Below are 56935 nucleotides of genomic sequence, written 5' to 3'. Positions count from 1 at the left end.
GAGGTGCGCGATGAGGATTCAGATCTCGGTGGCACCATGCGGCTCGGTGCCCAGAACAGTTATCTCGTGCCAGGTAGCATGGCACAGGAAATTTATGGGGCAGATGTGATATTTGAGCGTCACCGGCATCGCTACGAGGTGAATAACAAATATGTTCAAACACTTCAGGAAGCCGGCATGCAGGTCGGCGGCTGGTCTGAAAACAAGACCCTGGTGGAAACGATAGAGATTCCAGAACACCCGTGGTTTTTTGCCTGCCAGTTCCATCCGGAATTTACGTCCACACCTCGCAACGGTCACCCACTGTTCAGTAGTTTTGTGAAAGCGGCATTGACCCATACTGGAGAAAACTGATCTGTGAGTGTATCCAGCGTTTCCCTTGAGGTGGGAGGATTCCGGGTTGCCAACAACCGGCCCTTTGTCCTGCTTGGAGGAATGAATGTACTGGAGTCCCGTGACCTTGCGCTGCGGGTTGCAGAGGCCTATGTAACGGTCACGCAAAAACTGGGTATTCCCTATGTTTTCAAGGCTTCATTTGACAAGGCGAACCGCTCGTCAATCCATTCCTTTCGTGGTCCCGGTCTGGATGAAGGGTTAAAAATATTTCAGGAAATCAAACAAACCTTTGATGTGCCTCTGATCACCGATGTTCACGAGATCGCTCAGGCACGTCCTGTGGCGGAAGTTTGTGACATTCTTCAGTTGCCGGCTTTTCTGGCGCGGCAGACGGACCTGGTGAAAGCCATGGCGGCAACAGGCGCCGTGATCAATATCAAGAAACCCCAATTTCTCAGCCCAGGCCAGATGGGCAATATCGTTGAGAAATTCAAGGAGTGCGGCAATCACAAGGTGATGCTTTGTGAGCGGGGCTCCACATTTGGTTACGATAACCTGGTGGTGGATATGCTGGGTTTTCGCACCATGAAAGAAGTGGCCAAGGGATTGCCAATTATTTTTGACGTCACGCACGCCTTGCAGTGTCGTGACCCCATGGGTGCTGCGTCCGGTGGCCGTCGCCATCAGGTTGTCGAATTGGCGCGGGCCGGTATTGCCGTTGGTCTGGCTGGTTTATTTCTGGAAGCACACCCCGATCCGGACCGGGCTCGCTGTGATGGTCCCAGTGCATTGCCGCTGGATGCCCTTGAACCTTTTTTACAACAAATAAAAGCCATTGATGATCTGATCAAATCACAGCCTGAACTGACTATCGTCTAGCACCGCCCGGTGTGTTTAATCCCCGTGTCGAACGTGTTGACTACGGTTGTCATCTTTTGAGGAAACAGCTATGACTAAAATTTCTGACATTCGCGCCTATGAAGTGCTCGATTCCCGGGGCAACCCTACCATCGAGGCTGATGTCATCCTGGAAGATGGCAGTGTTGGCAGTGCCTGTGCACCGTCCGGCGCCTCTACCGGTTCAAGGGAGGCGCTGGAGCTGCGCGATGGTGACAAGTCGCGTTATCTGGGTAAAGGCGTGCTGAAGGCGGTGGAGAATGTTAACGGTCCTATTCGCACTTTACTGCTGGGCAAAGATGCCTGCCAGCAACGGGAGCTGGACCAATTGATGATCGATGCGGATGGCACAGAGAACAAGTCGACATTCGGTGCAAATGCCATTCTGGCCGTGTCACTTGCGGCGGCTAAAGCGGCGGCAGTATCCCGTGGCATGCCGCTCTATGCTCACATTGCTGAATTGAATGGTTCGGCCGGCTGCTACAGCATGCCGGTGCCGATGATGAACATCCTGAACGGTGGAGAGCATGCCGATAACAACGTGGATATTCAGGAATTTATGATACAGCCTGTTTCGGCAAAAACCTTCACGGAAGCATTGCGTGTTGGCGCAGAGATATTTCATTCGCTCAAAAAAGTCCTCAGTAGCAAAGGGTTGAATACGGCGGTTGGTGATGAAGGCGGTTTTGCGCCGAATCTTTCATCGAATGCGGAAGCATTGGCCGTTATCAAGGAGGCAGTGCAGGCAGCGGGCTACAAACTGGGTGTCGATGTTACGCTGGCGCTGGACTGTGCCGCGTCAGAATTCTACCGGGATGGTCAGTACAACCTGTCCGGTGAGGGAAAAAGCTATAGTGCCGAGGGATTCAGTGATTTTCTGGCGGAGCTCTGTGATCAATACCCGATAATCTCCATTGAGGATGGTCAGGATGAATCAGATTGGGATGGTTGGAAATACCAGACAGAAAAACTGGGCAGTCGTGTACAGCTGGTCGGGGATGATTTGTTCGTGACCAATACCAAAATTCTGAAGAAAGGTATTGAGCTGGGCGTGGCAAATTCCATTTTGATTAAATTCAATCAAATCGGGTCGCTCACCGAAACACTGGACGCCATTAAAATGGCTAAGAATGCCGGATATTCTGCCGTCATTTCTCATCGGTCGGGTGAAACCGAGGATACAACTATTGCCGATCTGGCTGTGGCCACGGCAGCGGGTCAGATCAAAACCGGCTCCTTGTGCCGTTCTGACCGGGTGGCCAAGTATAACCGCTTGTTGCGTATAGAGGCTGAACTGGGCAGTCTGGCCCCCTATCATGGCCGGGCCGAATTCAAAGTCTGAATCAGTCGACAGTGAGTGAAAAGGGGTAGCCATATGGCTATCCCTTTTTTATATCTTCAATCCGTGATCTGAGCTTGTCAGTGTACTCCCTACATGCTCGGTATTAAGTCATTTGTCCCACGAAAACAAGATCAGACCGTCGGTAATAGACGGGTCGCACTCTGATGATGTCGATATTTCCTTGCAACTGATTGAGTGGATTGGTTGGCCAGTCGTCATTGGAGAGCGAGCAGCTTTCCGCTGACGCCGTTTATTTTGTTCTGTAGAATCCCGTCATGCGCTGGCTCCTAATTGTTCTCACAGGTCTTCTTGCCGTTCTCCAATATCAATTGTGGTTGGGTGAGGGCGGTTTCTCTAAAAAGTTGATGCTGCAGCGTCAAGTTGAACAACAGCGTCAGGAAAATAAGGAACTGCAACTGAGAAACAGTATTCTGGAAAATGAGGTTGCCAACCTGAAAGACGGTTTTGACAGTATTGAAGAGCGAGCCAGAAAAGATCTTGGCATGATTAAAGAAGGTGAGACGTTTTATATGGTCGTTGAAAAGGAAGATCAGTGATTCATCACCTTTTTTCTTCCCAATGGTTTTGTTGCCAGCCTATGTTCCTGCTGTCGGGGCAGTAAAATGGCCACTAATTGGATTGTGGTGCCAGCGGCAGGGCAGGGTAGACGCTTTGGCGAGATACTCCCAAAACAATACCAGTTGCTGGCGGGTCGAACGGTGATCGAACATACCCTTGAACGCCTACTGCAGATTGATCAATCGATTGTCGTTGTAGCCATTCATCCAGCCGATAGTCAGTGGAGGCGATTGTCTGTTTTTTCGCACCCCCGTATCCGCACTGTGCATGGTGGAAAAGAGCGCTCGGATTCCGTCAGGCTGGCACTGGACTGCCTTCAGCGCGAGGCACACGTGGATGACTGGGTGCTGGTGCATGATGTGGCAAGGCCCTGTGTCCGTGTCACGGATATCAACAAGTTGATGGCCGCCCTGAAAACGCACACTGTTGGTGGCATATTGGCGGTACCGGTCAGTGATACGGTAAAACAGGTTGATCAGCAGGCGGGGATAAGTGCGACTGTCAGCCGCGCTGATTTGTGGCTCGCTCAGACGCCGCAAATGTTTCGTTATGGTTTGCTCAGCTGGAGTTTAAACTCGGCCTATCGACAGCAATGGCGGCCGACTGATGAGGCATCTGCAGTTGAGAAACTCGGCCATTGTCCTCTCGCCGTCGAGGGTAGTAGCGACAATATCAAGATTACCCGGCGCGAAGATCTGGCCATAGCCGAGGCCATTATTAAATTTCAGAACGAATCCTCGAAACAGTCCGGGGGATTGGAGTTGCCATGATATGAGAATAGGTCAGGGTTACGATGTTCACGCCTTTGGCGTGGGCGATCATATTATTATAGGTGGCGTGACCATCCCCTTTGGCCATGGACTGATTGCGCATTCAGATGGTGATGTGCTGATTCACGCATTGTGTGATGCCCTTCTGGGTGCCTCGGCGCTCGGTGATATCGGGCACCACTTCCCCGACTCTGACCCCCACTATAGCAATGTGGACAGTCGCGGATTACTGCGACAGGTCAAATTGCTGGTGGCAGAAAAAGGCTACCGCATGATCAATGCCGATATTACCCTTGTTGCCCAGGCCCCAAAAATGTCGCCGCATCTTGACGCGATGCTGGCCAATCTCGCCCAGGATCTTGATTGTGATCGCAGTCAGTTAAATATCAAAGCCACTACCACGGAACAACTCGGTTTTGAGGGGCGTGGCGAGGGGATTGGCTGCCAGGCAGTGGTCCTGCTTGACCTCATCGTCAGGCCAACCGCTCTAACCTAAAGCGGTGGCCAGACAGCATCCACCCGATGACCTGTATTTAGACGTCGTCCGACCATCATTCATCACCTGTTGCTTCAGCATTTCCGCGAACTGCCAACAATATTGATGCGGGTAAAGCGATTTCCCTATCGGTGCGAATCAGTTTATGCACGCTCTCTCCAGGCACGTGTGAACAGCAGCCATTTATCTTTGCGTTGCGGGGAGTGGGCTGTAAACTTGCCGCCACCCAAACCCTGCCCTGAGACAATATGAACAGCCGACAGTTTTCCCTCGAATTTCCTTATGCTATTGCTCCGCCCTCGGTCAGCGCGCTGTTTCGCAGTGTGCCCGAAGATTTTCAAGTGACGGAGCAACTGGGTTTTGATTTGTCGGGAGAGGGTGAGCACCTCTGTCTCTATGTGGAAAAACGGGGTCAAAACACACGCTGGGTAGCCGGGTTGCTGGCGAAGCATTTTGGTGTTGATGACATGGCTGTGAGCCACTGTGGCATGAAAGACCGGCATGCTGTGACCCGGCAGTGGTTCAGTGTGCATCTACCCGGCAAATTACCGGAAATGCCAGAGCGACCCCCTATGCTGGAGGGTTGTCAGGTGCTTGCGCAGCAGCGTCACCATAAAAAGTTGCGGCGGGGGCAGCATGCGGGCAATCAGTTTGTTATCCGGTTGCGCCAGATTGAAGGGGACGTTTCAGTGCTGGAGCATTCCCTGCAGCAAGTCGTGAATGGTGTCCCGAATTATTTTGGCGAACAGCGTTTTGGTTGGGCCGCTGGCAATCTTGTCGAGGCCAATCGATTGCTGTCGGTGTGGGGCGATACCTCTGCAAACAGAAAGCAACACAGTGGACGCAGAAGGCAGCGGTCTCCTATCGACGGAATCTATCTGTCGGCGGCCCGTGCTTATCTGTTTAACCTGGTGTTGGCTGAAAGGGTGAGGCTTGGGCACTGGAAGTCGGCAATGCCCGGGGAAGTTGCCCCTGAAGGACCGCTTTGGGGGCGCGGACGGAGTGCGGCGCCTCAATCGGTTCAGTTGCTCGAAGAACAGGTTCTCTCCCCCTGGGGTGATTGGACCAATTCACTGGAATACAGCGGACTGCAGCAAGAGCGAAGATCCCTGCTGTTGATGCCTGCCAATATGCAATACCGATGGTCGAACCATGCTGATCACACTGAGCTGGAGTTGTCATTTGACCTGCCCTCGGGTTGTTTTGCCACTTCGGTATTGCGAGAGCTGGTGTCGCTTCGACCGATTTGCGGCGATGGCGCTGTTTAAGTGCTGTGGTATAGTTCGATTTTATTTTTATCAGGGGTGAAAGGGTGAATTCGATTGAGCTAGGTGGTATTGGTATGACCTCTCAGCGGACCCGTGAACGCCTTATTCAGCGGCTCAAGGAGCAGGGTGTCTCGAATCAGCGAGTCCTGGATGTGATGCGTGTAACCCCCCGCCATTTATTTCTCGACGAAGCCCTATCGCATCGTGCCTATGAAGATACGGCACTTCCGATAGGCTATGGGCAAACCCTTTCCCAGCCCTACATTGTTGCGCTGATGACAGAATTGCTTTTATCCCTGGGGCCGCGCCGCAAGGTGCTTGAGATTGGCACTGGCTCCGGTTATCAGACAGCGATACTTGCCCAGCTGGTCGACCAGGTATACGGCGTCGAGCGCATTAAACCGCTGATTGATAAAGCGCGGGCTCGGTTGCGCCTGCTTGGGCTTAGAAATTTGCGATTAGCCCACAGTGACGGTGGCTTTGGCTGGTCGGAAAATGCGCCGTACGATGGCATTCTCAGTGCGGCTGCCCCCAATATGGTGCCCGATGAGTTGCTGCATCAGTTGGCCCCCGACGGTGTTCTTGTGATTCCCGTCGGCTCAGGAGAGGTTCAGGAATTAAGGGTTATTACTCGGCAAGGGGATAGCGCAAATTTTGAAGAGCGAGTAGTTGAGCAGGTGCGGTTTGTGCCCTTGCTCAGTGGCCTTAGCCGTTAACCTTTCCGGACTTTTTGATGGTTTTATTTAAACACTGGCTGTTGCTTTTCCTGAAAGGTATGGCGATGGGAGCCGCAGATGTCGTGCCTGGGGTTTCCGGCGGAACGATTGCCTTCATTAGCGGTATTTATGAGGACTTGCTGGACTCAATCCGCTCGATTAATCTCCACTCACTGAAATTGCTGAAAAATGAAGGTCCCACCGCATTTTGGCGGGCTATTAATGGCAATTTCCTGCTGGCACTGTTCAGTGGCATTTTACTCAGCATTGCGTCTTTTGCTTCGCTGGTTAGCCATCTTCTTGAGAGTCAGCCAATCCTGGTATGGTCCTTTTTCTTTGGTCTGATTGTCGCGTCCATCGTTTATATATTTCGTCAGTTGCCCCGTCTGCGGTGGCAGGAATGGACGTTTTTATGGCTGGGGACCCTGATGGCCCTTGGCGTTTCACTGGCGCCCCCGATCCAGGGTTCGACCGACTGGCTGATGGTCTTTATGGCGGGAACTGTTGCCATCTGTGCGATGATCCTGCCGGGTGTTTCCGGTAGCTTCATCCTGCTGCTGTTGGGTATGTATCCTGTCATGATTGACGCGATCAGCGGTTTTCAATGGCAGATTATATTGATTTTCATGCTGGGGTGCGTGACGGGCCTGATGGTTTTTTCTCGCTTTCTGTCCTGGCTTCTGCGTCATTATCATTCGTGCACCATTGCCCTGTTGACGGGATTTCTTCTTGGCTCGCTGTATATTGTCTGGCCCTGGCGGGAGACACTGGAGGTGATCATTGATAGCCGTGGCCGTGAAACCATATTATCGTCCCGATTGTTGCTGCCGGCAGAATTTGCCCGTGTGACAGGTTTGGACCCCAAGACATTGATGGCAACACTCTGGATGTTCGCGGGCTTGCTTTTGGTTCTGGGTCTGGAATACCTTGGTGGTCAGCAACGCAAGAAGCTCTGAATCGAGAGGTGTGACATTAGAGGGGGGAATGACTGTTTGATCTATCCGTCTTGCCGAGGTATCAGACTGCATTTATTTCTCCTCTGTGTCGGATTTTTCCTGGTATCGTCTTGCCATGCACCACCGCCGGCTCCTGTGGACCAGCGTCCGCCGCCGCCCAGCCAGAAAATCAACTTTCATGAGGTATCAAGTGACGAAACACTTTTTGCCATTGCCTGGCGTTACGAAAAAGATCTGGAAAAACTTGCTCGCGCCAATGGCTTGTCGCCACCCTATACCATTTATCGTGGTCAGCGGCTTACGTTGGATACCAATCGTCTTCCACCGGTTGTCAGCGCTGCCCCTCCGGTAAAAAAACAACCGAAGACCACGACTGTTCCCCCCTCGACAGAAAAAAAAGGTTCTCCGCCACCAGTTAAAGTGATTAAGCCTGCGCCGAAGCTCCCTGATGCGTTACCTTCCGTCTGGCGCTGGCAGTGGCCTACGCAAGGGCGTGTGGTCCGATATTTCAATAGTACAGAGTTGTTCAAGGGAATTGATATAGAGAGTCATTCCGGCCAGGCGGTGGTGGCTGCGGCACCCGGGGTGGTGGTTTATTCAGGCAGTGGTCTGCGTGGGTATGGGGAGCTCATTATCGTCAAGCACAGTGAGGAATTTCTCAGTGCTTATGCCCATTCCCGGCGAATTTTTGTGGAAGAGGGGCAAACGGTAAAAGCGGGTGAAAAAATCGCAGAAGTGGGTGGTGATCCGGCGAATAGTAAAAGGCTTTATTTTGAGATACGCGAAAAAGGTAAACCGGTAAATCCACTGAACTATCTTCCACGGAAGTGATTGTTCAACAAGCGTTGATGTGCGCTGCATATTTGTTGGGGAATTGCCCCTGGATGAGACGAGCATAGCCTAATGAGAGACAACGCGTTAATCTAGCTGTGTAGTGTTTTCCGTTGAAATAATTCAAGTGGAAATATTGATTGTTGTGCTTATTGGATGTTAAGAATTTTTTGCAGAACAAGGACGCCAGATTGTGTCAGACGATAATGATTTTCTCGACCCTGAAGATGCCGATCAAGAAGCGATCGAGGCTGAAACGATTCCTGTTCACAGTCACAAAGAAGTGTTGGATGCGGCGAGTCTTTATCTAAAAGAAATTGGCTATGCGCCCCTTCTCTCAGCTGAGGAGGAGGTTTTTTATTCTCGGGCGCTCAGGAAAGGTGACGACGCTGCCCGTAAAAAAATGATTGAAAGCAACCTGCGTCTGGTGGTGAAGATTGCCCGCCGTTACATCAATCGGGGTTTGTCGTTGCTGGATCTGATCGAAGAGGGCAATCTCGGGTTAATGCGTGCCGTTGAAAAATTTGATCCCGAACTGGGTTTCCGCTTCTCTACTTATGCCACTTGGTGGATTCGTCAGGCCATTGAGCGCGGGTTGATGAATCAGACCCGTACGATTCGTTTGCCTATACATGTGGTCAAAGAGCTCAATGTGTACCTGAAGGCCTCCCGTAAACTCGCGCAGGAGCTGGATCACGATCCAACTGCCGAGGAAATCGCCCGCTCACTGGATAAAGGTGTCGATGTGGTATCGCGCATACTCCGGCTCAATGAAAAGACCAGCTCAGCCGACGTGCCGATGGGCGGTGACGACGGCAGGATGTTGATTGATACACTGAAAGATGAGCATCCCAACGATCCCGAAGAATTAGCTGAGGATGACGACATTCATGATGCCCTGACCCTGTGGTTGTCCCAGCTTACCGACAAGCAGCAGGAAGTGATTATGCGCCGCTTTGGCCTTTCCGGTTATGATTCTGCAACCCTTGAAGAAGTGGGTATTGAGGTGGGGTTAACCCGCGAAAGGGTGCGTCAGATTCAGGTTGAGGCTTTGCGCAGGTTGCGGGAAATCCTCAAAAAACAGGGGATCGATAGTGCTATGTTGTTCGAAGAAAAGTGATGTTGCCCCGCGTGTCTCACCGCCTGCGTCTGGATTGTAGTCTGTTGTCAGGCGGTTGTTGGTTTCTCCAGAAAGCCAAGATGTTTTTGCACCAATTGCAGGGTTGGTTTAAACAGTTTCGGTGATGCGCAGACAATATTTCCGCTCTCCATGAATCCGTTGCCACCCCTGAAATCGCTGACCAGCCCGCCCGCTTCTTTTACCAGCAATACACCGGCCGCAATATCCCAAGGCTTCAGGTTCATTTCCCAGAAAGCATCGAAACGGCCAGCAGCCAGATAGGCCAGGTCTAGCGAGGCAACCCCGAGGCGTCTGATACCCGACGACTCTTTGGCCAGATCGGACAAACAGGCGAGATAGGGTTCCATAAACGCGATTGATGGCTGGTTGAAGGGTATGCCTGTTGCAACCACTGCGCCGGCCAGTCCAACCCGGCCCGATACCCGCAGACGTTTGCCGTTCAGAAATGCGCCGTGGCCACGGCTGGCAGTAAATTCCTCGAGGCGCATCGGATCGAAAACGACACCGTGTTCAAGGCGGCCTTTGTGCCGACAGCCAATGGATACTGCAAAATGCGGGATGCCGTGAATGAAATTGGTCGTGCCGTCCAGTGGATCAATAATCCACTGGTAGTCATTATTGTCCCCTTCAAGCAGTCCTGATTCTTCTCCAAGGATGGTGTGATCCGGGAATGCCTTGCGAAGATGGTAGATGATTTCCTTTTCTGCAGCATGGTCAATTTCGGTGACGAAATCGTTGCGGCCCTTCTCGTCAATCCTGATCAGATCCACTCGTTCCGTGGCACGGGCGATCATTTCACCGGCCTTACGTGCAGCGCGGAGGGCGATATTGACCATAGGTTCCATCGTAAAAGATTCCAGTCTGGGTAAAGCGCGGCATTGTACCAGAGAGGGATAGGGGCGGGGAGGGTAAAAGCGGTGAATTCGTGTCCTCATGCTGCTAGAATTCGCGCCTCCGGCAAACAGTTGCCGGGTAATACATTATTGAACAGCTCGGAAAGTTTTTTCGATCTCGCCTGCTGGAACCCCTATGAGTCATTTTGATAGCGTGCGTATTGTGCTGGTTAATAGCACTCATCCCGGAAATATCGGCGGGGCTGCCCGCGCCATTAAGAATATGGGATTATCGAGGCTGTATCTGGTCGCGCCCAGGGACTTTCCCGCTGACCGGGCAGTATGGCGGGCGGCCAATGCCGTCGATGTGCTGGATAACGCGATTGTCGTCGACGATCTTGATGAGGCGATAGCCGGTTGTGGTCTGGTGGTGGGCACCAGTGCCCGTGAGCGTCGTATCCCCTGGCCGTTATTGGACCCCCGTGAGTGTGGCGAACGCGTCTGGCTGGAGGCGGCACACCACGATGTGGCGATCGTTTTTGGCCGGGAGGACCGCGGGCTCACCAATGAGGAGCTGCAAAAGTGTAACTATCATGTGCACATCCCCTCCAACCCGGAATACAGTTCGTTGAATCTGGCTGCGGCTGTTCAGGTGTTGTGCTACGAAGTACGAATGGCGTCATTGTCGGCAGCTCAGAGTGAATCGCCTGCATTGCCGGATTGGGATATGCCCCCTGCCAGGGCGGAAGATCTCGAGTTATATTTTCGGCATTTGGAGCAGGCATTGGTTGATCTCGGCTTCCATGACCGTGAAAATCCCCGGCAAACCATGACCCGCTTGCGTCGCCTGTACGGCCGAATCCGGCTGGATGAAATGGAATTGTCGATTCTCCGTGGCGTACTCACTTCAATTCAGAATGCGGTACATCGCATGCAGTGCGCCGTGCAGAAGAAAACCGATTCATAACGTTTCAATCTATGATGACATAACCTACTAAAACAGTATGTTGTTTAGTTGACTAAAATACTTGGTTTTTAGATAATGGCCGCACTTGAATTTTTAATTCGTTATTGCGAGAAAAACATTATGCGGCTGACAACTCGTGGTCGATATGCGGTCACAGCGATGCTGGACTTGGCGTTAAATAATGAATGCGGGCCAATTAGTCTGGCAGACATTTCTCAACGGCAGGAAATTTCGCTTTCCTATCTGGAGCAATTGTTTGCCAAATTGCGTCAGAACAATCTGGTGAGTAGTGTTCGCGGCCCCGGTGGTGGCTATTGTCTGGCCCGAGCCAGTGATGCCATCAGTGTTGCTGAAATCATTGATGCTGTAAATGAGTCGATTGATGCGACCAGTTGTAGTGGCAAGGGTAATTGCCACAACGGTGATATCTGTTTGACTCATCATCTCTGGGACGATTTGAGCCGTCAAATTCATCGTTTCCTCAGCGGTATTTCCTTGGATAGTCTGGTCCATCAACAGGATGTGCAAGTCGTCATGTTGCGCCAGAGCGATCAAGCTGATGCCAATTCAGGCTGCGCAAAAGTCTAGGAGTCTTTGCATGAAACTGCCTATATATCTCGATTATTCTGCTACCACGCCGGTTGATCCACGGGTGGCTGCCAAGATGTCAGAGTGCCTTACCAATGACGGTATCTTTGGCAATCCGGCCTCGCGTTCGCACGCCTTTGGCTGGCAGGCAGAGGCGGCAGTCGAAGCGGCCAGGAGCCAAGTGGCAGAGCTTGTTAATGCTGACCCGCGGGAAATTATCTGGACATCTGGTGCCACCGAGGCCGATAACCTGGCGATTAAAGGTTGTGCCCACTTCAATCAGAAGAAGGGCAAGCATATTATTACTTCAAAAATCGAGCACAAGGCTGTTTTGGATACCTGCCGGCAGTTGGAGCGTGAGGGCTTCGAGGTGACTTATCTCGATCCTGATACTGACGGCATTATTCAGCCGCAGGTCGTCGCCGATGCCATTCGTGAAGATACGACGCTGGTTTCGCTAATGCATGTCAATAATGAGATTGGCACGATTAACGATATTGCCGCTATCGGTGAGATCTGTCGTGACCGGAAGGTATTTTTTCATGTGGACGCCGCCCAGAGTACCGGCAAGCAGTCGATTGACCTGCAGGCAATAAACGTGGATTTAATGTCATTCTCTGCTCATAAAACCTACGGCCCAAAGGGAATCGGCGCCCTATATGTCCGGCGCAAACCGCGTGTGCGCATTGAGGCGCAAACCCACGGCGGTGGTCATGAGCGGGGCATGCGCTCCGGTACGCTGCCCACCCATCAGATTGTCGGTATGGGCGAAGCTTTCCGGATAGCCAGAGACGAAATGGCTGAGGAAAACAAACGGGTACTGGCGCTGCGCAATCGTCTTTGGGATGGCATTCGTGACCTGGACGAGGTGCATCTCAATGGTTCGATGCAGCAGCGCATTGCGGGCAATTTAAATGTTAGTTTTGCCTTTGTCGAAGGTGAGTCGTTGATCATGGCGTTGAAGGACCTAGCCGTTTCTTCCGGATCTGCCTGTACCTCAGCGAGCCTGGAGCCCTCCTATGTGTTGCGGGCGCTGGGGCTTGACGATGAGTTGGCGCACAGCTCTATTCGCTTTTCCATTGGCCGCTTTACTACCGCTGAAGAAATTGATTATGCGATTGTCAAAGTCCGTGAGGCGGTTATCAAATTGCGTGAGTTATCCCCGCTTTGGGACATGTTTAAAGACGGTGTCGATCTCAGTCAGGTCGAATGGGCCGCACATTAACATTGAGAAGTTGAATCATGGCATACAGTGAAAAAGTTCTGGACCATTACGAAAATCCCCGCAACGTCGGCAAGCTGGACGACAAATCCAGTAATGTCGGGACCGGCATGGTCGGTGCTCCGGCTTGTGGTGATGTCATGCGCTTGCAGATCCAGGTGAATGATCTCGGTATCATTGAAGATGCGAAATTCAAGACCTATGGCTGTGGTTCGGCGATCGCCTCCAGTTCCCTGCTGACCGAGTGGGTCAAGGGCAAAACCCTCGAACAGGCCGCTGAAATCAAGAATACCCAAATTGCAGAGGAGCTGGCACTGCCCCCGGTCAAGATTCACTGTTCTGTATTGGCAGAAGATGCGATCAAGGCCGCTGTTGGTGATGTGCGTCGCAAACGGGAGATGGGTGCCGAACAGGCAGAACATGGTCTTGGAGAAAAGTAATGGCAATTACGATGACCCCCGCCGCTGAACAACACATCATCAGGCATTTGTCGCACCGCGGGCATGGGGTAGGTATTCGCCTGGGTGTTAAAACCACCGGGTGCTCAGGGCTCTCCTATGTTCTGGAGTTTGTGGATCAGCAGGGTGAAGACGATCAGGTGTTTAGTTGTGGTGAGGCAAAACTGTTTATCGATCCGAAAAGCCTGACCTATTTGGACGGTACCGAGCTGGATTTCGTCAAGGAAGGACTCAATGAGGGTTTTCAGTTCAAAAACCCCAATGTCAAAGAAGAGTGTGGTTGCGGCGAAAGCTTCCATATCTAGAGTGCTTTGCACAGAATGATTGAACGGCATTATTTGGTGCCATCCCTGTTCACTGCTGTCAGCAGCCCGATGTTATAACCGGAATCTCTTCGTGGATATCACCAATAACTATTTTGAGGTATTTGGGCTGCCTGTCGAATACGACATCAATCTCAGGCAATTGAGTGAGCGATATCACGATTTGCAGCGACAATTTCACCCGGATCGACACGTGGCCAAGACTGCCCGTGAAAGGCGCCTCTCGGAACAATACACGACGTTTGTCAACCAGGCCTACGGTGAACTGAAATCACCGTTGCAACGGGCCGAATATCTATTGGGAATGATGGGGGCTGACCATGGGGATGAGTTGCTCTCGACGCTGGATCCCGATTTTCTGATGGAACAAATGTCCCTCAGGGAGGCCCTTGCCGAGGTTCGCGAGGCAGATGATTCGGAGGCCAGTTTGCAGGAGGTGGCCAACCACGCGACAAGCCACTATGCAGCATTGCAGCGTGAATTCAGTGAGCAATACAGCAGGGCCGATGTGCACAGCGCCGCTGATACAGTGGCCAGGATGCAATTTTTTTATAAGCTCTTGAAAGAAATTGAGCAGCTTGAACATGAACTAGACGATTATTGAGTGGTAAATCATTGTGGTCCTGCTACAGATTTCTGAACCTGGTCAGTCACCAGAACCCCATCAGCATCGGCGTGCAGTCGGTATCGATCTCGGCACCACCAATTCGCTGGTGGCTACTGTGCGAAGTGGTACTCCCGAGCTACTGACGGACAGTGCCGGCAATCAACTTCTACCCTCCGTTGTTCGCTATCAGGCAAATGGTGCTGTCGCAGTCGGTACTCAAGCCTACGATGCTCTCGTTGAAGATCCACTTAACACACTGGTTTCCGTTAAACGATTTATAGGGCGTGGCGCGGAAGATATAAAGCGCTTGGGTACTCAACTGCCCTACGAGTTGGTTTCTGGCAGTGCCGGGATGCCAAATTTCAGAACCTGTGCTGGCGACATAAGCCCTGTCGCTGCGTCGGCAGAAATCCTTAAAATCCTGGTTGAGCGTTCTGAATCCGCCCTCGGTGGCCCCCTGGATGGTGCCGTGATTACGGTTCCCGCGTATTTTGATGAGTCGCAGCGTCAGGCGACCAAGGATGCTGCCACGTTAGCCGGATTGAAAGTCTTGCGCTTGCTTAACGAGCCTACTGCGGCGGCCGTTGCCTATGGTCTTGACCAACAGGGAGAAGGGTTGATTGCTGTCTATGATCTGGGTGGTGGGACATTTGATATCTCTGTTCTGAGATTATCCCGAGGTGTCTTTGAGGTTTTGTCCACAGGTGGTGATTCAGCCCTCGGTGGTGATGATTTTGATCGCGCTTTGGCCGGTTGGATCGGTGAGCAGGCGGACCTGGGTGATAATCTTGATCCCTTTCAGCAACGCCAGTTATTAAAGCTGGCGCGCAATGCCAAGGAAGCATTGTCAGTCTCCGAGCAGACCCCGGTGAGCGTGGCAGATTGGCAGGGTTCTGTGAGCCGTTCGCTGTTAAACGAACTGATTGATCCGCTGATCGCTAAAACGCTCCAGGCATGCAAGCGAGCACTGCGCGACGCCGGTGTTCAGGCAACGGATATCGACAATGTCGTCATGGTGGGTGGTTCTACCCGCACTCATCGAGTCAAGGAAAGGGTGCGTGAGGTGTTTGGTCGGGAGCCTCTTCTGAACGTCGATCCGGATCAGGTCGTTGCCGTTGGCGCGGCCCTGCAGGCCGATGTGTTGGTGGGGAACAGGCCCGGTGATGAAACCCTGTTGCTTGATGTGATACCGCTGTCATTGGGCATTGAAACCATGGGCGGGCTGATGGAGAAAATGATCTATCGCAATACCACTATTCCCGTTGCAAAGGCCCAGGATTTCACCACGTTCAAGGATGGCCAAACAGCGATGGCAATTCATGTGCTGCAGGGCGAGCGGGAGCTGGTCTCGGATTGCCGCTCACTGGCGCGGTTTGAGCTTCGTAATATCCCGCCAATGGTTGCTGGCTCGGCAAAGATCCGTGTCAAATTTCAGGTAGATGCCGACGGGTTGCTCAGTGTGTCAGCGCGGGAGCTGGTCAGTGGTGTGGAGTCCCATGTGGATGTGAAACCCTCCTACGGGCTCAATGATGATGAGGTCACCCGGATGTTGCGCGAGTCCTATACGCATGCCAAAGACGATATGCAGTTGCGTGCACTGAGGGAGCAGCAGGTTGAGGCGGATCGTCTCTTTGAAGACCTCAGCGCTGCCCTGACGCAGGATGGCAAAGCCCTGCTGGATGACAGGGAGTACCATTGTCTCGAGGTGGCTCTGGAGGATCTGGGTCGAGTCCGCAACAGTGGCAGGCACCGTGACATAGCCCGGCATGTTGAAATAGTCTCGAAAACCAGCGAGGAGTTTGCTGCCAGGCGGATGAATGCCAGTATCAAAAAAGCCCTGGCTGGCCACAGTATCGACGAAATCGACAGGGGCGAATGATATGACCAGGCTGGTTTTTCTGCCCCATCAGACGATTTGCCCCGACGGTATTGTTATTGAGGCGAACCCGGGCGAGAGTATCTGCGAAGCGGCACTTCGCAATGGTCTGGAGATCGAGCATGCCTGCGAAATGTCCTGTGCCTGTACGACCTGTCATGTCTATGTCCGCGAGGGGTTTGATGCGCTTGAAGAGGCCGATGAGCTGGAAGAGGATTACCTGGATAAAGCCTGGGGTGTAGAGCCTGATTCGCGCCTCAGTTGTCAGGCGCTTGTGACTGACCGGGATTTGGTTGTAGAAATACCCAAATACACGATAAATATGGTATCGGAACAGCATTAGTGCTGGAGGATGATGGTGTCGATGAAGTGGACGGATGTAATCGATATTGCGATTGAGTTATCGGAAGCCCGGCCCGATGTGGATCCCCGTGCTGTGAATTTTGTCGATTTGCGAGATTGGGTGCTGGCGCTGGATGAGTTCGATGATGATCCGGCCCACTGCGGTGAAAAAATCCTTGAAGCCATCCAGATGGCATGGATTGAAGAACTCGATTAGAATGAACCACAGCTTCAATATGCTAGCAAGGGGTGTTAATGAGCTCAAAAGAAGAGCTTTATAAAGTACTGGTTGAATCAGTTCCCTACGGCACCCTTTTCTTTGCTTACGGCGTCTGTATCGATGCCAACAAACATGCACTTGCCCTGCTGGGCTGCGACCTCAAGCAGCTGGTGGGCGCTTCAGTGGATAGCATCACCGGTGACGAATCCACCGCGCTTGTCGATCTCAAGTTACAACTGAAAAAAGCCCTGCGGGACCGTACTGAAAAGCTGGACTGGTCATGTCCCGGTCGTACCGAAACCGTGGCAGTCAGTATTGTTTATGTGGGTGACGACAATAGAGAGCTGGTGGTGATGCTGCACACTCGGGAGCTGACCGACGAGGTTGCTTCACCTTCTGTCAGTGAGCCGGAGTTGTCCGTCACCGGTGCCGAATCAGTCGAGGTCAGCTCCCCCGATGTGATATTACCCACCAGCGATATTTATGACGGCGTCGCCGTCATCATCGACGACGGAGGCGACAGCAACCCGGGCGTCAAGCCCTGGGAAGCGTCTGCCAGGGATCACTACTATGACAGTCTTACCGGTTTGCCCAATCGTCAATTGCTGATTCAGTCCATCAGTCAGTATCTGGATCACCATCGCGACCAGCCGGTATGCGGTGCCCTGATGATTGTCGATCTTGATCACTTCAAGGATATTAATGATTCTTGGGGCAATGCTGTGGGGGATCAGGTAATCAAGAAGATTGGTCAGGCGCTGTCTCGCCTGGTCACGGGGGGTAACGTGCTCGCCCGTATGAGTGGTGACGAGTTCGTGCTTTTTATTCCCCACCTGGCTGATGACTTGTCAAAAGCTGCCTGGAGTGCGCAGTCGTTGGCCGAGAAGCTGGGTGAAATGGTTGCCAGTCCACTGTTTCTCGATGGCCATGAAGTCATACTGACCGCAAGTGTCGGTATCGCGCTTGTTTCGGACAGCAGCATCAGTGCCGAACGTGTCCTGCAGTTTGCCGATACGGCCATGTACGAAGCCAAGCGCAAGGGCCGCAACAGTATCGCTTTTTTTGATCCGTGCATCACGGAGAAAGCGCAGCGCCAAATTGGCATGAATACCCGGTTGCGCAAGGCCATGGATAACCACGAGTTCGTGCTCTATATTCAGCCGCAAATTTCAGTTGAGACAGGGCAGTTATTGGGTGGTGAGGCGCTATTGCGCTGGATGAATTCAGATAAAATAACCAATATGCCTTCGGAGTTTATTCCGGTACTTGAATCTTCCGGTCTGATCGTAGATGTGGGTCGGTGGGTCATTCGCACCTCTTGTGAGTACATCAGGAATTTTATTGATCAGGGTATCTGGCAAGACCACATGCGGCTCGGCATCAATATCAGCCCACGCCAGTTTCGCGATCCCCAGTTGCTGGATATCGTCCAGCACAGCATGAACAGTTACAACATAGACCCGAGCTTCCTCAATTTCGAAGTGACTGAAAATCTGGTCATTGAAGATGTGGATGAGGCTATTCGCAAAATGGAGGCGATCAAGTCGCTGGGCTCCATGTTTTCAATTGATGATTTCGGCATTGGCTACTCCTCCATGATTTACCTGAAGCGTCTGCCGTTTGACCAGCTGAAGATCGATCGTGAGTTTATTCGAAATATTCATCGCGATCCCGAGAGCCGGGGTATCGTGGAAGCGATCATGGCTGTGTCAAAGCAGTATGGTTTGAAAGTTACTGCGGAAGGTGTCGAGACACCGGAAGCTCTTGAGATACTTCGGGAGCTGGGTTGCCATTCCTATCAGGGTGCCCACTTTAGTATGCCCATTTCCTGTGATCGTTTTACCAAATTACTGGCTGCCTGAGTTTCCAGAGGAATCGGAATTTACTTTGGCTCTTTCTTGTAACCCTTTGTACCAAAGCGTAAAATGGCGCCTTTTTAAACAGACGTGTACGGTCGTATTTTGCGACCCTTTTCGCTTCTTTACCTGCCGCCATCTTTTGGAGACCCTAAATGGCTATAGAACGTACCCTTTCCATCATCAAGCCTGATGCTGTGAGCAAAAATGTTATTGGTCAGATTTATTCACGGTTTGAAAAGGCCGGCCTGAAAGTCGTTGCGGCAAAAATGATGCACCTCTCCGAAGAAAAAGCTGGTGGCTTTTATGCAGAGCACAAGGAGCGCCCGTTTTATGCCGATTTGGTGGGTTTTATGACCTCTGGCCCCGTCATGATTCAGGTGCTTGAGGGCGAAAATGCCGTGATGGTTAACCGCGACCTTATGGGCGCAACGAACCCGAAAGAAGCGGCAGCGGGCACTATTCGTGCAGACTTTGCCGAATCGATCGACGCCAATGCCGTGCACGGCTCAGATTCACCGGCCTCTGCTGCCCGTGAAATATCCTATTTCTTTAATGATGGTGAAATTTGCCCACGCTAGTTTCTGTCATTTCCGGTATCGCCGAGCAGAATAAGCCATGAGCCCAATTCTTGCCGACGTCAATACCGCCGTTGAGCCCCAGGGGTTGAAAACCAACCTGCTGGGGCTTTCTGCTGAAAAATTGTCAGACTTTTTTGTTAATACGCTGGCAGAAAAACCCTTCCGTGCTTCGCAAATATTGAAGTGGATACACCAATTGGGTGTGGATGACTTTGATCAGATGACCAATCTGTCAAAACCCCTGCGGGAGAGACTCAAGCAAGTTGCCGAGATTCGCGCTCCGGAGGTGGTTTCCCAGCAGGATTCCACGGACGGTACTCGAAAATGGCTGATTCGCGTTGCTGGTGGCAGCTGTATCGAAACAGTTTTTATACCGGAAAAGGATCGAGGCACGCTCTGTGTCTCGTCTCAGGTGGGTTGTTCGCTGGACTGCAGCTTTTGTGCAACCGGGAAACAGGGGTTTAACCGTGATCTGACGGCTGCGGAAATTATTGGGCAGGTCTGGATAGCTGCCAAATCTTTTGATTCCCTGGGTGCCGGAAAAGACCGGGTAGTGAGTAATGTTGTCATGATGGGTATGGGTGAGCCGCTACTCAACTTTGAGAACGTGGTCGACGCCATGGGGCTGATGCTTCACGATAATGCCTATGGACTGTCAAAGCGCCGGGTGACCTTGAGCACATCAGGTGTCGTTCCGGCACTGGATCGCCTCGGCGATGTTTCGGATGTCTCGCTGGCCATCTCTCTTCATGCCCCCAACGATGCATTGCGCGACCAGTTGGTGCCGATCAATAAAAAATACCCAATTGCCATGTTGCTTGACTCCGCCCGTCGCTACCTTGACAAGATGCCTGACGTGCGCCGCAAGATTACTATTGAATATACGATGATGGACCGGATAAATGATCGCGATGAGCATGCGCGGGAGTTGGCCGTATTGCTGAAAGATATTCCCTGCAAAATCAACCTAATTCCGTTTAACCCGTTTGCCGGTTCGTCCTACAGGCGAGTTACCAATACCGCACTGAATCGTTTCAGGGATATCCTTCATCAGGAGGGGTATACCGTGACTGTCCGAACAACTCGCGGAGACGACATTGCAGCAGCCTGTGGCCAGCTTGCCGGTACGGTGAACGACAGGACCCGCCGCAGTCAACGCTATCAACAAGAACAGCAAGTAGCGCCCGTGAGGTTTGTGGGTTGATTATAACGTCAAGCGGGTCACAGACGGCATGCGTATGAAGCTGAAATTGTCCTCGGTATTTTTTATTGTCGGGCTGCTGGCTGTGCTCCTTTCCGTCGGTTGTGCGACGGCAAAAAATGGTGCCGGTGTCGATAAGCAGAAGGTACTGGAAAATCGTCTTGATCTCGCCATGGGGTATTTGACAAGAGGGGATCACGAGCGCGCCCGTTTCCATCTCAACAAAGCGATGGAAGTAGACAGTAGTTCTCCTGCTGTGCACGATGCCTGGGCACTGTTGTATCAACAGGAAAAAGAGTTCGAAGAAGCAGAGAGCCATTTTCGGAAGGCACTGAGTTACGACCCGAAATTTACCCGGGGGCGCAATAATTACGGTATGTTCCTGTTGAACATGGATCGCTTCGAAGATGCCTATGATCAGTTTCTGAAAGGCTCTGAAGATCTCGGTTACCCCAGGCGGGCTGAGCTTTTTCTCAAGGTTGGTGTGACGGCACTACAGCTCAACAAGCTGGCAGAGGCAGAAGCTGCTTTTGAGAAAGCACTGGATCTGGATTCGCGAATGGCTCTGGCACATATTGAGTTAGCTGATCTGGCTTTCAGGCGGGGCGACTATCTGCTGGCACAACAACGATTAAATCATTATAACAGTACTAGAAACAGTCCTACTCCCCGGGGCCTTTGGCTAGGTGTCAGGCTTGCGGATAAGCTCGGTAACAGGGATGCAGAGGCTAGTCAGGGGCTGGCGTTGAGAAACCTTTATCCGGATTCACGGGAGAATCAGGAATACAAAAACTGGTTAAATGATGAGCAAAAACCTTAGCGAAGAACCATTGCAGCAACCTGTGCCGGAAAAGTCTTCACCCGGGGAAGTCCTGCGCCGGACCAGAAAGGAACGTGGACTGAGTGTTGAGGACATCATTGCCGGCATGGGTATAACGAGGGCGACTCTGAATGCACTGGAAAATGATGATTTCGATCGTTTGCCGTCGCCCCTTTTCATTAAGGGTTACGTCAAAACCTACTGTGCTCTGCTGGGCCTTCCCGACCAGGATATGCTGGCATGTCTTGAACAGTCAATGAGTGAGCAGGGTATTCATCAACGTGAGCCCGCTATAAAATTCCCACCGGCACCAAATAAAATCGGCCGTTTCCTGAAAAACGTCTTTCCCTCGACGGTGGTTACCATTTTGGTTGTGATTGCATTACTGCTGGTTATTCAGGTGGCCGATAAAATCGAATTACCTTTTTTGGACAGCAGTAAACCGCTGCTCGGTTCAGCAAAATCCACTGTCCTCAGTATGAAACCGGCAATGGCCTCAACGATGGACCAGGAAGTCAACGAGTCAGCCGTTGCGGTAGGTAAACAGGATAGCCCGCAGACGATGACACTCAACGTCACAAAACAGAGCTGGGTGGAAGTATTCGATGCCTCTGGCGATCTCTTGCTTGCTGACCTCCAGCCTGCGGGAACACGGCTCGAGGTAACCGGCGATGCACCTTTTAAAGTGAATCTGGGTTTTGCGCAGGGTGTAGAAATTCATTACGGTGGTAAAGTGGTGCCGGTATCCAATATCGCTGCAGACAACACGGCTTTCGTTAATGTCGGTCTTGAATCTGATCTGGAAAACTGAAAGGTTATGCAATCCCTGTCACCCATTGTAAGAAGAAAATCACGTCAGATTATGGTGGGTAATGTGCCGGTGGGTGGTGATGCGCCTATAACCATTCAAAGCATGACGAATACAGAAACCACTGACGTTGCGGCCACCGTTTCACAGGTCAACCGGTTGATTGCCGCAGGTGCTGACATTGTCAGAGTCTCCGTGCCCTCTATGGAGGCAGCCGAAGCATTTGGCGCTATCCGCAAACAGGTTGCGGTACCTTTGGTGGCTGATATTCACTTCGATTATCGTATTGCTCTCAGAGTGGCGGATCTAGGGGTGGACTGCCTGCGCATAAACCCGGGTAACATAGGACGGGAAAAACGGGTTCAGGCTGTAGTCGATAAAGCACGGGATCTGAATATTCCTATCCGGATTGGTGTTAATGCCGGCTCGCTGGAAAAAGATCTGCAAAAAAAATACGGTGAGCCGACGCCGGATGCACTGGTTGAGTCCGCGATGAGGCATGTCGAGATTCTGGACAGCCTGAACTTTCATAACTTCAAGCTGAGCCTGAAAGCCTCAGATATTTTCATGGCTGTGGCTGCCTATCGAAAAATTGCCACCCTGATTGATAATCCCCTGCATTTGGGCATCACTGAAGCGGGCGGTCTGCGAGGTGGTACGGTTAAATCCTCTATCGGCCTCGGTTTGCTTTTAATGGATGGTATCGGTGATACGATCCGTGTATCGCTTGCCGCCGATCCGGTTGAAGAGGTCAAGGTCGGCTGGGACATGCTGAAGAGTCTCAGATTGCGGAGCAAAGGGGTTAACTTTATTGCCTGCCCCAGCTGTTCCCGGCAAAACTTTGATGTCATCAAAACCATGAACGAATTGGAATTGCGCCTTGAAGATATTACGACTCCGATAGATGTGGCCGTTATCGGCTGTATCGTCAATGGTCCGGGAGAGGCAAAGGAAGTCGACGTAGGCCTGACTGGAGGTACGCCCAACAACCTGGTTTATATCGATGGCAAGCCAAGCCAGAAGCTTTCCCAGAACAATTTAGTGGATGAGCTTGAAAACTTAATTCGCAACAAAGCTGCCCTCAAAGCGGCACAACAAGAAAACCTGATAGCGAAATCCTGATGAAAAAAATGCAATCCATTCGGGGTATGAATGATCTGCTCCCCGAAGAGTCACCTGTTTGGCAATATCTCGAGCGTTCGGTTGCGGATTTACTGGCACGATATGGTTACCGGGAAATTCGTTTTCCAATCATTGAATCGACTGATCTGTTCAAGCGTTCGATAGGAGAGGTGACTGACATTGTCGAAAAGGAAATGTACACCTTTAATGATCGCAATGGTGAGAGTCTTACCCTGCGCCCTGAAGGCACAGCGGGCTGTGTTCGTGCCTGTGAACAGCATGGTCTACTCTACAATCAGACCCAACGCCTTTGGTATCAGGGACCGATGTTCCGTTATGAGCGTCCACAAAAAGGGCGCCTGCGACAGTTTCACCAGATAGGTGTCGAAGTGTTTGGCCTTGATGGTCCCGATATCGATGCCGAATTGCTGGCTATGACATGGCGACTTTGGCAGCAGCTCGGTATTGACCAGCAGGTTACCCTTCAGATCAACTCTCTCGGCACCAATACATCGAGAGCGCGCTATCGCGATGCGCTGGTCGAGTACCTGACGCGACACAAGGACAGTCTCGATGAGGACAGTCAGCGGCGACTGCACAGCAACCCGATGCGGATTCTCGACAGTAAAAACCCGGCAGTTCAAACAGTCCTAGATAGCGCGCCCATTCTGGATGATTTTCTGGATGATGAATCATTGCTTCATTTTCAGCAATTGCAGACATTGCTCAATCAGGCTGCTGTGCCCTATCAGATAAATAGTCGCCTGGTCAGAGGACTTGATTACTACGGCAAGACTGTCTTTGAGTGGGTCACCGATGCGCTGGGGGCCCAGGGAGCCGTCTGTGCCGGTGGTCGCTATGATGGCCTGGTTGAACAATTAGGTGGCAAACACACTCCCGCCGTTGGTTTTGCCATGGGGCTGGAGCGGTTGGTATTGTTGCTTGACGCGGCTGGTGTGGTGCCGGATAGTATCGCCCGGCAATTGGACGTCTATCTGGTTGCAGTGGGTGACGTGCAGGGTAAAGCCATGCAATTGGGTGAAGAGCTGCGGAGCCAGAGCCCACAGCTGCGCCTACTAAGCCACTGTGGCGGCGGTGGTTTCAAGGCGCAAATGAAGAAAGCTGACAAGAGTAGCGCGTTGGTGGCTCTGATCCTCGGTGAGGATGAAGTGGCAAACAATAGCATTACGGTTAAGTTTCTGCGTGAAGACAGGCCGCAGGAGAGCATTGCCATTGATAGTGCAGTGGCGTTTTTAAAGCGTATTTTTTTGGATAACGGGAGCTAGTTGTGGCGGAACATCTCAGTGATGAGGAACAGCTTGAAAGTTTTAAACGCTGGTTTAGAGAAAATGGTCTCTCCACGATTGTCGTTGTCGTATTGGCTGCCGGTGGTTATTTCGGGTGGGAATTCTGGAAAGGCTATAGTGAGAAAACGGCGCAGGCTGCCTCTGTCATCTATCAGCAAATGATGGATACAGCGTTGGTTGATCCTGGTAAGCAACTCAATGACAGCCAAAAAGATGAAATCAGCGATCTGGCTGTTCAGTTGAAAAATGATTATCCAGGAACGCAGTATGCCCGTTATGGTGCCATGTTGTTGGCCAGGCTGGCTGTCGAGGATGGCGAGTTTGAAACAGCTACTGAACAGTTACAGTGGGCAGAAAAAGGAGCCGATGAGGGTCTTTCACTGGTGATTGGGCTGCGACTGGCACGTATTGAAGCTGCTCAGGGAAATTTAGATGTCGCGATAGAAAGGCTGAAAAGCAAAGATGCGAAAACGATGACCAGTGCCTATGCCGAAGCACGAGGTGATTTTTATCTGATGAAAAATGATCGGGATTCGGCGCACAGTGCTTACCTGCAGGCTTTGCAGTCCGTTGCGCAAAATGACAACCAAAGCCGTTCTATCATCGAGCTGAAGCTGAGACATGTGGCCCCGGCCTCAGTAAACGAGGTTGATTCGATGGGCGCTTCTTCGGAGGACAGCGAATGAGAAACCTGTTATGCCTTTTTCTTGCCTCATTGCTGGTTTCAGGTTGTGCACCCTTAAAAAAACTCGGTAGTGCTGGCGATGGGTCGGAAAAGACCGGCCCGGCGGCACTTGTTGCTTTTGAACAGGAAGTAAAAATAACCAAACTGTGGTCGACCAACAGCTTGGGTGAGTACAGGTCTATCAACGGCGGGATTCGTCCGGTCTTGGCCGCTGGTGTTATCTATGCCGCAGATAGTGATGGTAACGTTGTTGCAGTTGATGCGGACACCGGTAAGCAGATTTGGAAAAAAAGCCTCGATACACCACTGGCTGGTGGAGTTGGCCTCGGTGGTAACCTGTTAGTCGTAGCGGGCACAGATGGTGATGTATTTGCGCTGGAAGCCGACACGGGTGAGCAAAGATGGAGTGCCTGGGTAACAAGTGAGGTTTTGTCCTCTCCGGCAGTCAATGCCGATGTCGTTGTCGTACAAAGTCATGATGGAAAGCTGGTGGGTTTACATGCCTCCAATGGTGAAAATCGATGGCAGTATGAAATTGATTCCCCCATTTTAACCCTGCGAGGCACCAGTCCCCCTGTTCTGTCAGACGAGATGCTGATTGCGGGATTCGCCAATGGCAAAATAGTTGCGCTTGCAGCTGACTCCGGTTCTCTACTCTGGGAGAATCGGCTGGCTATCCCCCAGGGTCGAACTGAGCTTGAGCGACTGATTGATATTGATGGTCGTGCAGTGCTGGTGGATGAAGTGATCTATGCTTCATCTTATCAGGGGCGAATTGGTGCTATTGCAAAGGCTTCAGGTCGTGGAATCTGGTACCAGGATTCCTCTACAGTGCATGATCTGGCCTACGGTCTTGGGCAAGTGTATTCAGTGCAGAAAGACGATGAAGTGCGTGCAATCAGGGGTAATAGTGGGCAGACAGTCTGGAGCAATGACCAACTGAGACTTCGCAAATTGAATAGCCCGGCTACCATTGAAGGCTATTTGGCTGTCGCTGATGGGGATGGTTATCTCCACTTGCTATCGCAAACTGACGGCCGATTTGTTGCACGGGCCAGAGTTGATGGCGCTGGTGTTACTGCTCCGATGATTGCTGACGGACAGAAACTTTATGTACAGGATAACGACGGCGGCTTGACGGCCTATCAGATTGATTGAAGCCGCGATTTAAATGTCGCTTTCTGTTTGATACAGCCCCTCATCTATACACAGGCAGTTCTTGCCAGCCAGTTGTATGCTGGTGTTGCCAATAGCCGTTTGCCGAACTCAGAAACCATCGATGGGTATAAATAAATGATTCCGGTAATTGCTCTGGTTGGACGGCCTAATGTAGGAAAATCTACGCTCTTTAACCGCCTGACGAAAACCCGCGATGCCCTTGTTGCCAATTACCCGGGATTAACCCGAGACCGTAAATATGGTGAAGGGGAAATGTTTGGCCGTCGATATATGTTGATTGATACCGGCGGTATAACAGGAGAAGAGGAGGGTATCGACACGGCGATGGCAGCACAGTCGATGCTGGCTGTTGATGAAGCAGATGCTGTGTTGCTTATCGTGGATAGCCGGGATGGTCTGACACCCGTTGACCGGCGTTTAGCGACCTACCTTCGTGAAAAGGGCCGTCTGGTTTATCTGGTAGCCAACAAGATTGACGGGGTAAACGCCGATGTCGCCATCGCTGAATTCTACGAACTTGGTTTTTCGGATGTATTTCCCACCACAGCTACCCATGGGCGCGGTGTCAGGCACCTTATGGAAACGGTACTCGAGCCTTTTCCCGAGTTAGAGGAAGCGATTCATGCTGAGATAGAGCGGCGTATCAAGATTGCCGTTGTCGGTCGTCCCAATGTGGGTAAATCCACCTTGGTAAACCGCCTGCTCGGCGAGGACCGCGTCATTGTTTTTGATCTGCCGGGCACCACCCGTGACAGCATTTATATCGACTACGAGCGGGATGGAAAATCCTATACGTTGATTGATACTGCGGGTATCCGGCGTCGTAAAAATGTTTCTCAGACGGTGGAGAAATTCTCCATCGTAAAAACGCTACAAGCGATTGAAGATGCCAATGTGGTGGTGTTGCTGATTGATGCTCATGAGGGGCTTGTCGATCAGGACATGCATCTTATGGGCACTGCGATCGAGTCAGGTAGAGCATTAGTGGTGGCGGTCAACAAATGGGATGGTCTGGATGCTGATGCCAAGGCCAGGATCAAAACAGAATTACAGCGTCGCCTGAGGTTTGTCGAATTTGCGGATATTCATTTTATATCGGCTTTTCATGGGACTGGTGTTGGGCATCTCTACAAATCCATCGAGAAGGCGTACGCCTCGGCAACGGACAAGTTGGGAACCAACCGTCTCACCCGGATTTTGCAAGATGCTGTGATTGAGCATCAGCCACCACTGGTGAGGGGGCGTCGCATCAAACTCCGATATGCCCATGCGGGTGGACAAAATCCGCCGTTGATCGTCATACATGGTAATCAGACAGCGGATGTGCCCAGTCACTATGCCCGTTACCTGGAAAAAGCGTTTCGCAAGGCTCTCGACCTGCAGGGCACACCGATCAAAATTGAGTTTCGTTCGGGAGAAAACCCGTTTGCGGGAAAGAAGAACCAACTAACGACTCGGCAGTTAGCCAAAAAAAGACGGTTAATGAAACACGTCAAGAAGAAATAATCGCCTGCCTATTCGTGACTATTGTTTATCAATCAGGCTGCAGCCTGCGGTCTATCCTCAATTAACAATGCGTAGCTAGTCACGAAATCATCAGGGGAACCTGGGTATTTCGGGTGGAAGTGACGTAACCAGTATGCTCCCAGTCCTTTGATATCATGGGCCTCAGGTAGTGCCTGCTCCGAGCGACGATAAATCATCCAGGCAATGGCCGTGGCGTACTTGAGATTTGTAATCAACTCTGCATGGGGATCCTTCAGGAAACTGTGCTGGCCTGCCAGTCCACGGATTTCACTGGCCATGTGCGGGTGATGGATCAAATATTTGTCCCAGACGGCCTGGTGTCTGGCTGGTGTAATACGGTAGAGACCAACGCGTTTTCCTTGATGCCATCCGCCGAGACCGGATTCCTGCGCGGCAGTGCCAACCAGAAGATTTTCTTTGGCGGCGGTCCATTCGTTAAGATAACAGAGCGTTTCTCTGATGACTAAATAACGTAGATCTTCTGTCGTAAAAATCATGGTGGCTCCCAGTATGACTATTCGCCTGATTGATACATCAAAAATTATTATTACTTTTAGCATGTTAAGAGTGAAAATTCAATTTAAAATAACAATACCTATTTAACTGTCATCGTCGAAAATAAACAAAGTGGACAATAATTGATCAATTCTGACGATCTGGTCAATTGTACTGATGATGATGAAGTTACGTTATGAGCTCTATGGGAGATCATACGTGTCCACATTATTAATCTGAGTTATTACTCAGATTGTGAATGCTTAATTTGAAAACGTCGCAGTACCTCTGTTATTGGTCCATGCTAGTCAATGAAAAGGGAGAAATTGGCATGACATCTAGAACTGAGAGTGATTCCCTGGGAGAGATTCAAATTCCTGAAGACGCACTTTGGGGTGCGCAAACGCAACGGGCAATAGGACACTTTCCCAATCTTGGCTACTCAATGCCTCGCGGCGTCATTCACTCACTTGCTCTGGTAAAAAAGGCTGCCGCTATGGCCAATCTGGAACTTGCTGAACTGCAGCCCGAGCAGGCCTCACTGATTGTTGCGGCCTGTGACGAAGTGCTGAGTCACAGGCATGATGAGCAGTTCCCGCTGCCCGTCTGGCAAAGTGGCAGTGGTACGCAGAGCAATATGAATATGAATGAGGTGATTGCCAACCGTGCCAATGAACTGGCGGGCCACAAGCGCGGCGAGAAAACGCCGATTCATCCAAATGACCACGTCAATCGTTCCCAGTCATCGAATGATGTGTTTCCAACTGCTATGCATCTGGCCGTCCTGTCAGCTTTGGAAAAAGTGCTGCTGCCAAATTTGACAACTCTCCGGGATGCCCTGGCCAAAAAACAGCACGAATTCTCAGCGCAGTGGAAAGTGGGGCGAACCCATATGATGGATGCGGCGCCCATGACATTGGGCCAGGAGTTCAGCGGTTATGTTGCACAGCTGGACTTCAGTCTGAAACAACTGCAGCAGGCAAAGCAGGATCTGTTGCCGTTAGCTATTGGTGGTACAGCCGTCGGTACCGGGTTGAACACGCCGGATGGGTGGCAGGAGGCCGTGATAACGCAGTTGCGGGAGTTGACAGATATGCCTGTCGTGACAGCATCTAATAAGTTCGCTGCCCTGTCGACGCATAATGCGATGTTGCGCGTCAGTAGCGCGTTGCGTCTGATCGCCGCTGATTTTATGGTCATAGGTAATAACTTGCGGATGCTGGCCAGCGGCCCTAGGGCAGGGCTTGCTGAAATACAATTACCGGCAAATGAACCTGGCAGTTCGATTATGCCGGGCAAGGTAAACCCAACCCAGATTGAGTCGCTGACCATGATTGCCACTCAGGTGATCGGTAATGATGCGGCTGTCGCCATGGCCTGTTTCCAGGGGCATTTGCAGTTAAACGTCTTTAAACCATTGATTATTTATAACGTGTTGAGCTCAGTTGAACTGTTGGGTGCCGGTGCGGATTACTTTAGCCGCTATTGCCTGACTGGTATGGGCTGTAACGCCGCCCAGTTGGCCAACAATGTAGAACAATCCCTGATGATCGTGACGGCATTGACCCCTGAATTCGGGTATGACAAGGCGGCCGAGATTGCCAAACATGCCCAGCAACAGGATCAGACCATCCGCGAAGTTCTGATAGAGCAGAACATCCTCACTGGCGAGGATTTCGATACATTAATCAGGGAGCATGTGCTGGTTGATCGCTAGCTCGATTGTCAGGTCGGCAGGTTTATTGGCCGGTATTCAACCGAACCAGTGCGCAAGACGTTGTTGCGCATTATCTTTTACTTGTTGATCAATATAACCGGCAATGGTGGCAACAGCGCCGGTGATAACCGCCAGGTCATCCGCATAGCCTCCGGGGATAAAATCCGGAATAGTGTCTGTGGGTAGAATGAAGTAGGCCAAGGCACTGTAGACAGTAGCCTTGGCCCAGGCCGGGGTGTCCGGCCGTCTGGCGGCATAATAGAGCCACAAACACTTCTCAATTAATTCCCGACCAGCTGTTTTTGCTGCATGCCTGACTTTTATCCAGAAGTCAGTACCGGAATAGCGGAGCTTTTTTTCCACCTTGACAGGTGATGTGCCTGTTTTTGTCACCATAGGCAAAGGTTAGTCCGATCTTGGGCAAAGTCAAAAACAGTTTGGAGAACCAAAAGCCATATCCGGTCAATGACTTTTGAAAAGCCTTACATTTGCTCCATCACCTCAATACCGAGCAGGTCCAGACCTTTGGCCATTACTCTGGCGGTGAGCTGGGCAATGCCAAGACGGCTTGCTCGAGTGTCCTCTGCTACATCTTGCCTAAGGATCGGGCAGTGCTCATAAAACGTCATGAAACTGCTGGCCAGGTCATAGAGGTAACTGCAGAGAAGGTGAGGGTAGCCCTCTAAAGCCAGCTGTTCTAGTACGGTACTGAACTGCAATAGCTTCAGGGCCAGATCTTTTTCCTGTTGTGTGGTAACAACGATGTTTCCTGTTGAACAATCGAAGTCGATGTCAGCCCGGCGAAAAATACTGCGGATCCGGGTATAGGCATATTGCAGATAGGGTGCGGTATTGCCTTCAAAACTGAGCATGCTGTCCCAGTCAAAAATGTAGTCATTGGTACGTGTTTTACTCAAGTCTGCGTACTTGATGGCACCAATGCCCACTTTTCGCCCAATTGCAGCAACCTCATCGATACCGAGATCGGGATTTTTCTCCCTGACTAATGTGCAGGCACGTTCAACGCCTTCCTGAAGCAGTTCTGTCAGCTTGACGGTGCCGCCAGTGCGCGTTTTGAACGGTTTGCCATCCTTCCCCATCATCGTGCCGAAGGGGAGGTGCTCCAATGCTATCTCTGCATTTACAAACCCGGCTTTTTTGGCCAGTGTAAATACTTGTTTCATGTGCAGTGATTGCCTGGCATCGATAAAGTACAGAATACGATTCGCATGTAATGCCGCGCTACGGTGACGCAGTGCAGCAAGGTCGGTTGTTGCGTAGAGAAATCCTCCGTCAGATTTCTGCACAATAACGGGGCTGGGTTTGCCCGTCCTGTCTGCCAGCTCTTCCAGAAAGACGACCTTTGCTCCCTGGTCTTCTACCAGAAGATGCTGTTGCTGTAGAGATTCAATAATTCCAGCCAGGTCATCGTTATAGGCGCTTTCTGCCTTGATATCACTGTGTTTCAGCGTGACATTAAGATTCAGGTAGACGGCCTCACTGTGTGTGATTGAAATGTCGATAAAACGCTGCCAAAGCTGGCGACAGTGGTGGTCACCCGATTGCAGTTTGACCACGTATTGACGGGCCTTCTGCGCAAATTGTTCATCTTTGTCAAAATGCTGTTTGGCCTGTTGATAAAAAACCTCCAGATCTCCCAGAGCCAGTTCAGGCCGCTCCCCTTCACCCAAATGTTCCTCAAGCTCGGCGATCAGCATGCCAAATTGGGTGCCCCAATCCCCCATGTGATTTTGGCGAACTACGTCGTGGCCCAGGAACTCGAGGGTGCGAACCACAGCATCGCCGATAATCGTGCTGCGCAGATGGCCCACGTGCATTTCCTTGGCCAGGTTGGGCCCGGAATAGTCAACGACAATTTTTTGTTGATTCGACACCTGTACGCCGAGCTTTTCATCTTCGCTCAGTGTTTGTAGTTGGTCGGCAATGAAGCGGTTTGACAAGTGAATATTAATAAATCCGGGGCCGGCAATATCCACATGATCGGCAATATCATTCAGGTTGAGATGCTTGACAATCCTGGCTGCCAAGTCCCGCGGGTTGCTTTTTTGCCGCTTGGCCGCCGCCATGGCGCCATTGGCCTGAAAGTCACCAAACTCGGGTCTGGTACTGAGTGTGATATTGGTTGGGCAATCATCAGGAATGCCCGATGCCGACATGGCAGCCCTTACGCGTTGTTCAATCAGGGTTTTAATACTCATATGGCAGGGTGTGTCTTGTTAAATGAAAACGGGATTGTAGCCCCCCGTATCCAAAAAGCCAGTGGTTGCTGTTGATGGATACAGGGCCTGCCAGTATAGTCGAAGAGCATGGGTATACCTGACAGAAATCCGGTGTTGCTTGGCTTTCTCCTGATCGAGGTGTGAGTTGACGCCAATTCCCCGACCATAACCCTGCTCGAATAGTCGTCGCATTTATGCTGTTCCGCGTTAAACAATTCATATTCATCCGAGGTGACCTTGCAAGTTCAACAGACCATCGAAAACAAACTGACAGCGGCGTTTACACCGGATTTCCTGCAAGTGCTCAACGAGAGTGACATGCATGCGGTCCCCGCAGATTCAGAAACGCACTTTAAACTGGTCATCGTCTCTGATTTATTTGAGGGGATGCGGGCCGTACAGCGCCATCAGCGGGTGTACCAGCTGCTATCTGCTGAGCTGGCTGGTGGCGTCCATGCTCTGGCACTGCATATCTTCACACCTGACGAATGGCGAGAGCAGGAGAGTGCACCTTCGTCACCGGCCTGTATGGGAAAAAATGGTTGATTGCGGAGATCGCATTTCTATTCATCCCTCTCATTTGCAATGCTGTATAGCTAACAACGATTCGTGGATGACGATAACGAGGTATAAGATGAAAAAAATAACAGGTATTTTGATTGCGGCACTGGTGATTCTGTCACCGACAATCCATGCGGGTGGAGCGACAGACTCCGGTGGTATGAAGGCCTACATTATTTCGCCCAAAGACGGAGAAACTGTGAGCAGTCCGGTAACGGTACGATTCGGCCTGCGTGGTATCGGTGTTGCTCCTGCGGGTGTCCAACGGGAGCATACAGGGCACCATCATCTATTGGTCAACGTCCAACAGTTGCCCGATATGGATAAGCCAATCCCGGCTGACGATCAACACCGTCATTTTGGTGGTGGCCAGACTGAAGTGAGTATTGAGCTGCCCCCGGGAGAGCATAGACTACAATTATTACTCGGAGACCATTCCCATGTCCCGCACAAGCCTCCAGTACTTTCTGAGCCAATAATCATTAAGGTGTATTGATCTAGCGCAAGTCGATGATTCTGTTTACTTAATCCAGATCAAATGGTGGTAGTGAAGCTCTTGGTTTAATGGCCTTGTCTTTTAGTGCTACCTTTCTGGAGAAAGTAAATGTTCAAGCAAAAAGCATTATCGCTGGCGATTCATGCGACCCTCGTCGGGAGTCTTTTGGTCGGGACTTCTGGTGCTATGGCCTATGAAACGGGGGATTTTATTGTCCGTGCAGGTGCGGCAACAGTTGATCCAAATGATGACAGTAGCAGGTTAAAGGTCAATGGAACCGCCTTGCCTGGCAGCAAGGCCTATGTGGACTCCGATACGCAGTTGGGTTTGACTTTTACCTATATGTTGACAGATCACCTGGGTTTAGGGCTTTTGGCAGCGACGCCCTTTAAACACGATATTAAGGCCAAGTTGGCTGGCAACGCTGATAGACTTAATGCGGGTTCTACCAAGCACTTGCCTCCTACCCTGACGCTACAATACTTCCCTATGCATTCAGAGTCTAAGTTTCAGCCCTACGCGGGTGTTGGTGTCAACTATACGAAATTCTTTGAGGAAGATGTGGGCAGTGAGCTCGAGGGCGTTCTTGGCAAGGGGAAGTTGAAACTTGATGATTCTTGGGGTGTGGCGTTTGAACTGGGCATGGATTACGCATTGACTGACCGCTGGGTAGTTAATGCCGCAGTGTGGTATATCGATATCGATACCGATGCGAAATTCAATTTCCCGGGTGCCGAGGTGAAGACCAAGGTGGATATTGATCCACTGGTCTATATGGTGGGTATAGGCTACAAGTTTTAACTAAGAACTTGGTTAGCTAGTTGCACAAAAGCCGGTTTATGAAACCGGCTTTTTTGTGCGTGTATCCATCAAAAACCAGAACAAGGGATTAATTGAAAAATCCTAGTTGGCCAACTCGCGTAGTTTGTCCAGATTGAGTAGTTCTACTTCTTTTTTGTCGACCTTCAGCAATGTCTGTTTTTGAAAGCGGCTGAAAACCCGACTGACTGTCTCTACAGTCAGTCCCAGGTAGTTGCCAATGTCTGCACGTGACATCGGTAACCTGAACCTTGTTGCGGAAAGCTTGCGTCGAAGATTGCGGTTTGAAATACTCATCAACAGTGTTGCCACCCGCTCTTCGGCCGTATTTTTGCTGAGCAGGCTAAGGAGTTGTTGGTCACCGGTAATCTCCAGGCTCATCAATTGGAAAAAGTGGCGTTGCAGCGTGGGGATTGCAATGCTCAGGTCCTGGAGACGGTTGAAGGGGATTTCGCAGACGGCAGAGGTTTCCATCGCGACGGCAGAATTGGTGTATCGGTTCTGGCCTATACCATCCATACCGAATATCTCCCCCGGGAGGTGAAATCCAGTCACCTGTTCCTGGCCGTTATTGCTAATCGTATAGCTTTTAATTGAGCCACTGCGAACCGCAAAGACAGAGTTGAACTCTTCTCCAGCATGGTAGATATGGTGGTCCTTTTGAAGAGGTTTGCCTCGCTGGATGATCTCATCCAGGCGTTCCACCTCCTTGGTTTGCAGTGCAAGCGGGAGACAGAGTGCATTCATACGGCAGTCACCGCAGTGGAATGTATTATTGTGGGGGCAGACCGAATCCATCGACATCTCTCTGAGCCTATTATGTCTCATTATAGCGACGATCATGATGTCGGTCATTAATGACCGTTACATCGACACGCCTGGAGACTATCGCAGAAATATCGGAGATGGTCGAGACCCTGACTAGATAGCAGCAGATAATCACATTCTCTGGTGAGCCAGCCCATAGACAGAGCATTCTGGAAAAGTTTGGTGAGTTCCGGGCATAACTTGATGGTTAGATCACAACTGCTCAGATGCACCCGATGAAAACAGAGCAACTGATTGACCAGTTGCCAGGGTGGCAGATTTTGCGGTTGATGATCTGGAAAGAGCCCGGTGCAGTGCACAGGGAGGTGCTTTTCATCAAGCGCCTGCCGGTAATCGTGAATTGAGTCAGTATTCTGATAGTAGCCTTCACCAAATTTACCCAATGCGCCCAGGCCAATCCCAATCCAGTCGATCAGGTTGTCCTTGGCCATTCCCCAGGGTGTGTACTGGAGAGTTCTGTTTAGGCGAAACTGCAGAAGTTTGTGCCCTTGAATGATAAAAAAACGATCCGCCAGAAGTTGATAGTGTTGACTGCTCATTCTCCGTGAGAGTTGACTGAGGGTCGCGGCCCCCTCCATTGACTGCAGCCCCTGCAGCTCAATTACTGCCGGTTGATAGCGAATTAACTCAGTAAGCCAGTGGTCCAAAGTATCCGGGTCGGCCTGATTGACCTGCAGACAGCAGTACCATTCTCCGAAGTGAAATTCGCTGGCTGTTGTCAGGATCGATGTAAATTGCTGCTTGTGAGGCGGTACTGCGCCATTAATGGTGAGCCGAAAGCAATCAAAATGAAGTCCCTTCATTAAGGCCAGTTTTTCGGCGGTTATATCTGTGAGCGTGCATTCAAAGCCGTATTCGCAGGCTTTCTTGTTTCGGAGATTAAAATAACTGTTGGACAAAAAGACCAGTTCGGTGAGTTCGCCCCTGTTCATGCCTTGTAATGGCCTGTCTCTAAGCCAGAATTTCACCAAAGGTTGGTACCTGAAGACAGGCTGAATCAGCTCGATCTCTCTGCTGACCAGTTCTGGGTAAGTGCTGTTGGCATTACCCGGTATATAAATGTTCAGCGCAACCGGTGAGATTGACGTGCGTCGCTTCTTCAGTTGTTCCTTGGGACAACTGACCAGCGATTTGAAAAACTCTGCCTCAATATCAGAGTGAGGACAGAACAGGTTGTTGGGTACCGTCGCAACGTGCATTTGCCGACTGACTCACAGATGACAATAGGATTGGTTACTGAGGTTAAGGGGTATCGCCAAAGATCCACATGATATGGGTCAAATTTCTGACGTTAGAACGATTGATCCCCGTCATTAAATGGTTGGAAGAAAGGCATGATGTCAGGTCCGGTTTACGACCGTTGCTGTCTCATCAAGTGCCACGGGGTTGTCGGGCGCAATGCTGTCAGAAGGGAAGCTTCACGTTATTCCAGAGATGCTTCAGTCGCGTGTCGCGACCACAACCATTTCGGTAATAACGATAACGAGTAGGATTTTTCAGGTAGTAATCCTGGTGATACTCCTCAGCGGGATAAAATTTACTGGCTGGCAGAATTCGGGTGGCTATCGGCTTGTTCAGGATATGGCTGTCGATTAATGCAGTTTTACTCTTCCGGGCGGCGGTTCTTTGTTCGTCATTCAGGGGGAAAATAGCACTGAGATACTGGCTTCCCCGGTCGCAAAACTGGCCTTTACCATTTTCCGGGTCAATATTTGTCCAAAAGGTTTTCAGCAATCTCTCATAGCTGACCTTTTTCGGGTCGTAGGTGACTTCGACGACCTCGAAATGACCGGTTTTTCCTCTGGTGACCTCTTTGTAGGTGGGGTTCTCGCTTTTCCCACCGGTATAACCCGAGATGGTGCTGATTACCCCATCCAGTTTGTCGAAGGGTGGCTCCATGCACCAGAAGCAGCCACCGGCAAAGAGGGCCTTTTCCGTGTCGGCGTAGGTTGCGGGGAGAAATCCAGCCAATAAAACCAGAAAAATGAGTTTTTTTATCATGCGATTTGCCCGTTGATCTATTTGGCTAAGCTGCTTTGACCCGTGAGGGTAGTCAGGGTTCAGAAGAAACTGGCCGATGTTTATTTTAGTTAATCGGGGCCGGGTGACTTACCCATAATATTGATTGAGGCTATGATCGAGATCTATTCCAGGTACTACTATGCCGTTTCAATCGACCCTCCAATGCTTTTCCCTGCAAAGTTTCCCCGACCATTACTATCAGGGCTGTGAGCTTTGGGAGAGGGCGCTTATGTCCCAGCAGCTGCCGCTCACACGGCTTGATTTCCCTCAGTCCTCACAGATTAATCTGCTGTGTCAAACCGGGTGGATCGGTAATCTGGACGCCGAAGCTGTGCTGGTGGTAATTGGCGGTACCCACGGTATCGAAGGTTTTACCGGGACTGGAGTACAGGTTGACTGGATGCAAATGGTTGCCAATGGCCTCATAGCGCTTCCGGATCATACGGCGATGTTGATGATTAATGCGCTTAACCCGTGGGGGTATGCCAATAATCGTCGTTGTGACGATCAGGGCATTGATGTGAATCGGAATTTTATCGATTTCAGTCAGCCGCTCCCGATAAATCCTGGGTATGAGGAGCTGCAGCCTCTGCTTGGTATCCGTGATAGAGACGCCAGAGCTAAAGCCATGGATGGCTATTGTCTGCGAGTGGGCCAGCGGCCCTACGAAATTGCGTTCAGTGGTGGCCAGTTTAATGACCCTGCCGGACCGTTCTACGGTGGGCAAAGTCCCGGTTTCAGTCGGCAGGTTATAGAATCGCTGATAGAGCATTACTCCCTGGCCAAACGACGTCTCGCCGTTGTCGATCTGCATACCGGTTTGGGTCCCTACGGTTACGGAGAGGTTATCTGTGACCACCCGCTGGGCACGGATGGCTTAATGACAGCCATTGAATGGTTTGGTCCCGGTTGCGGTTTGCCCTCGACAGGCACGTCCAGTTCCGTGCCAAAACTGGGTCTGCTCGATTACGCATGGCATCAGGTTATGGGGCCGAAGAGCTGCTTTGTGACGCTGGAGTTCGGCACAATGGGCACTGCGGCACTTTTTGATACGCTCCTTGACGAAGCCAGTGTCTGGTCCAATTCTGAATGTGCCTCCCGCCACTCAAAGGCAGTGGTGGCTGAGCAGATGAAAGCGCATTTCTACCCTTTGGACGACCACTGGCGTGAGGCCGTGATATTTCGGGCGAGGCAAGTACTTCATCAAGCGTTTGTGGGGGTTTCATGAATCAGCTACCACTATCAATACGCCCTGTTTCACAGGAGGATCTCAGTGCCTTGCTGCGGCTGGAAAATAAATGCTTCACTACTGACCAGCTCAGCCGCCGCAGTTTCCGGCACTGGATACAGGCAGAAAACTGTGCATTTATCGTTGCTGAATACGGTGACGTTATTGTCGGTTACAGCCTGATTATTTTCTTCAGAGGTACAACGCTGGCACGGCTCTATTCAATTGCTACTGATCCTGAATATCGCGGGAAAGGTATTGCCAGGGCATTGATGGAGGCCGGTGAACAGATCAGTAAGGATTCCGGGAGAGTGTTCCTGCGTCTGGAAGTGAGTGTGGATAATACGGCTGGAATCGCCCTCTATGAGTCCATGGGATACCAACCCTTTGGTATCTATCGTCATTACTACGAAAACAGCAATGATGCGCTGCGTATGCAGAAATGTATTCGCACAGTGCCCCCGGTTGCCGAAAATCGGGCTATTCCCTGGATACAGCAAACAACGACTTTTACCTGTGGGCCGGCCGCATTGATGATGGCCATGCGAGGACTGTCAAAAAATTATCAACCGACCCAGCATGAAGAACTGCAAATCTGGCGCGAAGCCACCACGATTTTCATGACATCTGGCCACGGCGGTTGTCATCCCATCGGCCTGGCTTTGGCCGCCACTCACCGAAATTATCCCGTGGAGGTCTGGATTAATAAGGAAACCACCCTGTTTATTGATGGGGTGAGAGGAGAAAATAAAAAACGTGTTTTGGAGCTCGTCCATCAGGATTTTGTCCTGCAGGCAAAAAAAGAAAAAATAAAAGTTCGGTATAGAGACTTTCATCACTCTCATCTGATCAGCGAGTTCAAGAAAGGTAACATACCGATTATTCTGATCAGTACCTATCGCCTCGACGGTAGAAAAGCCCCTCATTGGGTGACCATGAGTGGGTATGATGAGGATTGTTTATATGTGCACGATTCCGACCCGGATCCCGATGAACAGAGTGCCAGCGGTCTTGACAGTCAACACTTGCCCATCGCCCACGAAGATTTCCTGAAAATGTCCCGGTTTGGCCGAAACCCTATCCGAACGGCTGTGATTCTTAAAAAACGTGTTTCCTAAGGGACGCCCCCCCTCGGTTATCAAGTTGGGTATTGGCCAATTTCATATCACCGGGTCTGTTATGGTATGCCCCGTTTAATCATCGCTTTAGGCTACCATTTCGATTGCAATGCCTACGCTGGTTCCCTACTGGTTCTACGCATTGCTGGAGAAGCCTCCTGTGTATATGCCCATACCAAGTGAAAGGTTGGTGCCTGTCCTAACTCACAACTGATTATATTCGATGGGGTTATGGCGTTCTCATTATTGACATAAAAGTATGGACATTTTAAAGAAGTTTGTTATTTTGGTTGCCATTTGGTTTTAATGAAAAGGGTAATAACCCTATATTTATTAAGGTTTTATAATTAAAACGACCCATCATTTTCGACAAAATCTAAGATGGTACGGAAATCGAGAGGATAGGGAACCACATGCAGCAAGCTTCAATTCAACACAAGATTATGGTTGTAGATAACGAGGCCTTTGTGGTCGAGGAGCTGGTCGAGTTTCTTCATAATCAGGGGTTCTCGTGCTTGGGCTGTACCAGCCCACAGGAGGCATTGGCCTGTTTCATGGAGAACCCGGAAATCGATATCGTGCTCAGTGATTTTCGCATGCCTCACATCAATGGCGTGCAGCTGGTAGAACAGCTCCGTCTCGAGGCTAATCCAGGGCGAGTTTTCGAGGCAATAATATTTACCGGTAACGCTGAAACAGATGATGTGATTGCTGCCTTGAGGGCCGATGTGGCAGATTACTATCAAAAACCATTGGATTTAAAGCAGTTATTGCTCGGTCTTTCCCGTGTCATTGCCCGTATCGAAAAACGTGGGGCGGAGTCAAAAATAAAAACCTTAAGTCAGAACCTCCGAATGCTTTCAAGTTCATTGAGTGACATATGCAATGGCATCGCCCCTGTCGACACCGATACCCGGAACGCATGCGGGACAGACGGCAAAAGCGAGAGTCAGTCTGATGATAAAGATCCATCAGCAAAGCTGTCCCCCAGACAGCGTGATGTAGCGAAATTGCTTGCGCGGGGTTTGACGAATTACAGCATTGCCTGTGAGCTAGGCATTTCCGAAAATACAGTTAAAATATATGTCTCCCAGATTTTGCGCATCTTCAAACTGAGCAACCGGACTCAGCTTGCTCTGGTGCTTGATAGCGGTCGCAGTCTGCAGCCCGTTTAGGTTCTCATTTTCCCCTCGCTACAGCTGGATGAGGGCGTGTCCTTTCAGGATTCGATTCCCGTCACCTCCAGAGAATGGGGACACGCTGTGTTCGCCAATTTGAATGATAGGAATTATGGCCCTCTCTCCCTTCTTCCCTGTGCGATTGTATTTTCGCTGTATACAAACAAGTAACAAATAGCGTGAGTGATTGCTTGTGATCACTTCTTTCGCCAGATAGCCGAAGCTGGGGTAGCCATTTTGAGCGGGGAGTTGCTGCCATGGCAGGTCTGTATGGTTTAAGTTTTGGCAATTTCCGTCATACCACTTATCCGGCAACCAGCTGGATGTAATAGTTTGGGTGACTTGCTGGCTGACGAGCTCGATATAGGCCTGTTCGTTAAGGCTTGGGTCAACCCTCAGCGCAGCGCGTGCTCCCTCAGCACTTAGGTGTTTGAATGTGAAAGTCAGTAGCATTGGTAGAGTAAAAGAAATGATGGCATAGAGAACCGTGAAAAAAAGTAGGAAAAGGGCTGCGAACTCAATGGCGATAGCGCCTTTTTCCTGACGTTTTTTGTATGACGGAAAATAACGTGCCCTTTTTTTCATGACCTTGAGTTTCTTAGTGTATGAGCGATGGAGCACCACAGGTGGCCGATTCCACAGAGACGTCCGTTTGGCCTATTTTTAGTCCCAGGACGTCAGTGATAGTGCCCGTCAACAGGTCGCCAATATGGCTGAGTACAGGCTTGAGCAGTTCGAGAACGGGTTCCAGTAAAAGACACAGGGTGCCAGAGCAGTTCACTGTCTGAGTACTGGAATCGGCAATACTGTTGCCGTCCTGGTTTTGGCTCAGGTCAATGCCACCCGGTTTTTCTGTCAAAAATTTCACAAGGTTGTATTCGATACAGTTATTCCATGTCAGCAGCACATTGAGCAGTCCACCGCAGGATCTGTAGCCATTACTCAACGTTGAAATGCCAAGCAGATCCAACAGTCCTCCGGGTTTGGTGTAGGCGTTAAAAGCCTGTGAGAATGTCCCGTTATTCCAATAACTTACCGGACAGGTGGTGAGTAGACAACTGGTTGGAATACTGTTGACCAGCATCCAGTCCTCATCTATCAGTGGTGGCAATACCTGATTGCCAGCACTGTCATATTCATTGCTGCCATTCAAAATCAGAGCTGTTACTGCGTCAACGTTGTAAAAACCATTGTTTGTCGAAGCTTGCAGGTATTGGGCGGCCAGGTTTTTAAGCAACAGGGGCTGCCCAGCTTCCGAGTAAGTCAGGTTGTTATCGAGGGAAGCAGGTCGGCGGAACAGCCCGCTTAACAGATCAAGCAGCTCGCCAACGATGTTATCAACGGCGCTGCCCAACGACAGCGGGTTGACCTCAGTGGATTGAGTTTCGTGCAATTGGATACCCGTGAGTTGTTCCTGGGCATAAAGTGGTGCGATTTCGGCTTTGCCTGTCAGTAGAGGGATGCCGAGTAAACGGATGAGTTCCTTGTCGGATGAGGCTGTGAGGCAACTGTTTGCGGTTGACCATTTCAGATCATCTGGTACTTCGCCAATGCAGACGTTGAGCAGTGATGAATCCACCAGAATATCGACTTCCACGGGGTTCACGCTACAGTCAATGTCGGTAAGTGTGCCCTGTGAAGTAGCCAGGTCAATCCAAATGGGCAGGTGAATCTGCGTTCCCAGAACTGTATTGGTCAGCCATGAAAGGAGTCCGCCGATCAGGTGGTTGCTGTTGACGTTCAGGTAAAGGCGTATTTGTGCATTGTAGGCCTTCGTGCCTATCGGACCTATCCCGATGGACGGCGGTTCGATGATACCCAGTTCAACATCCAATAACCCCAACAAATTGAGGTCGGGAATGATCAGGGAGCGGCCTGCATAGCCTGCCAGTAGACTCGTGGCGATGAGGTCTCCGAGGTTAATCTGGGTGTCCATCACAGCCTCCGGCGGATAATCGCCGCTGGCGTTAAGTCGGATCAGAGCTGCTTCACTGCCACTGCCAAAAAGCTGCAAATTTGCATTATCGAGTAGTGGATCACTGAGGATGGCGTTGCCCAATACCGAAAGACTTCCCTGTAATACACTATCGCCAACCAGATCTGTCGATAGATCGACAATGTCGCGAACACCCAGCAGCCCGACTTGTGTATTAACAAGTTCTACCAGACCTGCAGGGGAGAGCGCTTTGAGCTCATTGACACTGAGGTTCACACCCAGTGCTTCCAGCAGACCAGAGGCTGAAACACTGGTATTCGCCAGGCCATGGCTATCCAGCAGTGTGAGGTAGTCCACATCCAGCCCGATAGTCTGCAACAGTTGGCCCAGGAGTTTATTGTTGTGGAGGCGCAGCAGTTGGGAGCCAACTGTGAAAGCGGCAACAGCGGGCGGTCTTTGGGCTGCAGCCACGGCGGTTAGGGTAATGTGATTATCGACACCTTCAGCCATCCACGATGCGGCCTGTAACACGATGCTGCTTTTTACTTGACTGGATGTGATTGTCTGGACGGCATCTCCCGATGCGGATGCCGTGGTTTCCCTTAGCCCTGAAACAGTGCTGACGGCCACGCACTCCGTGTTTAGGTTTTGATGGGGACTATTGAGAAAGTTGTTTCGCTGTGCGCTGTCTATTGCAAACAGCTGTGCATCACCCGGGCTGGTAGAACAGTCGCTGTTTGGCAGTCTCAGCAAGGATTCAATAGCTGCCATATCGGCAATTTTCTGTAGACGACGTTGTTCCAGATAGAGTCTTCCGGTATCCAGCGCCACACCGAGAAACATCAGCAGAACCAGCAGAGTGGCTGCAGCCAGTAAACTAAACGCGCCTCGTTGGTGTGAAATCTTCAAAAGGTTTTTGCGCATGAGTAAACGTTCATCTTAGTCGTGTCTAAACTAGTGAATACGAATCACGGCCTCGCCCCTTATTTCATTGGGCAACGTGGGAATTTGCCAGTCAAAAAATCTGAGCGGAGGGATGATGGATTCGGGGTTGCTGTGGCGCAGGCAAACCCGCCATATGCCCTCCTGTCGATTTAAAAAACTTTCATTGAAGCCCGAGCATGTTTCCACCCAGTTGCTTGGAATCCAGGAGTGTTCGACCAGTTGCCGCACATAACCTGGTATATCAATTTCACTATCATGTTCAGCAACAAAATGCAGATCAACGGCTTCCCGCAGACCTTCAGATGCGATCTCCTGGTAAGTGGCGGAGAGCAGTATAGGCAGGGTATAGCCCACCATACCGTAGAAAAGCAGAAAAATTATGATAAATACCAGGATGAACTCAATGGTGGCACTACCCCGATTTTTTCTGCGTCGCGCTGAAATCGTTTTGGTCGCCATGACAAATTATTCGCTACAGAGACGCTTGCCCGCTGCCCGGTTCAACAGACGGCTACCTGGGGATATTCTTGACAGCTTATGTCAGGCGGTTGCACCGAACGTTGGTTCAATCGGTACTGCCGGTATCAGAACTACTGCTGTTAACTTCCTGCAGAGCCGTTTGAATGGTGGTGAAAACGTTGGTGATTTCTACACCCACCAGTTTGGCAGTACCAATCATGGTTACGGCGATTAGCCCCGCAATGATGGCGTATTCAATAGCAGAAGCGCCGTCTTCCTCTTTAAAAAAACGGCGGATTTTTTTGCGGGTAGAAAGTGCTGGAACTGAATCAGGCATATTCGAAGACCTTTCGAGAATTAAATTAGTGCTAATTCAGTGTGAGTATTGCTTTAAACATATTTTAAATAAATAGTAATAAAGTACTACTTACAGATGGCTTATGTCGCTGGTAGGTTATCGCCCGCTGCAAATGAGATGGTCGTCTGGTATTTGTTTGTCAGTGATACGTTGATAAAAATAACTATTGTCACCGCTAATTATTTATTACGTATAAAGTTTTTTAGCCGACAAAAAGCGCAGCGATATTGGAGAGTTTAGTGTGAATAGTAAGGTGATGCTGGGGGTTGCAGTACTTTTACTTGGCGCTGCGGGAGTCACGGCATATTGGGGTGTTCTGATAAGTGAGGGGCAGGAAAATGTTGCCCGTATAGAGGCGCCTGTCGCACAGGAATCGATCGCCATTGATGAAGCGCCACTCAAACAAGCTGTTCAGGAGGTTAGCCGGCCGGGGGTCAATGTGATCGTGCTGGCGCAGTCCGTTTCAAAAGACAGATTGATTACTGCGGATGATCTGGCTGTAGAAATCATGCGCATCGCACCTCCCGGTAGTTATTCCGAGCTCGATCCCCTGATTGGTAAGCGGCTGTTCCGCGACTTGCCCGCCGGGACAGTGTTGAATGAAGACAGTTTCAGTATCGGGGGTCCTTTGGCGAGAATGATCAGAGACTCTGAACGGGCATTGGCGATTCAGGCGGATGAGGTGATTACCAGTGGTGGGCATCTGTCACCGGGAGACTACGTCGACGTTTTGTTATTTCTGAAAGAGGGTGACAGGAATGCTGATCGTACCATGCAGGTAGTGGTGCCGGCGCTTCGAGTATTGAGTGTTGGTGATCGACTGGGGCTGACGGTATCCGGTGAGCCAGTATTTCCGGCGATCGAAGAAGAGCAGCAGTCGGTTAATAGACGCAGTGCAGCTGCGCGTACAGTTGTGCTTGCTGTGCCACAAGTTCTGTTGACTCGGTTTGCTCTGGCGGCGCAGGTTGGTTCGCTGCGATTGGCGGTGCGCAGTGCGGATGAGCCACATTTGACCGATTTTTACGCAGACAGGTCAGTGGATATTGCTGAGCCTGTTAACCAGCAGCTCTATCAGTTTGAAAAATTTGTGTTGGGGCAAGCGAAGAGACCCCAGGCGGGTTTGATTCCAGGCCGACCTAAAGGTGTTGAAGTGTTCAAAGGCTCTGTTGTTTCGAGAGTCATTCCCTGAACCAGGAAGTTGTCGATATGCCTATAGCTCTGGATAGTCACCGAACATTTTTTTTTGCGGTTATCGCCGTCTGGTTGCTAGGGTCTTCACATGTTGAAGCATCCTGTAGTGATGCAGTGATGTTTCCGTCCGTTCTTGAAATGCTCCCGGGAGCACAGCGTGAGGTCGATATTGGGCAACCGATCCAACGTCTTGCGATTGCTGATCCTAATCTGGCAGACGTGCAATTGACGTCGAAGCAGGCATTTTTGATTACCTCAAAGCAAAGCGGGGTGAGTAATGTCAGTGTCTGGACGGGTTGCCAAATCGAGCCGCTGCAGGCGCTTTTATATGTGGTTGGTCAGGCCTCGGCTGCTCTGCAGGATCCAGTGGCCCAGCGTCGGAGCAATACTCCGGTTTTGCCTAGTCAGGTGCAGACGGATATTCGTTTTGTCGAAGTTAACCGCACCAAGATGAAGGAAGTGGGGATTTCGTTGTTTGGTACCACGTCGAATAATTTTTTGTTTGGTTCACCGGGAGCCTCGCCCGGGTCGGTTTCCCCTGGCAACGTCAGCGGTGTGGTGGGTAATGTTCCTCTGTCGGATACGGGATTTAACATTGTCTGGGGAGGGGGTAGCCGGAAGGTACTGGGTGCGCTGAACGCACTGGAAAACAGCGGTTTTGCCTATACCCTGGCGCGTCCCAGTTTGGTGGCACTGAGTGGTCAGAGCGCCAGTTTTTTGGCGGGTGGTGAATTTCCAGTGCCTGTGCCCAACAGTGCCAGCGATTCCGTTTCTATCGAGTATAAGGAATTCGGGGTGCGTCTGGGCCTGACGCCCACTGTGGTTGGTCCCAATCGCATTACTCTTAAAGTTGCGCCGGAGGTGAGTGAGCTGGATTTTACGAATGGCATCACTATCGAGGGCACCACTGTGCCGGCACTTTCAGTGCGTCGCACTGATACCAGCATATCGCTCGCCAGTGGTGAGAGTTTTGTTATCAGTGGCTTGATCAGTATGACCAACATGTCGAGCGTCAGTAAGTTGCCCGGTTTGGGGGATCTGCCTGTGCTCGGGGCATTTTTCCGATCTTCGAGAATTGAGAGGGAGGAGCGGGAGTTATTGATGATTGTGACACCGTATCTGGTTCAACCGATGGCAGCAGGGGCTGAGTTGCCGGAACTGCCGGGTGAGGAATTGAAGAATTACGATCCTTCTCTGTTTGAGTTGCTTTTCTACGAAAAGGGTGACTTTTTACAGCCTGCCGGTCTCTCCCGTTGAGCGTGTCGTGAAATATGGATAATACATTTTTGGTATGCACTCAAGATGATTCGGAAGTCAGCTGGTTACAGTCGTCCCTGATAGGGTATGGCAAGGTCGTACAGGCATCGGAAAATCTCGAAGAGCTATTTCGATTAGTCGATCTGATGAGTGCCTCCCTGGTGTTTATGACGGTGAGCCGCCACCACCAGGTATCCCAATGTGTGTTGATAGAAAGTCTACTGGAAAGCCGACCGATGGTTGCTGTGGTGGCAATAGGTGATGGCTATGACAGTGAGTTAACCATTGCCGCCATGCGAGCGGGAGCCCGGGATTTTATTACCTATGGCTTGCGTGGCAGTGAAGTGATGGGCATTGTCAGGCGCGTGATGGCAAGATTACCGCAGCTGCCATCACGGCCTGATCAGGCAGATGTGACGTTTCTTTACGGTGCACAGCCGGATCCGGACGCCTCCTTTGTTGCCACACACCTTGCTGTCGCCCTTGCTGAAGGCGGTTGTAATACCTTGCTTGTGGATATTGGTGTGCCAACGGGAGAAAGCAAGGCGATCTTGGGCGTGGAATGTACATTTGGTTTTGAGGACGCGCTGCGCAACTTGCGACGCATGGACGCCACTGTGATCGACAGTGCTTTTTCAGTCCATGACAGTGGTTTGACGATCCTACCTCTCTGTGAGGGGAGCTTCAGTTTGGAGTCCTGTAATTCTGCGGAGCTTTTCTTGCTGTTCGGGTGTCTCAGGCAGCACTTTACCCACATGGTTATTAATGCCTGTGGTATCCGCGACAGCGAGCTTCTCCGTTCACTGGCTGGCAGTTCACAGCGGCTTTACTGGTACGTCGACCAGAGTGTTTCCTGTAGTCAGCGCAACTTGTCGCTTTTGCACCAATGGCGTGTCGAAGGAGCCAAGCTGGATCACGCTGCACTTATTGTAGATCGCTATATCAGCCAGGCAGCCCCGGACGTATCAACGTTGGCAAGGATGTTTGATCTGCCCGTTAAGGGTTTTTTCCCATTAAATGCGCATTTGCGATTGCGCAGTCGCAATCAGGGTCGAACCACCCTGGATCTGTCTCCCAAGGATAGTCTTTCCAGATCTTTGTTAAAACTCTCGTTACACCTAGGGAGTAATGGCAAGGGGAAAAAAGGGCTATTGCGACGACTCATAGGTGTTCGGTGATGTCTTCGTTAGAGGCGGCCTCTTTGCGGGATCAGGGCTCCCATAACTTAAAAGGGGTGCTGCATCGCTATATTATTGATGAGCTTGAGCAGGAAAACGACAATATTCTGGAGGGGAGCCGGAATCTACTGGCTCGCTTTGTACATGATCGCACTCAGGATTATGTGCGGCGCCGCCAGCTGGCCGTGTCGCGTTACGAAATCGATCGTTTGGCTGAAGAGCTGGTCGATGAGCTGGTTGGTTATGGCCCATTGGAGTTGCTTTTACAGAATTCACAGGTGACAGAAATTCTGGTTAATGGGCCGCGCAACATCTTCGTTGAACGGGACGGTATTTTGCACAAAACAGATTTGCGCTTTATCGATGAGCAACATCTTTTGAGAGTGATACAGCGCATCCTGGCACCGCTCGGACGGAGGCTTGATGAAGCTTCGCCGATGGTAGATGCGCGTATGCCCGATGGTAGCCGAATTAATGCAGTAATCCCGCCAGTTGCTCTCGACGGCCCCTGCCTATCCATTCGAAAATTTCGCAAGGATTTACTTAAAAGTGCTGATTTGCTGGCCTCTAGATCGCTTGATTTATCGGTTATGGAGTTTCTCCGTGTCGCCGTAGAGAGCCGCTGCAATATCATGATCAGTGGTGGTACCGGTACCGGTAAGACGACCATGCTTAACTTGCTGAGCCAACTGATTGACCGTCGCGAGCGACTGGTCACTATTGAAGATACTGCCGAATTGCAATTGCACCATGATCATGTCGTTAGGTTGGAAACGCGTCCACTCAATGCCGATGGTCATGGCGAAGTGCCGGCAAGCAGCCTGATGCGCAATGCCCTGCGTATGCGCCCTGATCGGATCATTCTCGGCGAAGTGCGTGGTGGCGAGGTACTTGATATGTTGACCGCCATGAATACGGGTCACGATGGCTCCATGAGCACAGTTCACGCCAATAACGCAGCCGATGCGATGCTGCGGCTTGAAACACTGGTTGGCCTGAGCGGTGTGCAGGTCACCGGGGTAACCCTTAGGCAAACGCTTTGTTCGGCAATTGATGTTGTCATTCAATTGGCGAGACTTCCCGATGGCCGCCGTTGCGTTGTCGAAGTGACAGAAATTATTGGTCTGCGAGACGGCGAGTATGTGACTAATGCCCTGTTTCGTTTTGATCGAAAGATGAATCGGTTCGAGCGGGTAGCGGTCAATCCTAACAGTTCGAAATTGAGCAATGCCCTGTGATTCGATCCCATCGATAGGGCGAAGTTGAATACTATGAGCATTATTTTGGTGTTGGCGTTACTGAGTACAGCATTATTGATTCTGGCATTTGCTTTTGTTCGCAAAAGTTTTAGCCGCGCGGCTTCCGAGCGTGTGGCCGAACGTTTGTTAATGGGGCAGGTGAAAAAAACCACATCGAAAAAAAGTATTCGCTCCTTCCAGCGTGTGCTGAAGCGTGCCAATGTTGAACTGTCACTTTGGTCGGGCATCGTTTCATCCTCTCTGGTCGCGATGCCGCTGATACTGGCCTACATACTCTGGGGAGGATGGGCCGTACTAGCAACCCTGATCGGTCTGGCTATAGCGGGATATCTGCTACTCAACTGGCGACACCAGTGGTTGGTGGAAAAAATGGTTTATCAAATGCCATCTCTGCTGGATCACATGGTTAGAAGTCTCAAATCTGGCCGCACATTGGGTGATGCCATGTTTTTGGCTATTGATCGAAGCCAACCACCTTTGAAGAATACGCTGGCAGAGACACGCCGCAGTATTGAGTTGGGTGTTCCTCTTGGTGAGGCAGTCGAGGAGTTTGCTGAGGTATACAACCGGCAGGAATTCCATATTCTCGCTATGGGAATGCGTGTGAACCAGCGTCATGGCGGGAACGCCAGTGAGTTGCTGGAAAATCTTATTGCCATGATCCGGGACAGTGAAAAAGCCAGGCGACAACTTCGTGCGCTCACTGGCGAAACCCGTATCAGTGCATTCGTGCTTGCTGTGTTGCCACTTGCTTTGGCGGCTTTTATTTTTGTTTCAAACCCGGAATTTCTGCTTGGGTTATGGCAGGAAACAGGGGGACAGCGATTGTTATCAATGGCTTTCGGGTTACAGGTGCTTGGCTGTTTTTTTCTGTGGCGAATGCTGAAGAGTATTTGATATGTCCCCATTTTTAATAAGTGCATGTTTACTGGCGGGTGGCGCATTTTTAATACTGGCGGCGGTTGTGAAGGATATTATTGCGCACCGTGCACTCGCTGTTCGCATCGCTACAGGGCTCGATACATCAGTGGCTCAGAGCATTAAAAGTGCAAACAGAGTGAGCCAGTGGGTTGGTAAAATCGATGCAGAAATTCCCAAATTACTTGATCAACTAGGTTGGCAACGCGGCAGTGGGCGGGCTTTGTTTTTTGTCTTTCAGGCAGGCGTCCCCGTCATGGCTTTGGGTGTCCTGTGTGTTCTGCTGGTTTTGGGTGGCGACCTTACTGATACAGCTTTGTTATTGATTTTTATCGCCGGGCTTGGATTTCTGATACCAAAACGCCTGTTAGTCTCCGCGGTTAATCGTCGAAAGGAGCGATTGTCCAAAGAGGTGTCGACGCTGATACCGCTTTTGAGAATGTTGTTAGGTGTGGGCATGACTGTAGAGCAGGCATTGCGCGTCCTGATGAACGAGGGGCGCCACATTTTGCCGGAATTATCATTTGAGTTGCGGTGGGTTTTCGGCCGCGTTGATGCGGGCCTGGAGTTGGCACTCGAACTAAGAGAGATGGCCGCTTTGCTCGAGGTTGATGACCTGACTGACTGTGTGTCCATTCTTGACCAGCTTCTCAGGCAGGGTGGAGGGGCCATGGCTTCGCTGATGTCACTGAAAATTTTACTCGATGATAGACGTATGACATCCCTTCAGGAAAAGGTCTCAAAGTTATCCGCGAAGATGTCTGCTGTGATGGTTGCCTTTTTGTTCCCCGCACTGTTGATTGTTCTTGCCGGGCCGGGGTTTGTCGCGATCTTCAAGGCCTTGGGGGAGATCGGCGGATGAGGTTGGTGATCCTGTTGTTGGCGATTCTTGTCGGGGGGTGTGGTGTTACAGCGGAGACACCAAGTCACCCTATGGCGATGAACTGCCCAGCTTTATTATCGGAGCAGGAGTTGATAGTAAATTTCTCTCAGGAAATGCTGGAGGAAGGGAAGCCGCATGCGGCATTGGCCAATTTGCAGCGCCTTTCAGACGAAAACCCGGAGGTTCGCTGGCGAAAAGCACGAATTATGCGGCTCTTGGGTGATGCAAGCGCGGTTACTTTGTATCAGAGCCTGCTCGGCACCTGCCTTGAGGCCCGTGGCCTCCACGGGCTCGGCCAGATGGATTTTGCAAAGGGGAATTATCATCGTGCGCTGGATTATTTTCGCAAAGCAGCTGAGCTGGCACCTGCCGACGATGCGGTTCGCAATGATATGGGGCTGGTTTATATGCATCTGAGGCGGTTGCAGGATGCAAGATTTGAATTATTGACCGCGCTGGAGCTCAACCAGGCTAATCCGCAACCGGTCGATAATTTATTGACATTGTTGCTGTATCAGGACATGCAACGCGAGGCGAAAGGCTTGGTGGAAAGTCAAAACATGTCACCCGAGAGATTGTCCCTGGCAAAACAAAGGGCTCGTGAAATGCTTGCTGCGGATCGGCGGTGAGTACTGGAAATTGTATACAGCGTAATTGTGTGAGGTTTGGGGAGAGATCAATGATAAAGCAATTCATGGTGTGGCTTTTGGTAACCATGGCCCTACAAAATAGTACGGTATTCGCTGACGCAGCCACGGAGGCTTCTATGTCTCTGCCCGAGTCTCGCTCCACTGCGAAAACGCAGGGCAATACCGGTACCAAGCCTAGTCAAACAGAACTCTGGCTGCGGGCCCAGTCCAGCGGGCAGCACATCACGCCGCATCCGCAGCAATCCTCCCTGGAGGAACGGGAGTTGGCAAATCAACGCTTACTCAATAGCTATGGTCACCCAATTCCTGAGTTCTTTGATGATGAGGTGGGAGGGAAATTTGAGAAATGAGCCCGTTACATTGTTGTCAGGGCAATGAGCATCCCGGTAAAGAGATAAGGTGCATAGGCAATCGTTTTCTGCTCGTAATTTGGCAGAGAGAAAGCACCCTTAATTTTTTCTGGTACGTATGGCCATACCAAAGGTCTGCAGTAACGCCAGCACAATAGCGCCAGAGCTGCGACTGAAAAGGTTACCAATATTGGAGTGACGGCCGTTGCCAATGCCAGCGCCAACAACATTTTGATATCCCCTGCGCCAATCATGCTTCGATAATATCCGGGCAAGGTAAATAGCAAGACCAGTAATACGGATGCGATGGCCTCAATAACGTTTGCATTACATGGCGTATATCCCGTTATTGCGAGATGCAGCAATGCCAATAATGCCAGTGGGTAGGTAAGCCAGTTATCAATGCATTTATTTTGAGCATCCCGAATCGCACATGCTGCGCCCCAGAGAAGTAGTACAAAAATAATTACGGATGACGACAAAACACTGCTTCCACATTTTTAGGTCAAAGATTGTATGAAGTTTAAGGGTGATGATCCCAGTATTGGTAAAGTCGGTTGGCGTCGATGGTCAATTTTGCGTCATCTTTCAGCCGAGCGCAAAACTCCCCCCACGCCTGTATCGAAAGCGACAGGACGCGGCTTGTATCTGCGCATCAATAACGACAAGAATATTATTGAAATCAGTGACAAGCTGAAACAACGCCTATCGTTGCTTTCCTGTATTGATGGTGTGTCTTTTGACAGTCTTCTTGTTCAAAACCATTCCTGGGTGGCCCTCTCACCTGCTGAGTGGCCGGAAGAGCTACCTGTTATAAAAATTTTAAATGCTCAACAGCAGGCGTTGTCTTTCACCTGTTGTGTTGTTAATGAAGGCGCCGACTGGTTGCTGTTGTTGGCCGATATCCACCAGTCGATGGTGAGCTTGCAACAATATGAAAATCGTTTGTCACTGTGGAATCAAGCGATTGAATACTCTGTTCGTATTCAAAGTGCCAGAGGCGAGGCGGGGGCAGTTCTCTCGGATTGGCTGGAGAGTCTGTCACTGCGTCTGGACGTTACCTGGGCGGTGGTGGTGGTTTATGACAGACATGGCCAGGTCAGTTTGCAACATTATTTTAATCCTGAACTGACGCTCGAACCACCGAACATACGCGAGCTATACAATCAACTCGAACTAAATCTTCATCACCAGTCATTCAGTGCCAACGGATTCTGGGGTGAATTGACCTGGTGTGTGCCCTATATGGATGCCGATGGTTGCCAGTCCTGGTTATGCCTCGGGCATAGCCATAATTCATTATTGTACAGATGGTGGAATATTAAGGATCTGGGCAAAATCTTTGCTCTGGTTGTCGAGCCGGCACTTTTAAAACAGCGCGAACGACAATTGGTTAAAACTTTAGATCGTTATCAATCCTTTGAGCTGTTAAGTAAGGGCGGTTGGTGGGAGTACTACCCGGATACCGACACTATGTGCTTCTCAAGAAACCTACTGAAGTCACTTGGGGTTGATGAGTCGAAAGACTTTGTCGAAATGCCGGCCAGGGTTTGGCTAGATATGATTGCCCCTGCAGATCGTCATGAACTGCGCTGTAAATTAAATACAGAGGGGCATTTAAAACATTGTTTTCGTTTTCTGGTCAATGACAAACACTCCTGGTATCAGGTTGAGGGTGTCCATACCCAGGACGAGAATAAGCGCTGCATACTTGGCATCGCCCTCGACGTGAATGACATTCAAACGGTCGCATGGGAAGCCGAAAAAAACCAGGCAAGAATGAAGGGGTTGGTAGACAGTGCGCCCGGCATTATTTACATACAGCTGTACGACCAGGGCATGCTTACTATGTCGTTTTACAGTGGAAGCCTGAAAAATACGCTGGGTTGGTCTCTTGAGGACTTTGTAGAAAATTCCTATACCTATTATATCCATCCAGACGACCGGGAGAATTACTTCGCACATGTTCGGCACCTCTTGAGTTCAGGAAGTTCCGGCTTTCAATATCGCATTCGGGATATCAATGGTCAGTTTCACTGGGTACAGGATGAAGCCAGATTGATCAGGGATGATAAGGGGATGCCTGTAGAAGTCATTGGCTTGTGCCTGGATATCACACAGAGCAAGGAGGATTCCGAGAGGATATACCACAGTGAAGAGCGCTATAGAGCGTTGGTTGAGAACTCACCGGCGATCATCTTTCGGTATACCCCTGACCTGGAAGTTACCTTTGCCAATAACATGCTCTATTCGGCGTTGTCTCTCGATACGCGCGACTGTGATTCAATTAATATGCAGGACTTTGTAGTCAAAGAGTACTATCCGGAACTGAGAAAACGGGTGGACGACATGTATATGGAGGATGCCTGCTATACCTCGGAAGTCACCGTCAGAAGACACGATGGTCATCTCAGATGGTGGGTGATCTACGAGCGGGGAATCTTTGATGAACAGGGTTCATTGGTTGAGGTGCAGGCTGTCGCCCGCGACAATACTGAGCTTCATGAAGCCAGGCAGCACATGTTGCATAGTGCAAAAATGGCGACACTGGGGCAAATGGCAACCGGGTTGGCTCATGAAATATCACAGCCCCTCAATGTTATTCATATGGCCATTACCAATCTGGTGACCAAGGTGGATGCCGGGTCAGTCACGGATACCTATCTGGTGGTCAAGCTTGGCAGAATAGCTAGCCAGATTGCCAGAGCAGAAAAAATTATCGATCACATGCGAATATTTGGTCGCCAATCAGATATAAAGGGACGGATTTTTAATCCAAAAATTGCTGTTGAAAATGCACTTACCCTGCTGGAAATAAAGCTTCGAAAAGATGAAATAGAGGTCATCCGCGAGATTCAATCCCTCCCTAATATAGTCGGACACTCTGATCGCCTTGAGCAGGTACTGATCAACTTAATCGTGAACGCCAGCTCGGCAGCATTGGAACGCTCTAGAGATGTTGGTGGCCGCCCGTTGATAAAGATCGAGGGAGAGTCTGATCAAAGACTGGTGTTCTTGAGAGTAAGGGATAACGGTAAGGGAATTCCCCCCGAAATTATGGATCGTATTTTTGATCCATTTTTTACAACAAAACCTCCAGGAGAAGGAACAGGATTAGGACTGTCCATTAGTTACTCTATCATTAAACAGATGTCAGGGCGCTTGATGGTACAGAGTGATCACCAGGGCGCAGTCTTCACCATTGAGTTGCCGGTAATGTCTGCTTGATTATTGCGACACAGCTCACAAATTCCTTTTTTATTCCCCCCGTTGCCTAGCCTGATAACAAAAACAACCAGGCTCCCCAGTCTATGTGTAATGACTGGGGTTTTTCCTTGGCATTAATACTAATTATCTATTTTTGTTTGTTTGTAAGGTGACTAGGATAAGCCCATATATTTAGGTACTCACCTGTTGATAAATGGTATTTTCTAGCCAGATTTTTTTGTTGTTTTTTGTCGGAATCAATAAAAAATAACTCAATTTTCAGTCGTGCTCGCGGAGTGGTGTTCGCATTGCTGTTTATGTCAACAGAGTAGGTCGTGAGTTAAGTGGTTAATTAAAAATTTTCTTTCAGGGCAGGATTTGATGGGATGAAGGAACTCGGATGAGAAAGTATGCAGTTAATAGACTTGCGATTTTAGGTTGTGGATTGCTGGTTGGGTGTAGTGTTTTCGATAAACAGCCGGAAGAAGTTGTATACCCATATGACTTTAAAGATGCTTCTGTTCAGCTTGAACAGCTGGGTGGTGATTTCATACGAAGAGGTTTTTTTGTTGAACCCGATAAGTTGTCCCGGGTCGCAGTAGGCGAATCGAGAAGTCGTGTGCAGGAAATACTCGGAGAGCCAGTTGAACGGTCTGGCGAAGAGTGGTGGTTTTACAATATCAACCTGCCCCTTGGGGAGGAAGGTGATCATCTGGTCTGTCAATACCGGATTGCATTTGATACTCAATCTGAGGTGTCTGAAGTTGCCTGGCGTCGACCCCAGTGCCGGGATTACTACGAAGCTCTGACCCGTCCAAAGCCTCCTGAAGTTCAGGATATTACGCTTTCCAGCGATGTTCTGTTTGGGTTTGACAGTGCTCAACTGTTGCCCGCTGGCAAGAAAGAGCTGGATATGGCTGCGAGTGTTGTTACCAAAGAAATGCAACTGACAAAAATGTCTATTGTCGGGCATACCGATCATCTTGGCGCTGATGCCTATAACCTTGCCCTCTCCAAGCGTCGAGCTGAGTCCGTCCGCAGTTACCTGGTTTCACAGGGTGTTCCTGTCGAGCTAATAACGATTGATGGCCAGGGTTCGAGTCAGCCTTTGGTGCAATGTGAGGGACGTCGTGTCAATCAAACCCTAAAGGACTGTCTGCAGCCAAATCGCCGGGTGGACATCACGATCCAGGGGTATCGTTAACTTTTCAGTGTGATTGGAAGGTTTGGCTCGGCATATAGAGCCGATATATTTCGTGGCCATCTTGCGGTGATGATGGTTGCTGTGCGGGGTGAGGTGATGCTGTCTCACAAGTTGGATGAATGCGTTGCTATGACAAGTTTTTGGAGTAAGGAAGCATGACAGGCAGAAGTATTGGAGTGGTAGAGAAAGCCAGTGGTGAGGTTAGCACCTTGGCCTGGAGTAATTCTGTGGCTTTGCCAGAGGCCAGTGTCGTTAAGTTGCCATTTGGCCCGGAGGAAGTGAAATCCTTTCAGCAGTTGGGTGCTGATTTGGAGGTTACTCTTAAATCCGGGGAGAAAATCTCCCTCCAAAATTTCTTCAACCTTGGCTCTGAATCGGAGGCCGAAGGTTCCTCTGCTGATCAGAGAAGTGAGCTTATCCTTGAAGACAAACACGGGGTGTTGTGGCTTGGCCAATACAATGGAGCCGGTGAAAATTTTGCCTTTGCAGAAATCAATGAAGTAGAGCCTGAAGGTCTTCCGGGGTGGGTTTGGCCAGTAGTTGCCTTGCTGGCTGCAGGTGGGTTGATTGCTGCAGCTAATGGC

General features: G+C 50.6%; 61 protein-coding genes (1 of these 61 cut by a window edge). 48 read left to right on the top strand and 13 right to left on the bottom strand.

Translation table 11 applies throughout. From position 1 onward, the window contains the following. The 11 genes from QZ516_RS10785 to rpoS all read left to right on the top strand — a co-directional run. Positions 1–354, top strand: the final stretch of a protein-coding gene (locus QZ516_RS10785) for a CTP synthase (RefSeq protein WP_297189489.1). The gene continues 1272 nt to the left of window position 1, outside the view; the window shows 354 of its 1626 coding nt (coding positions 1273–1626); its start codon lies beyond the left edge, outside the window; its stop codon occupies positions 352–354. A gap of 3 nt (positions 355–357) precedes the next feature. Beyond that, entirely contained in the window at positions 358–1215 is an 858-nt protein-coding gene (gene kdsA, locus QZ516_RS10780) for a 3-deoxy-8-phosphooctulonate synthase (protein WP_297189486.1), read from the top strand. Between the two features lie 70 nt (positions 1216–1285). After that, positions 1286–2575 carry a phosphopyruvate hydratase gene (eno, locus tag QZ516_RS10775; protein WP_297189483.1) on the top strand — a complete coding sequence of 430 codons (1290 nt, stop codon included), beginning with the start codon at positions 1286–1288 and terminating at the stop codon, positions 2573–2575. Positions 2576–2850: 275 nt separating this feature from the next. Next, positions 2851–3132 (top strand): cell division protein FtsB, encoded by a 282-nt coding sequence (gene ftsB / locus QZ516_RS10770; RefSeq protein WP_297189480.1) that lies wholly within the window; start codon positions 2851–2853, stop codon positions 3130–3132. Positions 3133–3198: 66 nt separating this feature from the next. Further along, the gene (gene ispD, locus QZ516_RS10765; protein ID WP_297189478.1) at positions 3199–3924 is read left to right on the top strand and encodes a 2-C-methyl-D-erythritol 4-phosphate cytidylyltransferase; all 726 of its coding nucleotides are present in this window, start codon (positions 3199–3201) and stop codon (positions 3922–3924) included. A 1-nt stretch (position 3925) separates the two neighbouring features. Next, the gene (gene ispF, locus QZ516_RS10760; protein ID WP_297189475.1) at positions 3926–4420 is read left to right on the top strand and encodes a 2-C-methyl-D-erythritol 2,4-cyclodiphosphate synthase; all 495 of its coding nucleotides are present in this window, start codon (positions 3926–3928) and stop codon (positions 4418–4420) included. Between the two features lie 248 nt (positions 4421–4668). Beyond that, complete coding sequence (locus QZ516_RS10755) at positions 4669–5688, top strand: tRNA pseudouridine(13) synthase TruD (RefSeq protein WP_297189472.1); 1020 nt, start codon at positions 4669–4671, stop codon at positions 5686–5688. 74 nt (positions 5689–5762) lie between these two features. Continuing rightward, positions 5763–6404, top strand: a complete 642-nt coding sequence (locus QZ516_RS10750) for a protein-L-isoaspartate(D-aspartate) O-methyltransferase (protein ID WP_297189469.1) — start codon at positions 5763–5765, stop codon at positions 6402–6404. 17 nt (positions 6405–6421) lie between these two features. Further along, positions 6422–7360 (top strand): DUF368 domain-containing protein, encoded by a 939-nt coding sequence (locus tag QZ516_RS10745; protein ID WP_297189466.1) that lies wholly within the window; start codon positions 6422–6424, stop codon positions 7358–7360. 135 nt (positions 7361–7495) lie between these two features. Beyond that, the gene (locus QZ516_RS10740) at positions 7496–8191 is read left to right on the top strand and encodes a peptidoglycan DD-metalloendopeptidase family protein (RefSeq protein WP_297189463.1); all 696 of its coding nucleotides are present in this window, start codon (positions 7496–7498) and stop codon (positions 8189–8191) included. A 193-nt stretch (positions 8192–8384) separates the two neighbouring features. After that, positions 8385–9311, top strand: a complete 927-nt coding sequence (gene rpoS / locus QZ516_RS10735; RefSeq protein WP_297189461.1) for an RNA polymerase sigma factor RpoS — start codon at positions 8385–8387, stop codon at positions 9309–9311. Between the two features lie 47 nt (positions 9312–9358). Here rpoS and QZ516_RS10730 read toward each other — a convergent pair whose 3' ends face one another. Further along, positions 9359–10177 carry an inositol monophosphatase family protein gene (locus QZ516_RS10730; RefSeq protein ID WP_297189457.1) on the bottom strand — a complete coding sequence of 273 codons (819 nt, stop codon included), beginning with the start codon at positions 10175–10177 and terminating at the stop codon, positions 9359–9361. Positions 10178–10361: 184 nt separating this feature from the next. On the opposite strand from QZ516_RS10730, the gene trmJ reads away from it, so the two are divergent. From trmJ to der, 19 genes are all read left to right on the top strand, one after another. Continuing rightward, a complete protein-coding gene (gene trmJ / locus QZ516_RS10725; RefSeq protein WP_297189454.1) occupies positions 10362–11132 on the top strand; it encodes a tRNA (cytosine(32)/uridine(32)-2'-O)-methyltransferase TrmJ in 771 nt (256 codons plus the stop codon). 120 nt (positions 11133–11252) lie between these two features. Continuing rightward, complete coding sequence (iscR, locus tag QZ516_RS10720) at positions 11253–11720, top strand: Fe-S cluster assembly transcriptional regulator IscR (protein WP_297189751.1); 468 nt, start codon at positions 11253–11255, stop codon at positions 11718–11720. A 10-nt stretch (positions 11721–11730) separates the two neighbouring features. Further along, complete coding sequence (locus QZ516_RS10715) at positions 11731–12945, top strand: IscS subfamily cysteine desulfurase (protein ID WP_297189451.1); 1215 nt, start codon at positions 11731–11733, stop codon at positions 12943–12945. A 17-nt stretch (positions 12946–12962) separates the two neighbouring features. Beyond that, entirely contained in the window at positions 12963–13382 is a 420-nt protein-coding gene (gene iscU / locus QZ516_RS10710) for a Fe-S cluster assembly scaffold IscU (protein WP_297189450.1), read from the top strand. Then, positions 13382–13705, top strand: a complete 324-nt coding sequence (gene iscA, locus QZ516_RS10705; RefSeq protein ID WP_297189445.1) for an iron-sulfur cluster assembly protein IscA — start codon at positions 13382–13384, stop codon at positions 13703–13705. Before iscU ends, iscA begins: the two co-directional genes overlap by 1 nt. 91 nt (positions 13706–13796) lie before the next feature. Next, positions 13797–14327: a Fe-S protein assembly co-chaperone HscB gene (gene hscB / locus QZ516_RS10700; RefSeq protein WP_297189443.1), complete on the top strand. Its 531-nt coding sequence runs from the start codon at positions 13797–13799 to the stop codon at positions 14325–14327. 13 nt (positions 14328–14340) lie between these two features. Next, positions 14341–16209, top strand: coding sequence for a Fe-S protein assembly chaperone HscA (hscA, locus tag QZ516_RS10695; RefSeq protein ID WP_297189440.1), 1869 nt, complete (start codon positions 14341–14343; stop codon positions 16207–16209). Position 16210: 1 nt separating this feature from the next. Next, the gene (gene fdx / locus QZ516_RS10690) at positions 16211–16549 is read left to right on the top strand and encodes an ISC system 2Fe-2S type ferredoxin (RefSeq protein WP_297189437.1); all 339 of its coding nucleotides are present in this window, start codon (positions 16211–16213) and stop codon (positions 16547–16549) included. Between the two features lie 15 nt (positions 16550–16564). Beyond that, positions 16565–16765, top strand: coding sequence for a Fe-S cluster assembly protein IscX (gene iscX / locus QZ516_RS10685; RefSeq protein ID WP_297189748.1), 201 nt, complete (start codon positions 16565–16567; stop codon positions 16763–16765). Positions 16766–16803: 38 nt separating this feature from the next. Next, entirely contained in the window at positions 16804–18630 is a 1827-nt protein-coding gene (locus tag QZ516_RS10680) for an EAL domain-containing protein (protein ID WP_297189434.1), read from the top strand. 149 nt (positions 18631–18779) lie between these two features. After that, positions 18780–19205, top strand: coding sequence for a nucleoside-diphosphate kinase (gene ndk / locus QZ516_RS10675; protein WP_297189431.1), 426 nt, complete (start codon positions 18780–18782; stop codon positions 19203–19205). A gap of 37 nt (positions 19206–19242) precedes the next feature. Beyond that, the gene (rlmN, locus tag QZ516_RS10670) at positions 19243–20409 is read left to right on the top strand and encodes a 23S rRNA (adenine(2503)-C(2))-methyltransferase RlmN (RefSeq protein ID WP_297189428.1); all 1167 of its coding nucleotides are present in this window, start codon (positions 19243–19245) and stop codon (positions 20407–20409) included. Between the two features lie 34 nt (positions 20410–20443). After that, entirely contained in the window at positions 20444–21226 is a 783-nt protein-coding gene (gene pilW, locus QZ516_RS10665; protein WP_297189426.1) for a type IV pilus biogenesis/stability protein PilW, read from the top strand. Next, positions 21207–22037, top strand: coding sequence for a RodZ domain-containing protein (locus tag QZ516_RS10660; RefSeq protein WP_297189423.1), 831 nt, complete (start codon positions 21207–21209; stop codon positions 22035–22037). The genes pilW and QZ516_RS10660 overlap by 20 nt, the downstream gene beginning before the upstream one ends. A 6-nt stretch (positions 22038–22043) precedes the next feature. Then, entirely contained in the window at positions 22044–23156 is a 1113-nt protein-coding gene (gene ispG / locus QZ516_RS10655) for a flavodoxin-dependent (E)-4-hydroxy-3-methylbut-2-enyl-diphosphate synthase (RefSeq protein WP_297189420.1), read from the top strand. Next, positions 23156–24442: a histidine--tRNA ligase gene (hisS, locus tag QZ516_RS10650; RefSeq protein ID WP_297189417.1), complete on the top strand. Its 1287-nt coding sequence runs from the start codon at positions 23156–23158 to the stop codon at positions 24440–24442. The genes ispG and hisS overlap by 1 nt, the downstream gene beginning before the upstream one ends. 2 nt (positions 24443–24444) lie before the next feature. After that, complete coding sequence (locus tag QZ516_RS10645) at positions 24445–25149, top strand: tetratricopeptide repeat protein (protein WP_297189412.1); 705 nt, start codon at positions 24445–24447, stop codon at positions 25147–25149. Then, on the top strand, positions 25146–26306 hold the full coding sequence (gene bamB, locus QZ516_RS10640) for an outer membrane protein assembly factor BamB (RefSeq protein ID WP_297189409.1): 1161 nt from the start codon (positions 25146–25148) through the stop codon (positions 26304–26306). Before QZ516_RS10645 ends, bamB begins: the two co-directional genes overlap by 4 nt. Positions 26307–26441: 135 nt before the next feature. After that, positions 26442–27833: a ribosome biogenesis GTPase Der gene (gene der, locus QZ516_RS10635; protein ID WP_297189406.1), complete on the top strand. Its 1392-nt coding sequence runs from the start codon at positions 26442–26444 to the stop codon at positions 27831–27833. Between the two features lie 32 nt (positions 27834–27865). On the opposite strand, the gene QZ516_RS10630 is transcribed toward der, so the two are convergent. Continuing rightward, positions 27866–28351: a hypothetical protein gene (locus QZ516_RS10630; protein WP_297189403.1), complete on the bottom strand. Its 486-nt coding sequence runs from the start codon at positions 28349–28351 to the stop codon at positions 27866–27868. A gap of 329 nt (positions 28352–28680) precedes the next feature. Between QZ516_RS10630 and QZ516_RS10625 the strand changes: the two genes are divergently transcribed. Then, entirely contained in the window at positions 28681–30066 is a 1386-nt protein-coding gene (locus tag QZ516_RS10625) for a class II fumarate hydratase (protein WP_297189401.1), read from the top strand. Between the two features lie 36 nt (positions 30067–30102). On the opposite strand, the gene QZ516_RS10620 is transcribed toward QZ516_RS10625, so the two are convergent. The 3 genes from QZ516_RS10620 to QZ516_RS10610 form a co-directional block, all read right to left on the bottom strand. Next, entirely contained in the window at positions 30103–30462 is a 360-nt protein-coding gene (locus QZ516_RS10620; RefSeq protein ID WP_297189398.1) for a YkvA family protein, read from the bottom strand. 86 nt (positions 30463–30548) lie between these two features. Beyond that, positions 30549–32285 (bottom strand): arginine--tRNA ligase, encoded by a 1737-nt coding sequence (gene argS / locus QZ516_RS10615; RefSeq protein WP_297189395.1) that lies wholly within the window; start codon positions 32283–32285, stop codon positions 30549–30551. 18 nt (positions 32286–32303) lie between these two features. Continuing rightward, entirely contained in the window at positions 32304–32498 is a 195-nt protein-coding gene (locus QZ516_RS10610) for a hypothetical protein (RefSeq protein ID WP_297189392.1), read from the bottom strand. A gap of 45 nt (positions 32499–32543) precedes the next feature. Here QZ516_RS10610 and QZ516_RS10605 point away from each other — a divergent pair, with 45 nt between their 5' ends. From QZ516_RS10605 to QZ516_RS10595, 3 genes are all read left to right on the top strand, one after another. Beyond that, a complete protein-coding gene (locus tag QZ516_RS10605; protein ID WP_297189390.1) occupies positions 32544–32852 on the top strand; it encodes a BolA/IbaG family iron-sulfur metabolism protein in 309 nt (102 codons plus the stop codon). A gap of 88 nt (positions 32853–32940) precedes the next feature. Further along, positions 32941–33363: a DUF4399 domain-containing protein gene (locus tag QZ516_RS10600; protein WP_297189387.1), complete on the top strand. Its 423-nt coding sequence runs from the start codon at positions 32941–32943 to the stop codon at positions 33361–33363. A 108-nt stretch (positions 33364–33471) separates the two neighbouring features. Beyond that, complete coding sequence (locus QZ516_RS10595; protein WP_297189384.1) at positions 33472–34164, top strand: OmpW family outer membrane protein; 693 nt, start codon at positions 33472–33474, stop codon at positions 34162–34164. A 102-nt stretch (positions 34165–34266) separates the two neighbouring features. On the opposite strand, the gene fnr is transcribed toward QZ516_RS10595, so the two are convergent. The 3 genes from fnr to msrA form a co-directional block, all read right to left on the bottom strand. Continuing rightward, entirely contained in the window at positions 34267–34986 is a 720-nt protein-coding gene (fnr, locus tag QZ516_RS10590; RefSeq protein WP_297189381.1) for a fumarate/nitrate reduction transcriptional regulator Fnr, read from the bottom strand. A gap of 50 nt (positions 34987–35036) precedes the next feature. Further along, entirely contained in the window at positions 35037–36209 is a 1173-nt protein-coding gene (locus QZ516_RS10585) for a hypothetical protein (RefSeq protein ID WP_297189379.1), read from the bottom strand. A 205-nt stretch (positions 36210–36414) separates the two neighbouring features. Continuing rightward, the gene (msrA, locus tag QZ516_RS10580; RefSeq protein ID WP_297189376.1) at positions 36415–37011 is read right to left on the bottom strand and encodes a peptide-methionine (S)-S-oxide reductase MsrA; all 597 of its coding nucleotides are present in this window, start codon (positions 37009–37011) and stop codon (positions 36415–36417) included. A gap of 160 nt (positions 37012–37171) precedes the next feature. Between msrA and QZ516_RS10575 the strand changes: the two genes are divergently transcribed. The 3 genes from QZ516_RS10575 (at position 37172) to QZ516_RS10565 (ending at position 40553) form a co-directional block, all read left to right on the top strand. Continuing rightward, positions 37172–38260 (top strand): DUF2817 domain-containing protein, encoded by a 1089-nt coding sequence (locus QZ516_RS10575; RefSeq protein WP_297189373.1) that lies wholly within the window; start codon positions 37172–37174, stop codon positions 38258–38260. Beyond that, entirely contained in the window at positions 38257–39378 is a 1122-nt protein-coding gene (locus QZ516_RS10570) for a peptidase C39 family protein (protein ID WP_297189371.1), read from the top strand. The genes QZ516_RS10575 and QZ516_RS10570 overlap by 4 nt, the downstream gene beginning before the upstream one ends. 413 nt (positions 39379–39791) lie before the next feature. After that, a complete protein-coding gene (locus QZ516_RS10565; protein ID WP_365333579.1) occupies positions 39792–40553 on the top strand; it encodes a response regulator transcription factor in 762 nt (253 codons plus the stop codon). Between the two features lie 18 nt (positions 40554–40571). Here the strand turns inward: QZ516_RS10565 and QZ516_RS10560 are convergent, their stop codons facing one another. The 4 genes from QZ516_RS10560 to QZ516_RS10545 form a co-directional block, all read right to left on the bottom strand. Next, positions 40572–41141, bottom strand: a complete 570-nt coding sequence (locus tag QZ516_RS10560; RefSeq protein WP_297189368.1) for a TadE/TadG family type IV pilus assembly protein — start codon at positions 41139–41141, stop codon at positions 40572–40574. 13 nt (positions 41142–41154) lie between these two features. Beyond that, positions 41155–43416 carry a pilus assembly protein TadG-related protein gene (locus tag QZ516_RS10555; RefSeq protein WP_297189366.1) on the bottom strand — a complete coding sequence of 754 codons (2262 nt, stop codon included), beginning with the start codon at positions 43414–43416 and terminating at the stop codon, positions 41155–41157. Between the two features lie 30 nt (positions 43417–43446). Beyond that, positions 43447–43896, bottom strand: a complete 450-nt coding sequence (locus tag QZ516_RS10550) for a TadE family protein (RefSeq protein ID WP_297189364.1) — start codon at positions 43894–43896, stop codon at positions 43447–43449. Between the two features lie 106 nt (positions 43897–44002). After that, positions 44003–44233, bottom strand: a complete 231-nt coding sequence (locus QZ516_RS10545; protein WP_297189361.1) for a Flp family type IVb pilin — start codon at positions 44231–44233, stop codon at positions 44003–44005. A 262-nt stretch (positions 44234–44495) separates the two neighbouring features. Here QZ516_RS10545 and cpaB point away from each other — a divergent pair, with 262 nt between their 5' ends. Genes cpaB through QZ516_RS10505 form a run of 8 tightly spaced genes read left to right on the top strand, consistent with a single transcriptional unit; the run spans position 44496 to position 51940 of the window. Next, positions 44496–45443 (top strand): Flp pilus assembly protein CpaB, encoded by a 948-nt coding sequence (cpaB, locus tag QZ516_RS10540; protein ID WP_297189358.1) that lies wholly within the window; start codon positions 44496–44498, stop codon positions 45441–45443. 17 nt (positions 45444–45460) lie between these two features. Further along, positions 45461–46702, top strand: coding sequence for a type II and III secretion system protein family protein (locus QZ516_RS10535; protein WP_297189355.1), 1242 nt, complete (start codon positions 45461–45463; stop codon positions 46700–46702). A gap of 14 nt (positions 46703–46716) precedes the next feature. Then, positions 46717–47880, top strand: coding sequence for a pilus assembly protein (locus tag QZ516_RS10530; protein ID WP_297189352.1), 1164 nt, complete (start codon positions 46717–46719; stop codon positions 47878–47880). Then, complete coding sequence (locus QZ516_RS10525) at positions 47880–49118, top strand: CpaF family protein (RefSeq protein ID WP_297189349.1); 1239 nt, start codon at positions 47880–47882, stop codon at positions 49116–49118. Before QZ516_RS10530 ends, QZ516_RS10525 begins: the two co-directional genes overlap by 1 nt. 33 nt (positions 49119–49151) lie before the next feature. Beyond that, on the top strand, positions 49152–50036 hold the full coding sequence (locus QZ516_RS10520; RefSeq protein WP_297189346.1) for a type II secretion system F family protein: 885 nt from the start codon (positions 49152–49154) through the stop codon (positions 50034–50036). 1 nt (position 50037) lies between these two features. Next, positions 50038–50919, top strand: coding sequence for a type II secretion system F family protein (locus QZ516_RS10515; protein ID WP_297189343.1), 882 nt, complete (start codon positions 50038–50040; stop codon positions 50917–50919). Next, complete coding sequence (locus QZ516_RS10510) at positions 50916–51569, top strand: tetratricopeptide repeat protein (protein ID WP_297189340.1); 654 nt, start codon at positions 50916–50918, stop codon at positions 51567–51569. Before QZ516_RS10515 ends, QZ516_RS10510 begins: the two co-directional genes overlap by 4 nt. Before the next feature lie 50 nt (positions 51570–51619). Beyond that, entirely contained in the window at positions 51620–51940 is a 321-nt protein-coding gene (locus QZ516_RS10505; protein WP_297189337.1) for a DUF3613 domain-containing protein, read from the top strand. Between the two features lie 5 nt (positions 51941–51945). On the opposite strand, the gene QZ516_RS10500 is transcribed toward QZ516_RS10505, so the two are convergent. Next, positions 51946–52422 carry a prepilin peptidase gene (locus tag QZ516_RS10500; protein WP_297189334.1) on the bottom strand — a complete coding sequence of 159 codons (477 nt, stop codon included), beginning with the start codon at positions 52420–52422 and terminating at the stop codon, positions 51946–51948. A 34-nt stretch (positions 52423–52456) separates the two neighbouring features. Here QZ516_RS10500 and QZ516_RS10495 point away from each other — a divergent pair, with 34 nt between their 5' ends. From QZ516_RS10495 to QZ516_RS10485, 3 genes are all read left to right on the top strand, one after another. Next, on the top strand, positions 52457–55168 hold the full coding sequence (locus tag QZ516_RS10495; protein WP_297189331.1) for a PAS domain-containing protein: 2712 nt from the start codon (positions 52457–52459) through the stop codon (positions 55166–55168). A 379-nt stretch (positions 55169–55547) separates the two neighbouring features. Beyond that, complete coding sequence (locus QZ516_RS10490) at positions 55548–56351, top strand: OmpA family protein (RefSeq protein WP_297189328.1); 804 nt, start codon at positions 55548–55550, stop codon at positions 56349–56351. A gap of 155 nt (positions 56352–56506) precedes the next feature. Continuing rightward, positions 56507–56935: BapA prefix-like domain-containing protein (locus tag QZ516_RS10485; protein ID WP_297189325.1), on the top strand; the 429-nt coding region annotated here is incomplete at its 3' end.

Origin of the sequence: uncultured Porticoccus sp., assembly GCF_913061305.1 — a bacterium.
GTDB lineage: Bacteria > Pseudomonadota > Gammaproteobacteria > Pseudomonadales > Porticoccaceae > Porticoccus.
This window is presented reverse-complemented; position numbering and strand designations above follow the sequence as displayed.

Bases quoted from the DNA above. Each gene is read 5' to 3' on its own strand.
- eno (WP_297189483.1), top strand. From the start codon at position 1,286: ATGACTAAAATTTCTGACATTCGCGCCTATGAAGTGCTCGATTCCCGG.
- ftsB (WP_297189480.1), top strand. From the start codon at position 2,851: ATGCGCTGGCTCCTAATTGTTCTCACAGGTCTTCTTGCCGTTCTCCAA.
- ispD (WP_297189478.1), top strand. From the start codon at position 3,199: ATGGCCACTAATTGGATTGTGGTGCCAGCGGCAGGGCAGGGTAGACGC.
- ispF (WP_297189475.1), top strand. From the start codon at position 3,926: ATGAGAATAGGTCAGGGTTACGATGTTCACGCCTTTGGCGTGGGCGAT.
- QZ516_RS10755 (WP_297189472.1), top strand. From the start codon at position 4,669: ATGAACAGCCGACAGTTTTCCCTCGAATTTCCTTATGCTATTGCTCCG.
- QZ516_RS10750 (WP_297189469.1), top strand. From the start codon at position 5,763: ATGACCTCTCAGCGGACCCGTGAACGCCTTATTCAGCGGCTCAAGGAG.
- QZ516_RS10745 (WP_297189466.1), top strand. From the start codon at position 6,422: ATGGTTTTATTTAAACACTGGCTGTTGCTTTTCCTGAAAGGTATGGCG.
- QZ516_RS10730 (WP_297189457.1), bottom strand. From the start codon at position 10,177: ATGGAACCTATGGTCAATATCGCCCTCCGCGCTGCACGTAAGGCCGGT.
- trmJ (WP_297189454.1), top strand. From the start codon at position 10,362: ATGAGTCATTTTGATAGCGTGCGTATTGTGCTGGTTAATAGCACTCAT.
- iscR (WP_297189751.1), top strand. From the start codon at position 11,253: ATGCGGCTGACAACTCGTGGTCGATATGCGGTCACAGCGATGCTGGAC.
- QZ516_RS10715 (WP_297189451.1), top strand. From the start codon at position 11,731: ATGAAACTGCCTATATATCTCGATTATTCTGCTACCACGCCGGTTGAT.
- iscU (WP_297189450.1), top strand. From the start codon at position 12,963: ATGGCATACAGTGAAAAAGTTCTGGACCATTACGAAAATCCCCGCAAC.
- iscA (WP_297189445.1), top strand. From the start codon at position 13,382: ATGGCAATTACGATGACCCCCGCCGCTGAACAACACATCATCAGGCAT.
- fdx (WP_297189437.1), top strand. From the start codon at position 16,211: ATGACCAGGCTGGTTTTTCTGCCCCATCAGACGATTTGCCCCGACGGT.
- QZ516_RS10680 (WP_297189434.1), top strand. From the start codon at position 16,804: ATGAGCTCAAAAGAAGAGCTTTATAAAGTACTGGTTGAATCAGTTCCC.
- ndk (WP_297189431.1), top strand. From the start codon at position 18,780: ATGGCTATAGAACGTACCCTTTCCATCATCAAGCCTGATGCTGTGAGC.
- rlmN (WP_297189428.1), top strand. From the start codon at position 19,243: ATGAGCCCAATTCTTGCCGACGTCAATACCGCCGTTGAGCCCCAGGGG.
- pilW (WP_297189426.1), top strand. From the start codon at position 20,444: ATGAAGCTGAAATTGTCCTCGGTATTTTTTATTGTCGGGCTGCTGGCT.
- QZ516_RS10660 (WP_297189423.1), top strand. From the start codon at position 21,207: ATGATGAGCAAAAACCTTAGCGAAGAACCATTGCAGCAACCTGTGCCG.
- ispG (WP_297189420.1), top strand. From the start codon at position 22,044: ATGCAATCCCTGTCACCCATTGTAAGAAGAAAATCACGTCAGATTATG.
- hisS (WP_297189417.1), top strand. From the start codon at position 23,156: ATGAAAAAAATGCAATCCATTCGGGGTATGAATGATCTGCTCCCCGAA.
- bamB (WP_297189409.1), top strand. From the start codon at position 25,146: ATGAGAAACCTGTTATGCCTTTTTCTTGCCTCATTGCTGGTTTCAGGT.
- der (WP_297189406.1), top strand. From the start codon at position 26,442: ATGATTCCGGTAATTGCTCTGGTTGGACGGCCTAATGTAGGAAAATCT.
- QZ516_RS10630 (WP_297189403.1), bottom strand. From the start codon at position 28,351: ATGATTTTTACGACAGAAGATCTACGTTATTTAGTCATCAGAGAAACG.
- QZ516_RS10625 (WP_297189401.1), top strand. From the start codon at position 28,681: ATGACATCTAGAACTGAGAGTGATTCCCTGGGAGAGATTCAAATTCCT.
- QZ516_RS10620 (WP_297189398.1), bottom strand. From the start codon at position 30,462: ATGGTGACAAAAACAGGCACATCACCTGTCAAGGTGGAAAAAAAGCTC.
- argS (WP_297189395.1), bottom strand. From the start codon at position 32,285: ATGAGTATTAAAACCCTGATTGAACAACGCGTAAGGGCTGCCATGTCG.
- QZ516_RS10610 (WP_297189392.1), bottom strand. From the start codon at position 32,498: ATGCGACGACTATTCGAGCAGGGTTATGGTCGGGGAATTGGCGTCAAC.
- QZ516_RS10600 (WP_297189387.1), top strand. From the start codon at position 32,941: ATGAAAAAAATAACAGGTATTTTGATTGCGGCACTGGTGATTCTGTCA.
- QZ516_RS10595 (WP_297189384.1), top strand. From the start codon at position 33,472: ATGTTCAAGCAAAAAGCATTATCGCTGGCGATTCATGCGACCCTCGTC.
- fnr (WP_297189381.1), bottom strand. From the start codon at position 34,986: ATGTCGATGGATTCGGTCTGCCCCCACAATAATACATTCCACTGCGGT.
- QZ516_RS10585 (WP_297189379.1), bottom strand. From the start codon at position 36,209: ATGCACGTTGCGACGGTACCCAACAACCTGTTCTGTCCTCACTCTGAT.
- msrA (WP_297189376.1), bottom strand. From the start codon at position 37,011: ATGATAAAAAAACTCATTTTTCTGGTTTTATTGGCTGGATTTCTCCCC.
- QZ516_RS10575 (WP_297189373.1), top strand. From the start codon at position 37,172: ATGCCGTTTCAATCGACCCTCCAATGCTTTTCCCTGCAAAGTTTCCCC.
- QZ516_RS10570 (WP_297189371.1), top strand. From the start codon at position 38,257: ATGAATCAGCTACCACTATCAATACGCCCTGTTTCACAGGAGGATCTC.
- QZ516_RS10565 (WP_365333579.1), top strand. From the start codon at position 39,792: ATGCAGCAAGCTTCAATTCAACACAAGATTATGGTTGTAGATAACGAG.
- QZ516_RS10560 (WP_297189368.1), bottom strand. From the start codon at position 41,141: ATGAAAAAAAGGGCACGTTATTTTCCGTCATACAAAAAACGTCAGGAA.
- QZ516_RS10555 (WP_297189366.1), bottom strand. From the start codon at position 43,416: ATGCGCAAAAACCTTTTGAAGATTTCACACCAACGAGGCGCGTTTAGT.
- QZ516_RS10550 (WP_297189364.1), bottom strand. From the start codon at position 43,896: ATGGCGACCAAAACGATTTCAGCGCGACGCAGAAAAAATCGGGGTAGT.
- QZ516_RS10545 (WP_297189361.1), bottom strand. From the start codon at position 44,233: ATGCCTGATTCAGTTCCAGCACTTTCTACCCGCAAAAAAATCCGCCGT.
- QZ516_RS10535 (WP_297189355.1), top strand. From the start codon at position 45,461: ATGCCTATAGCTCTGGATAGTCACCGAACATTTTTTTTTGCGGTTATC.
- QZ516_RS10530 (WP_297189352.1), top strand. From the start codon at position 46,717: ATGGATAATACATTTTTGGTATGCACTCAAGATGATTCGGAAGTCAGC.
- QZ516_RS10525 (WP_297189349.1), top strand. From the start codon at position 47,880: ATGTCTTCGTTAGAGGCGGCCTCTTTGCGGGATCAGGGCTCCCATAAC.
- QZ516_RS10520 (WP_297189346.1), top strand. From the start codon at position 49,152: ATGAGCATTATTTTGGTGTTGGCGTTACTGAGTACAGCATTATTGATT.
- QZ516_RS10515 (WP_297189343.1), top strand. From the start codon at position 50,038: ATGTCCCCATTTTTAATAAGTGCATGTTTACTGGCGGGTGGCGCATTT.
- QZ516_RS10510 (WP_297189340.1), top strand. From the start codon at position 50,916: ATGAGGTTGGTGATCCTGTTGTTGGCGATTCTTGTCGGGGGGTGTGGT.
- QZ516_RS10505 (WP_297189337.1), top strand. From the start codon at position 51,620: ATGATAAAGCAATTCATGGTGTGGCTTTTGGTAACCATGGCCCTACAA.
- QZ516_RS10495 (WP_297189331.1), top strand. From the start codon at position 52,457: ATGAAGTTTAAGGGTGATGATCCCAGTATTGGTAAAGTCGGTTGGCGT.
- QZ516_RS10490 (WP_297189328.1), top strand. From the start codon at position 55,548: ATGAGAAAGTATGCAGTTAATAGACTTGCGATTTTAGGTTGTGGATTG.